Below are 57,671 nucleotides of genomic sequence, written 5' to 3'. Positions count from 1 at the left end.
CGCCGCCCCTGGATGAACCGCTCCAGCTACTTCTGCCCGCGCTGCCAGCGGCCCCCGCGCACGACCGCCTGAGAACTGTCCCGTGATCCCTGGCGGGCGTGCGACGACCAGGGATCACAGCCCTCAGGAAGCCGTCCGGCCGGGGTGCGTCCTGTCGTAGTGGTCGCGGGCCCCGAGCACCTCGGGCATCCGGCCCTCGACGAACTCGATCAGCGCGAGCAGCCGCTCGGCCACCTGCCGGCCCAGAGGCGTCAGCTCGTAGTCGACGCGCGGGGGATTGGTCGGCTGCGCCTCGCGGTGGACCAGGCCGTCCCGTTCCAGGGCGTGGAGTGTCTGGGAGAGCATCTTCTCGCTGACCCCGTCGACCCGGCGGCGGAGTTCGTTGAAGCGGAATCCGCCTTCGTGCAGCGCCCCCAGCGTCAGGCTGCCCCAGCGCCCGGTGACATGCTCCAGCGTGCCGCGTGAGGGGCACTGTCTGGAGAACACGTCGAAGGCGAGCGCGTCCAGACGGGTGTTCTCGTCCATACCGAGCAGCGTACGCCCGCACAGCGCTCACCGACGGAGTGCGCTTTTTTCGGGTGAGCGCTGTGCGGGCCGCCGGTCAGAAGCCGAAGTCCTGGGTCCACCAGGGGCCACCGGAGCCGTAGTGCACACCGACGCCGAGTGTCTTGTAGTCGCAGTTGAGAATGTTCGCCCGGTGGCCGTCGCTGTTCATCCAGGAATCCATCACGGCCTGCGCGTTCGCCTGGCCGCGGGCTATGTTCTCCGCCGCGAGGCCCCGCACGCCGGACTTGGAGGCGCGGTCCCACGGGGTCCGGCCGTCGGGGTCGGTGTGGTCGAAGAAGCCGCGGGCGGCCATGTCCTCGCTGAAGTCCTGGGCGAGCGAGGCGAGCGAGGCGCTCGCGGTCAGCGGGCTGCAGCCGGCCTTCGCGCGCTCCTGGTTGACCAGGGCGAGCACGGCGGACCGGACGGAGGAGTCGGCCGGGGCCGAGGCGCTGCGGGTCGCGGGAGCGGAGGTCTTCGGCGCGGCCGACGACTTCTCGGCGGCGGGGGCGGTGATCTTCCCGGCCCCGGGGGCCTTGGACGACGCGGACCGGGACGGCTTCGTCCGCTCGGCCGGCCCGGAGGTCTTCGAGGAGGACGAGGGGGACCCGGTGGGCGACTCCGCCTTTGCCGGGCCCTCGGCCCGCCCGACGCCGCGGCTGGCCGGGTCGGACGCGGTGGAGCGGTCGGCCGGTGAGGCGGAGGAGCCGCCCTGGGTCAGCGGATCCGGGGCGCCGTCGGTGCGCACGCGGTCGGAGCCGCCGCCCACCGTGTAGGTGTCGCCGCCGGGCAGCAGGCCGGAGGCCACCGCCACGGCTCCCACGGCGAAGGCCGCGGAGACACCGATCAGTCCGGTCCGGACCGGAGCAGCGGACCGCTTCCTGCGGTGCCCGCCCCGGCTTCGTCCCGCGCCGTCCGCCGCGTCGTCCTCGGCGGCGGCAGCTGTGGCGGAGCGTCGATGGCGTCCCATCTGCTGAGCCCTTCCGACGGTCTGGACGCCGCTTCCGGCGTCAACACAACTCACCCGTTCGAGTGAGTTCATTGCGTCGGGACTGTACGCCATGGCTCAACGGCAGGAAGTGCTCCGAGAGTAATTGGACGGTTAGCGTTCGGGCATGAACGAAGACGTACGGCTCACCGCATGGGTACGCGGCCGAGTGCAGCAGGTGGGGTTCCGCTGGTTCACCAGGGCGAACGCCCTCGAGATCGGTGGCCTCACCGGCTTCGCCCTCAATCTCGACGACGGCAGGGTGCAGGTCGTCGCCGAGGGGCTGCGTGAGAATTGCGACCGTCTGCTGGATTGGCTGCGCTCGGACGACACACCCGGCCGCGTCGACGGAGTCACTGAGATATGGGACACCCCGCGCGGCGGTTACGAGGGCTTCGCGATCCGCTGAAAGGGGGGCCGTCCCGGGGGTGCGGAACAGGCCGTGTTCGGACCGTGTTCGAAGTGCGGCAAGCGGTTACCGGGTGGGGTGCTCATCTGCGTACACATGAAATGACCTGCGGAATGTCCGGGTGGTTGCCAAGATTCGGTTACCGTGCCAGGCTGCGGCAGTAAGGATGATCTCCACGCCCCGCAGGGCCTCGCAGGAGAGTCGCGCCGCATGATCGCCCAGCCGCGCGCCCCCGGGCTGCCCGCCTCTACAGGGCGTGATCGTGTTGACCGTCAAACTTTTTGGTGAGACGCTGAAATCCCCGCGCACCTTAGCTGTTTGGCAGAGCTGTTTGGCAGCAGAACAGCAGTGACTACAGAGCACTGCCGAGCACCGCGGGTGCGATTCCCTCACGACCCACACCGCATCGGTCGGTCACTCAGTGTGGAGGACCATCCATCATGGCAAAGGCGCTTCTCGGTTACGTCGGCGGTTCCGACCCGCGACTCCTCGCCGAGATGCGACGGCTCCAGCAGCGCGTCCAGGACCTCGAATCCGAGCTCGTACGGATCCAGGACGAGAACGACGCGCTGAACGCCGCCGCCCAGCACCAAGAGTCGCTGCTCGACAGCATCGACATCGACGTACCTCAGGCGGAGCCGGCGCTGACCTGACCGATGGCCCTCAGGGGCCGGTCGGGCCGCACGCGTCAGCCGTCCGAGATCATCGCCCGGATTGCCGCCGGATCATTGAAGATCACTGCTCTTGATCTGTCACCTTCGTGACATGTCCTTGATCCGTCATGTGCAGCTGCACCAGCAACACCGGTGAACACCGCTCAGACGTAACACCGCACAAGATTTGACAAGGGGCGCTTCGGCGTCCCTTCTTTCTTTTCCCGTTCGGGTCTTCCCGATCTTCCCGGGCTTCCGGATTCCTGGGCTCGGAAACTGCGCGGGACCCGCCCCCCGGCGTACACCCCTTCCCTTACCGTCTGATGTGCCCTGCACCTTCATCAGCGAAACCGAGAGCGAAAGGTAGAGTCCGGCGGCGTGCACCTCAAGGCCCTGACCCTGCGTGGTTTCAAATCGTTCGCCTCCGCCACGACGCTGCGGTTCGAACCCGGCATCACATGTGTCGTCGGCCCCAATGGGTCCGGCAAGTCCAATGTGGTGGACGCGCTCTCCTGGGTCATGGGGGAACAGGGCGCCAAATCCCTGCGCGGCGGCAAGATGGAAGACGTGATCTTCGCCGGTACCACCGGGCGGCCGCCGCTCGGCAGGGCCGAAGTGTCGCTGACCATCGACAATTCCGACGGCGCACTGCCCATCGAGTACGCCGAAGTGACGATCACTCGGATCATGTTCCGTAATGGCGGCAGCGAGTACCAGATCAATGGCGACACCTGTCGGCTCCTGGACATCCAGGAACTCCTCTCGGACTCCGGCATCGGCCGCGAGATGCATGTCATCGTCGGTCAGGGGCAGCTGGATTCCGTGCTCCACGCCGATCCGATGGGCCGTCGCGCGTTCATCGAGGAAGCCGCGGGTGTGCTCAAGCACCGCAAGCGGAAAGAGAAGGCATTGCGGAAACTGGACGCGATGGGGGCCAATCTGGCCCGCGTCCAGGACCTCACCGACGAACTGCGGCGGCAGCTGAAACCGCTCGGCCGGCAGGCCGCCGTGGCGCGCCGGGCCGCCGTCATCCAGGCGGATCTGCGCGACGCCAAACTGCGGCTGCTCGCCGACGACCTGGTGCGGCTGCGCACGGCGCTGCACAGCGAGATCGCCGACGAAGCGGCGCTCAAGCAGCGCCGGGAGGCCGCGGAGGCGGAACTCAAGGCGGCCCTGGCACGCGAGGCGGAGCTGGAGGACGAGGTACGGCGGCTGGCGCCGCGGCTCCAGCGGGCCCAGCAGACCTGGTACGAGCTGTCCCAGCTGGCCGAGCGGGTGCGCGGGACGATCTCGCTGGCCGATGCCCGGGTGAAGAGCGCCTCCGCCCCTGCGGAGGAGGAGCGGCGCGGTACGGGATTCAGGGACCCCGAAAGCATGGAGCGGGAGGCGGCGCGGATCCGCGAGCAGGAGGCGGAGCTGTCCGCCGCGCTGGAGGCCGCGGAACACGCGCTGGAGGACACCGCGGCCCACCGTGCCGAACTGGAACGTGAGTTGGCGGCCGAGGAGCGCAGGCTCAAGGACGCCGCCCGTGCCATCGCGGACCGCCGCGAGGGGCTCGCCCGGTTGAACGGCCAGGTCAATGCCGCCCGCAGCCGTGCCGGTTCGGCGCAGGCCGAGATCGACCGGCTGGCCGCCTCCCGGGACGAGGCGCAGGAGCGGGCGGTCGCCGCCCAGGAGGAGTACGAACAGCTCAAGGCCGAGGTCGAGGGCCTGGACGCCGGCGATCATGAGCTCGGCGAGCAGCACGAGGCCGCCAAGCGGGAACTCGCCGAGGCGGAGGCGGCGCACTCCGCGGCCCGGGAGGCGGCCACCGCCGTGGAACGGAAGCGGGCGGCGGTGGCGGCCCGTCACGAGGCGCTGGCCCTCGGACTGCGCCGCAAGGACGGCACGGGCGCGTTGCTCGGGGCGCGGGACCGGCTGTCGGGCCTGGTCGGTCCGGCCGCGGAACTGCTGACGGTGGCGCCGGGGCACGAGGTGGCGGTGGCGGCGGCACTGGGCGCGGCGGCGGATGCGGTCGCGGTGACGGACCCGGCCACGGCGGCGGAGGCGATCCGGCTGCTGCGCAAGCAGGACGCGGGGCGGGCCGCGCTGCTGCTGGGCGCGGTGCGGCGCGCCGGAGTCCCCGGTCACGGAGGTGCCGATGATGCCGTTGGTGGTGCCGGTGCCGAAGGGCCGCGTGCGGTGGCCGACCTCGTCCACGGGCCCGTCGAACTGATGGGCGCCGTGCGCAGGCTGGTGCGGGACATGGTGGTGGTCGGCACCCTGGAGGACGCCGAGGACCTCGTCGCCGTACACCCGGAGCTGACGGCCGTGACGGCCGAGGGGGACATCCTCTCGGCGCACTTCGCGCACGGCGGCTCCGCCGGGGCGCCGAGCCTCCTCGAAGTGCAGGCTTCGGTCGACGAGGCCGCGGCCCAGCTGGAGGAACTGGCCGTACGGTGTGCCGGGTTGACCGAGGCGCTGCGGATCGCGGCGGAGCGCCGCCGGGCGGGCGCCGTGCTGGTCGAGGAGCTCGGGGAGCGGCGCAGGGCCGCCGAGCGGGAGAAGTCCGGGGTGTCCCAGCAACTGGGGCGGCTGGCCGGGCAGGCCCGTGGCGCGGCGGGCGAGGCCGAGCGGATGACCGCGTCGGCGGCCCGTGCCCAGGAGGCGCTGGAGCGGGCGACCGAGGAGGCCGAGGAACTGGCCGAGCGGCTGCTCGTCGCCGAGGAGATGCCGGTCGAGGACGAGCCCGACACCTCCGTGCGCGACCGGCTCGCCGCCGACGGTGCCAACGCCCGCCAGACCGAGATGGAGGCCCGGCTCCAGGCGCGTACCCACGAGGAGAGGGTCAAGGCGCTGGCCGGCCGCGCAGACTCCCTAGACCGGGGTGCCCGCGCCGAACGGGAGGCCCGCGCCCGCGCCGAGCGGCGCCGGGCCCGGCTGCGGCACGAGGTGGCGGTGGCCTCCGCCGTCGGGTCCGGGGCCCGCCAGCTGCTCGCGCACGTCGAGGTGTCCGTCGTACGGGCCGAGCAGGAGCGGGTGGTGGCCGAGGCGGCCAAGGCGGAGCGGGAACGCGAGCTGGCGGCGGAGCGCGGCCGGGGCCGCGAGCTCAAGAGCGAGCTGGACAAGCTCACCGACTCCGTCCACCGCGGCGAGGTGCTCGGCGCCGAGAAGCGGCTGCGGATAGAGCAGCTGGAGGCGAAGGCGCTGGAGGAGATGGGCGTCGAGGCGGCCGGGCTGGCCGCGGAGTACGGCCCCGACCAGCTCGTACCGCCGTCACCCGCCGCGGAGGGCGAGGAGCTGCCGCAGGACCCGGAGCATCCGCGCAACCGGCCGAAGCCGTTCGTCAGGGCCGAGCAGGAGAAGCGCCTGAAGTCGGCCGAACGGGCGTATCAGCAACTCGGGAAGGTGAACCCGCTCGCCCTGGAGGAGTTCTCGGCGCTGGAGGACCGGCACAAGTTTCTCTCCGAGCAGCTCGAAGACCTGAAGAAGACCCGGGCCGATCTGATACAGGTCATCAAGGAGGTCGACGAGCGGGTCGAGCAGGTGTTCACGGAGGCGTACCGGGACACGGCCCGAGAGTTCGAGGGCGTCTTCTCGCGGCTCTTCCCGGGCGGCGAGGGCCGGCTGATCCTGACCGACCCGGACAACATGCTCGCGACCGGTGTGGACGTCGAGGCGAGGCCGCCCGGCAAGAAGGTCAAGCGGCTCTCGCTGTTGTCCGGCGGCGAACGCTCGCTCACGGCGGTGGCGTTGCTGGTCTCCATCTTCAAGGCACGGCCGAGCCCGTTCTACGTGATGGACGAGGTCGAGGCGGCGCTCGACGACACCAATCTCCAGCGGCTGATCCGGATCATGGAGGAGCTCCAGGAGAGCTCGCAGCTCATCGTGATCACGCACCAGAAGCGGACGATGGAGGTCGCCGACGCGCTGTACGGCGTCTCGATGCAGGGCGACGGCGTCTCGAAGGTCATCAGCCAGCGCCTGCGCTGAGCCCCCGTCCGGCCCGGCCCGCGGGGTGCTCCCCGGGCCGGCTCGCGCCCGTGGACCTCAAGTGGTGGCGGCCGGGAAGTTGTGTGCCACTTGGAAGGGTTCGCCCACACACCTGACGACGCGGCCAGGCATCAGGAGCTCATGTGACCAGCACTTCGCGGGGACCGGCGTCCGGAGCCCGAGCGGCCCACCCGGACCACCTCGGCCATGTCATCTTCATCACCGCCGCCGCCGCGATGGGCGGGTTCCTGTTCGGCTACGACAGCTCCGTCATCAACGGCGCCGTCGAGGCGATCCGCAGCCGCTACGACATCGGCTCGGGAACGCTCGCCCAGGTCATCGCCATCGCCCTGATCGGCTGCGCGATCGGCGCGGCCACCGCGGGGCGCATCGCCGACCGCATCGGCCGCATCCGCTGCATGCAGATCGCCTCCGTGCTCTTCACCATCAGCGCCGTCGGCTCCGCGCTCCCCTTCGCCCTCTGGGACCTGGCGATGTGGCGCATCATCGGCGGCTTCGCCATCGGCATGGCCTCCGTGATCGGCCCGGCGTACATCGCGGAGGTCTCGCCGCCCGCCTACCGGGGCCGGCTCGGCTCCTTCCAGCAGGCGGCGATCGTCGTCGGCATCGCCATCTCCCAGCTGGTCAACTACGGCATTCTGCAGCTGGCCGACGGTGACCAGCGCGGAAAGATCGGCGGCCTCGAAGCCTGGCAGTGGATGCTCGGTGTGATGGTCGTCCCGGCGGTCCTGTACGGGCTCCTGTCCTTCGCGATCCCCGAGTCGCCGCGGTTCCTGATCTCGGTCGGCAAGAAGGCCCGGGCCCGGAAGATCCTGGAGGAGGTCGAGGGCAAGAACGTCGACCTGGACGCCCGGGTGACCGAGATCGAGACCGCGATGCACCGCGAGCACAAGTCCAAGTTCACGGACCTGCTCGGCAGCCGCTTCGGCTTCCTGCCGATCGTCTGGGTCGGCATCGGGCTGTCGGTCTTCCAGCAACTCGTCGGCATCAACGTGGCGTTCTACTACTCGGCGACGCTCTGGCAGTCCGTCGGCATCGACCCGACCGCCTCGTTCTTCTGGTCGTTCACCACCTCCATCATCAACATCATCGGTACCGTCATCGCGATGGTCCTGGTGGACCGGGTGGGCCGCAAGCCGCTCGCGCTGGCGGGCTCCACCGGCATGGCCATTGCTCTCGCCTTCGAGGCCTGGGCCTTCTCCGCCGACCTGGTCGACGGCAAACTGCCCACCACCCAGGGCGTCGTGGCGCTCGTAGCGGCCCATGTGTTCGTGCTCTTCTTCGCCCTGTCGTGGGGTGTGATCGTCTGGGTCTTCCTCGGCGAGATGTTCCCCAACAAGATCCGCGCCGCCGCGCTCGGCGTCGCCGCGTCCGCGCAGTGGATCGCCAACTGGGCGATCACCGCGAGCTTCCCGAGCCTGGCCGACTGGAACCTGTCGGGCACGTACATCATCTACGCCTGCTTCGCCACGCTCTCGATCCCCTTCGTGCTCAAGTTCGTGAAGGAGACCAAGGGCAAGGCGCTGGAAGAGATGGGCTGATCCCCGCCGGTCAGGGGCGGTCGGGCGCGATGGCCCCGCAGAACAGCCGCAGACTGCGCCACCCCTCCTCGACCGGCATCCCGCCGCACAGCGGATGCAGCACCAGACTGTCCAGCTCCGTGGCCGCCGCGGCGCACTCGTCGGGCGTGACGACCCGGTAGACCCCCTCGGCCCGCAGTTCCGGCACCGTCGTCGCCGCCGAACGCACGGCGGAGCGGATGTCCTTGGACTGCCAGGAGGCGTACGTGCGTGCCTCGTGCAGGAAGTGCTCGCCGTACTCGGCCCAGGTCCGGTCCGGGTCCTCGGACACATGCAGCAGCGGTGTCTCGGCGGCGGGCATCATGCAGAAGCCGTCCGTCCCGAACTCGGCGCGCCGTTCCTGGTAGTACGCCTCGATCTCCGGCAGATGCGCGCTCGGGAAGAACGGCAGCCCGAGCCGCGCCGCCCGCCGCGCCGCCGCCCGCGAACTGCCACCCACCAGCAGCAGCGGGTGCGGCCGGGTGTACGGGCGTGGCGTGACGCGCACCGTACGGCCCCGGTACGGGAACGGCTCACCGCTCCACGCCTGGAGCAGCGTCTCCAGCAGCTCGTCCTGGAGCCTGCCGCGCCTGCCCCACTCGACGCCCGCCTGTTCGTACTCCTCGGGCCGGTAGCCGATCCCCGCCACCGTCACCAGCCGTCCGGCGCTCAGCAGGTCCAGGACCGCGATGTCCTCGGCCAGCCGCAGCGGGTCGTGCAGCGGGCCGATGATCGCCGAGACGGTGACCGCGATCCGGCGGGTGGCACCGAAGACCGAGCCCGCGAAGACGAAGGGGGAGGGCAGCCAGGAGTTGGCGACGCCGTGGTGCTCCTCGGTCTGCACGGTGTCGACGGTGTGCTCGTCGGCGTACGCGGCCATCTCCAGCGCGGCGCGGTAGCGGGACGAGAGCGACTCGGGGGTGGCATCGGGATCGACGAGATTGAACCGGACCACTGTGAAGGCCATGAGACTTGTCCCCATCGTCGGGCGGGCTCGGCGAGGCGGGACAGTAGCTGACGTGGCGTCAGAAGTGTAGGGGTGTGCTGTCGCCGGATCCGTCGCCGTCATCCAGGGCCCGTGCGGCGGGACGCGGCAGGACCGCGTACAGCGCGGCGGAGACGGTGATCGTGGCCGCCCAGCCCAGCCCCTGGCGCCCGATCCAGGTGGTGGCGAGCGGCCCGGCGAACCACCGCACGCCGGTGAAGAGCAGGCCCGTCACCAGCCCCGCGGCCCATGCGGCCACGGCCGGCACGGCGAAGCCCGCGGTGTACCAGTAGGCGCCGGCCGGCGTGGTGTCCAGGAGCGCCGCCGGATCGTACGTACGGCCCCGCAGCAGATCCACGGCGAAGACCCCGATCCACGCGGAGAACGTCACGGCGAGCAGCGTCAGGAAGGAGATGAAGGAATCCAGGAAGCCCGTGGCCGTGAGCATCAGCGTCGTGCCCAGGAACAGGCTGATGGCCGCGTTCACTCCGACCGCCCAGGTGCGGGGGATCCTGAATCCCAGGGTCTGCGCGGTGAATCCGGCCGAGTACAGCGACATCGCGTTGATCAGCACCATGCCGACCACCGCGAACAGCAGATACGGCACCGAGAGCCAGTCGGGCAGCAGCGGACCGATGAACGCGATCGGGTCGCGGGTGACGGCCAGCCCCGGTTCGGCGACCGCCATCACGGCCCCCATCAGCACCATCGGTACGTACACGATCCCGGCGCCGCCCACGGTCGCCCCGATCATCGCCCGGCCGGACGCCGTGCGCGGCAGGTAACGGGCGAAGTCGGGGCCCGACGGGGCCCAGCTGAGACCGCCGGCCGCCAGCGTGCCGACCCCGGCGATCATCATCGTCGCCGGTCCGGCGGGCCTGCCCAGCGCTTCCCGCCAGTCGGTCGCGCCGACCAGATGGACCAGTACGAGCACGCTGACACCGCCGAAGAGATACGTCGACCAGGTGCAGCACACCCGCAGCGCACCCAGGCCCAGCCCCGACACCAGACAGCTGCAGCCCACGAAGGCGAGCAGGGTCGCCAGGGTCAGCCGGTCGCTGCTCGTGACGCCGAAGAGACGGCTCAGCACGGCGAGCACCGCGTAGGTGCCGGTGACCGCGTTCACCGTCTCCCAGCCCCAGCGGGCGACCCAGGTCAGTGCGCCGGGCAGCAGATTGCCGCGCTGTCCGAAGACGGCCCGGGAGAGCGCCATGCCGGGGGCGCCGCCCCGTCTGCCCGCGATCGAGACCAGGCCGACCAGCCCGAAGCCGATGGCCGAGGCCGCGAGGGCGACCACCAGCACCTGCCAGAGATTCAGCCCGTTGAAGACGACGAGCCCGGCGCCGACGGTGAGCAGGAGCACGGTCAGGTTCGCGCCGACCCAGGTGGGGAAGAGGGTCCGTACCCGGCCGGTGCGTTCGTTGTCGGGGACGGGTTCCAGGCCGCGGGTCTCCACAGGCAGGATCGTACCTTTACCGCCAAAAGGTGCATTACGGCCAAGGTGATACTCGGGTGATCCTTCGGGGCGGCCCCCGTGGGCGGACGTGACTGATACTGGGTGGGTTATGGAATTCGTCATCCTTGCTGTAGTCATCGCCCTGGTCGCGGTCGGCGTGATCAGCGGGCTCGTGGTCAGCAGCCGCAAGAAGAAGCAGCTGCCCCCGGCACCGTCGAGCACGCCGACCATCACTCCTCCCGCCGAGCCCCATGTCGGCGAGGAAGCCGAGACGCCGCGCGAGGAACCGCGCCGCACCATCGAGGAGGTCGGCCCCTCCGAGGCCGGGGCTCCCGCCGAGGAGGCCCCCGAGGCCGTCGAGCCGGAGGCGCCCGCCGCCCCCGCCCTCGAAGTGCCCGAGCCCACCGCCGGCCGGCTCGTACGGCTGCGCGCCCGGCTCGCCCGATCGCAGAACTCCCTCGGCAAGGGGCTGCTCACGCTCCTGTCCCGTGACAACCTCGACGAGGACACCTGGGAGGAGATCGAGGACACCCTCCTCACCGCCGACGTCGGCGTCACGCCCACCCAGGAACTGGTGGAGCGGCTCCGCGAGCGCGTCCGCGTGCTCGGCACCCGTACCCCCGAGGGGCTGCGCGCGCTGCTGCGCGAGGAGCTCCTCAACCTGCTCGGCACCGACTTCGACCGTGCGGTCAAGACGGAGGGCGGCCTCGATACCCCCGGCGTCGTGATGGTCGTCGGCGTCAACGGAACCGGCAAGACCACCACCACTGGCAAGCTGGCCCGGGTGCTCGTCGCCGACGGCCGCAGCGTCGTGCTCGGCGCGGCCGACACCTTCCGGGCGGCCGCCGCCGACCAGCTCCAGACCTGGGGCGAGCGCGTCGGCGCCCGCACCGTGCGCGGCCCCGAGGGCGGCGACCCCGCCTCGATCGCCTTCGACGCGGTGAAGGAGGGCATCGCCGAGGGCGCCGATGTGGTCCTCATCGACACCGCAGGACGGCTGCACACCAAGACCGGGCTGATGGACGAGCTCGGCAAGGTCAAGCGGGTCGTCGAGAAGCACGGGCCGCTCGACGAGGTCCTGCTCGTCCTCGACGCCACGACCGGTCAGAACGGTCTGGTGCAGGCCCGGGTGTTCGCCGAGGTCGTGGACATCACCGGCATCGTGCTCACCAAGCTGGACGGAACCGCCAAGGGCGGCATCGTCGTCGCCGTCCAGCGCGAGCTGGGCGTGCCGGTGAAGCTGGTCGGACTGGGTGAGGGCCCGGACGACCTGGCCCCGTTCGAGCCGGAGGCGTTCGTGGACGCACTGATCGGCGACTGACACCCCGCGCCGCACCCGAAGAGCCCGACCGCATGACACAAGCCGCGGTCGGGCTCTTCGGCGTTTGTTTACGGGGCCGGCTCAGGCGTCGCGCGCTCAGCCGCACAGCGGTGCGCGATGGCAGCTGTACGCCAGCGTGCCCAGCAGCAGTCGGGCCGGCGGCGGCGCGGCCGCCGTGTCCAGCTCCGGCGGGCGCAGCCACCGGACCGGGCCCAGGCCGCCCTCGTCGGACGGCGGGGCGGTAACGTGGCAGCCGGGCCCCAGTGCCCGCAGGTCCAGCCCCGCGTCGTCCCAGCCCATCCGGTACAGCAGCTGCGGGAGCTCGGCGGCGGCACCCGGGGCCACGAAGAACTGGGCCCGCCCGGCCGGGGTCACCGCGACCGGGCCGAGCGGCAGCCCCATCCGCTCCATCCGGACCAGGGCCCGCCGCCCCGCCGCCTCGGCGACGTCGAGCACATCGAAGGAGCGCCCCACCGGCAGCAGCATCGAGGCGCCGGGCGTCCGGGCCCAGGCGTCGGCCGCCGCGTCGAGCGTGGCGCCCGCGGGGACCTCGGGGGCGAAGTCCAGCGGATGGGCGCCGGGGGAGGGGCAGCCCGCCTGCCCGCAGGAGCAGCGGCCGGCCGCTGCCCGCGCACCCGGCGCGACGGCCCAGCCCCACAGCCCCGTGCACTCGGCCACTGCCGTGTACTCGGCCGCACGGCCGCGGCGCCGTGAGCCGGTGCGCATCTCGCGGATGCCGCCGATAGTGAAGCCCATGCCCCCTCCAACGGGTCCGACTCGCCGGTGGTTACGACGCGGGCTGGAGTCGTGACGCTCCGTCGTCGTCGGCGATCCGGAGTGCGCCGGTGATATCCGCGGTCGTGCGACATTCTTCGCGCGCCCCTTTGCGCATCCCTGCGCCCCCTGCTGATCGCCGTGTGTCAAGTGAATCGCGCCCGACGGGGGTGGCGTTCATTCGAAGGGGTGGCGAATGGTGGCGTTTCTGCAAGGGCCCTCGCCCGGGGGGTGATCGTAGGATTACCGTCGGTACACGAACCATGGAAGTATGTGCGCCCGTGGGTATGCCGGAGGCAACCCGATTTCATGTTCGATGGTGCGCGACCTCCGCATGGGCGGCATCGGCTCAGGGCATTCTGGTAATGGTTCGCGCGACAGGAATTCAGCGGGATGGGGGCGTTCCAGTGAGTGGCAGCGGCGCAGGCGATTCGAATGCCGGCAAGCGCCCCAATGGGCAATTGAGCTCATGGTTCGTGCGAAGCGGCTGGTCGAAGGGCGAGCTCGCGCGCCAGGTCAACCGCCGGGCGCGCCAGATGGGTGCCCACCACATCAGCACCGACACGTCCCGGGTGCGCCGCTGGCTCGACGGCGAGCAGCCGCGCGAGCCGATCCCGCGCATTCTCTCCGAGCTCTTCTCGGAGCGCTTCGGCGCCGTCGTCGCCATCGAGGACCTCGGACTGCGCACCGCGCACCAGTCGCCGTCCGTGTCCGGCGTCGACCTGCCCTGGGCGGGCCCGCAGACCGTCGCCCTGCTCAGCGAGTTCTCCCGCAGCGACCTGATGCTCGCCCGCCGGGGATTCCTCGGCTCCTCGCTCGCCCTGGCCGCCGGACCCGCGCTCATCGAGCCCATGCAGCGCTGGCTGGTCCCCGTCTTCGCCGCCGGCCCCGCCGAACCGGACCCGGCGACGGCCCGCCGCCCCTCAAGGCTCTCCAGCCCCGAGCTCGATCTGCTGGAGTCCACCACCGCGATGTTCCGCCAGTGGGACGCGCAGTGCGGCGGCGGACTGCGCCGCAAGGCCGTCGTCGGACAGCTCCACGAGGTCACCGACCTGCTCCAGGAACCACAGCCGGAGGCCACCGCCAAGCGGCTCTTCCGGTGCGCCGCCGAGCTGGCCGAGCTGGCGGGCTGGATGAGCTACGACGTCGGCCTCCAGCCCACCGCCCAGAAGTACTTCGTCCTCGCGCTGCATGCCTCCAAGGAGGCCGGTGACAAACCCCTGGGCTCGTACATCCTGTCCAGCATGAGCCGCCAGATGATCCACCTCGGACGGCCCGACGACGCCCTGGAACTGATCCACCTCGCGCAGTACGGCAGCCGGGACTGCGCCACCCCGCGCACCCAGGCCATGCTGTACGCGATGGAGGCCCGCGCGTACGCCAACATGGGCCAGCCCAGCAAATGCAAACGAGCCGTCCGGATGGCCGAGGACACCTTCCTCGACGTGGGCATCGACGGCGAGCCCGAGCCCGACTGGATCCGCTTCTTCTCGGAGGCCGAGCTCAACGGCGAGAACTCCCACTCCTACCGCGACCTCGCCTATGTGGCGGGTCGCAGCCCCACGTACGCCTCGCTCGCCGAGCCCCTGATGGAGAAGGCCGTCCAGCTCTTCGGCGACGACGACGAGCACCAGCGGTCGTACGCGCTGAACCTGATCGGTCTCGCCACCGTCCACCTCCTCAAGCGCGAGCCCGAAGAGTCGACGGTGCTGGCCGAGAAGGCGCTGCGCGTCGCCAGGAGGATCCGATCCGAGCGCGTCAACACCCGGCTACGCAAGACCGTCGACACCGCTGCCAGGGACTTCGGGGACATCCCCGAAGTCGCCCGGCTCACCGACCTCCTCACCGAGCAGCTGCCGGAGACCGCCGAAGCGGTCTGAGCAGCACCCCCGGGCCCCGGCCACGGCGACCACCCCGCACAGACCGACTTCGGCTCCCCCGATTGCCAGGTCAGCCGGTGGTCGGCGTGGCCGGTTCGCGTTGCAGTGCCCGTGCGCCAGAGTCGTAACCGCACCGTATGCGGCCCCGGCCGCGGGACAGGGCCGGAGCCGGTCGTGCCACCGGCGGTTCATGGCGGCGTAACACACCCGACCTCTTCGTCACCGCCGTGAAACACCGTGCGGCATCGGCGGAAACCGCGCTGGGCGAATCTCGTGGCCATAACCGGCCCGCACCTTTTCCCCAGTGGTCCCGCACGTGGTGCCGCTCCCAATCGCCCGCACGCGGCCGCACCGACGACGAGGAGACGCCGATGCCCCCAGGCATCACGACGCTTGCCGCAGACACCCCGACCCTGTCTGCCGCCAATACCGGGTTCATGCTGATCTGCTCCGCCCTGGTGATGCTGATGACCCCGGCCCTCGCCTTCTTCTACGGAGGCATGGTCCGCGTCAAGAGCACCCTCAACATGCTGATGATGAGCTTCATCAGCCTCGGGATCGTCACGATCCTGTGGGTGCTCTTCGGGTTCAGCCTCGCCTTCGGCACCGACATCGGCTCCGTCGTCGGCTGGAGCTCGGACTACCTCGGACTCAGCGGGATCGGGGTCACCCAGCTCTGGGACGGCTACACGATCCCGGTCTTTGTATTCGCCGTCTTCCAGCTGATGTTCGCCGTGCTCACCCCGGCGCTGATCAGCGGTGCCCTCGCCGACCGGGTCAAGTTCACCTCGTGGGCCCTGTTCATCACGCTCTGGGTCACCGTCGTATACTTCCCCGTCGCCCACTGGGTCTGGGGCGCGGGCGGCTGGCTCTTCGAGATGGGCGTCATCGACTTCGCGGGCGGTACGGCCGTCCACATCAACGCCGGTGCGGCGGCGCTCGGCGTGATCCTCGTCATCGGCAAGCGCGTCGGCTTCAAGAAGGACCCGATGCGGCCGCACAGCCTGCCGCTCGTCATGCTCGGCGCCGGTCTGCTCTGGTTCGGCTGGTTCGGCTTCAACGCCGGCTCGTGGCTCGGCAACGACGACGGCGTCGGCGCGGTGATGTTCGTCAACACCCAGGTGGCCACCGCCGCCGCGATGCTCGCCTGGCTCGGCTACGAGAAGCTCCGCCACGGCTCCTTCACCACTCTCGGAGCCGCCTCCGGCGCGGTCGCCGGACTCGTCGCCATCACGCCGTCCGGCGGCGCGGTCAGCCCGCTCGGCGCCATCGCGGTCGGCGCGATCGCCGGTGTGCTCTGCGCCATGGCAGTCGGCCTGAAGTACCGGTTCGGCTACGACGACTCGCTGGACGTGGTCGGCGTCCACCTCGTCGGCGGCATCGCGGGCTCCCTCCTCGTCGGCCTCTTCGCCACCGGAGGCGTCCAGTCCGACGCCAAGGGCCTCTTCTACGGCGGCGGCCTCGAACAGCTCGGCAAGCAGGCCGTCGGCGTTCTCGCCGTCCTCGCGTACTCTCTCGTCGCCTCCGCGATCCTGGCCTTCCTGCTGGACCGGACGATCGGGATGCGGGTCCCCGAGGACGACGAGATCTCCGGCATCGACCAGGTCGAACACGCCGAGACCGCGTACGACTTCAGCGGAGCGGGCGGCGGCGCGGCCCCGCGCACCGCGAGCTCCGCCCCGGGCAGCACGGCAGCAGCGAAGACGAAGAAGGTGGACGCATGAAGCTCATCACCGCGGTCGTGAAGCCACACCGGCTGGACGAGATCAAGGAGGCCCTCCAGGCCTTCGGGGTCCATGGCCTCACGGTCACCGAGGCCAGCGGATACGGACGTCAGCGCGGCCACACCGAGGTCTACCGGGGCGCCGAGTACACCGTCGACCTCGTACCCAAGATCCGGATCGAGGTCCTGGTCGAGGACGAGGACTCCGAACAGCTCATCGACATCGTCGTGAAGGCCGCCCGCACCGGCAAGATCGGCGACGGCAAGGTCTGGAGCGTGCCGGTCGAGACCGCGATCCGGGTACGGACGGGCGAACGCGGCCCGGACGCACTCTGACCGACGGTTCCGAAGGCCGGCGGTTCCGGAACACCGCCGGTTCCGATGGCCGACGGATCCGAAGCGCCGCCGGTCCCGAAGCGCCGCCGGTCCCGAAACGCCGACGGTCCCGAAACGAGAGGCAGCCGGGTGACGAGCACCGAGACCACCACCGAATCCGCAGACTCGGAACCCGGCGGCTACGCGGCGGCCCGGCTGCGCCTTCTCCAGGATGAGGCGCGGTCCGGGCCGCCGCGCCGCACGGCTCTCGCGTCGCTCACCGACGACTGGCTCACCGCGCTGTTCACCGCCGCCGCCCGGCAGACCGGTGTCCAGGGCGCCGCCCTGGTCGCCGTCGGCGGCTACGGACGCGGTGAACTCTCCCCGCGCAGCGATCTCGACCTGCTGCTCCTGCACGACGGGAACGCCGGTCCCGCGGCCGTCGCCGCCCTCGCCGACCGTGTCTGGTACCCGGTCTGGGACCTCGGCCTCGCCCTCGACCACTCCGTACGCACCCCCGCCGAGGCGCGCAGGACCGCGGCCGAGGACCTCAAGGTCCAGCTCGGGCTGCTCGACGCCCGGCCCGTCGCCGGGGACCTCGGGCTCGTCGCCGCGATGCGCACCGCGATCCTCGCCGACTGGCGCAACCAGGCCCCCAGACGCCTGCCCGCGCTCCATGAACTCTGCCGCGAACGCGCCGAACGCCAGGGCGAGCTGCAATTCCTCCTCGAACCCGACCTCAAGGAGGCACGCGGCGGACTTCGGGACGCCACCGCGCTGCGCGCCGTCGCCGCGTCCTGGGTCGCCGACGCCCCCCGCGAAGGGCTCGCCGAAGCCCGCCGGGTCCTCCTCGACGCCCGGGACGCCCTCCACCTCACCACCGGCCGGGCCACCGACCGCCTCGCCCTCCAGGAACAGGACCAGGTCGCGGACGCCCTCGGGATCCTCGACGCGGACACTCTGCTCCGCCAGGTCTACGAGGCCGCCCGCACCATCTCGTACGCCACCGACGTCACCTGGCGCGAGGTCGACCGCGTCCTGCGCGCCCGGTCCGCGCGCCCCCGGCTGCGCGCGATCCTCGGCGGCAGGACGGCCGCCCCGGAACGCACCCCGCTCGCCGAGGGCGTCGTCGAGGCCGACGGCGAAGTGGTCCTCGCCCGCACCGCCCGCCCCGAACGCGACCCCGCCCTCGTGCTGCGCGCCGCCGCCGCAGCCGCCCAGTCCGAGCTCCCGCTCTCCCGCCATGTCGTACGCAGGCTCGCCACCTCCGCGCCCCCGCTGCCGGTGCCCTGGCCCGCCGAGGCCCGCGAGGAACTCGTCACCCTCCTCGGCGCCGGCGAGGCCACCGTCCGCGTCTGGGAGGCGCTCGAAGCCGAAGGGCTCATCACCCGGCTGCTCCCGGACTGGGAACGCGTCCGCTGCCGCCCCCAGCGCAACCCCGTCCACACCTGGACCGTCGACCGCCACCTCGTCGAAGCGGCCGTCCGCGCCTGTGCCCTCACCCGCCGCGTCGGCCGCCCCGACCTGCTCCTGGTCGCCGCGCTGCTGCACGACATCGGCAAGGGCTGGCCGGGCGACCACTCCGTCGCCGGTGAGGTGATCGCCCGGGACACGGCCGCCCGGATCGGCTTCGACCAGCACGACGTGGGCGTCATCGCCACCCTCGTACGCCATCACCTGCTGCTCGTCGAGACCGCCACCCGTCGTGACCTCGACGACCCGGCGACCGTCCGCTCGGTCGCCGACGCGGTCAGGAGCGCCACGACCCTGGAGCTCCTGCACGCGCTCACCGAGGCCGACGCGCTCGCCACCGGGCCCGCCGCATGGTCCTCCTGGCGGGCTTCCCTCGTCGCCGACCTGGTGGGGCGCGTCGCCGCCGTGCTCGCCGGCCGGGCCCCGCAGGATCCGGAACCCGCCGCACCCGGCGCCGAACAGGAACGCCTCGCCATCGAGGCCCTGCGCACCGGCGGCCCCGTCCTCGCGCTGCGCGCCCAGGCCGGGGCCCCGGACGAGGACGGCGAACCGGAGCCCGTCGGAGTCGAACTCCACATCGCCCTGCCCGACCGGCCCGGCGTACTGCCCGCGGCGGCGGGCGTCCTCGCCCTGCACCGCCTCACCGTGCGCGCCGCCGACCTGCGTGCCGTGGAACTTCCCACCGGACTGGGCGGCTCGGCGGACGTGCTGCTGCTCAGCTGGCGGGTCGCGGCCGAGTACGGCTCGCTGCCGCAGGCCGCCCGGCTCCGCGCCGATCTCGTGCGAGCCCTGGACGGCTCCCTGGACATCCGGGCCCGGCTCGCCGAACGCGAGGCCGCCTATCCGCGCCGCCGAGGGGTGAAGGCCCCGCCGCCGAGGGTGACCGTCGCGGCGGCCGGCTCCCGGCTGGCGACGGTGATCGAGGTGCGGGCCCAGGACGCCCCGGGGCTGCTGCACCGGATCGGCCGGGCGCTGGAACAGAGCGCGGTACGGGTGCGCAGCGCCCATGTGTCGACCCTGGGGGCGAACGCGGTGGACGCCTTCTACGTCACGGACACCGAGGGGAAGCCGCTGCCAGGGGAGCGGGCGCTCGCGGTGGCGGACGCGGTGGAGGCCGCTCTGCGGGCGTGACGCGGTGGCCACACGCCGTGGCCCGCACCCGGGATTTCCCGGGCAGGGGTCATCGTTTCTGCCGGGCCGGATACCCTGGGGTACCGAATCCTGTTTGCCCCCGACCCTGAGGACCGACGAGCGCCGTGTTCGATACTCTCTCCGACCGCCTTGCCGCGACTTTCAAGAACCTCAGGGGCAAGGGCCGCTTGTCCGAGGCGGACATCGACGCCACGGCTCGCGAGATCCGTATCGCCCTGCTCGAAGCGGATGTCGCGCTGCCCGTCGTCCGCGCCTTCATCGCCAACGTCAAGGAGCGGGCGCGCGGCGCCGAGGTCTCCCAGGCGCTGAACCCGGCCCAGCAGGTCGTCAAGATCGTCAACGAGGAGCTCGTCTCCATCCTCGGCGGCGAGACCCGGCGGCTGCGGTTCGCCAAGACCGCGCCCACCGTGATCATGCTCGCCGGTCTCCAGGGTGCCGGTAAGACCACCCTCGCCGGAAAGCTCGGCCTCTGGCTCAAGGGCCAGGGCCACTCCCCGCTGCTCGTCGCCTGTGACCTCCAGCGCCCCAACGCCGTCAACCAGCTCAGCGTCGTCGCCGACCGCGCCGGTGTCGCGGTGTACGCGCCCGAGCCGGGCAACGGCGTCGGTGACCCGGTCCAGGTCGCCAAGGACTCGATCGAGTTCGCCCGGTCCAAGCAGTACGACGTCGTCGTCGTCGACACCGCCGGCCGCCTCGGTATCGACCAGGAGCTGATGCAGCAGGCCGCGGACATCCGCGACGCCGTCAGCCCGGACGAGATCCTCTTCGTCGTCGACGCGATGATCGGCCAGGACGCGGTCAACACCGCCGAGGCCTTCCGTGACGGCGTCGGCTTCGACGGCGTGGTGCTCTCCAAGCTCGACGGTGACGCCCGCGGTGGTGCGGCGCTGTCGATCGCCCATGTCACGGGCAAGCAGATCATGTTCGCGTCGAACGGTGAGAAGCTCGACGAGTTCGACGCCTTCCACCCCGACCGCATGGCGTCCCGCATCCTCGACATGGGTGACCTGCTCACCCTGATCGAGCAGGCGGAGAAGACCTTCAGCCAGGAAGAGGCCGCCAAAATGGCCTCCAAGCTGGCGTCCAGCAAGGGCAAGGACTTCACGCTCGACGACTTCCTGGCCCAGATGGAGCAGGTCAGGAAGATGGGCTCCATCTCCAAGCTGCTCGGCATGCTGCCCGGCATGGGGCAGATCAAGGACCAGATCAACAACATCGACGAGCGCGACGTGGACCGCACCGCCGCGATCATCAAGTCGATGACCCCGAAGGAGCGCGCCGAGCCGACGATCATCAACGGCTCGCGCCGGGCCCGCATCGCCAAGGGCTCCGGTGTCGAGGTCAGCGCGGTGAAGAACCTGGTGGAGCGGTTCTTCGACGCCCGCAAGATGATGTCGAAGATGGCCCAGGGCGGCGGCATGCCGGGGATGCCCGGGATGCCGGGCATGGGCGGCGGCCCCGGCCGGCAGAAGAAGCAGGTCAAGCAGGCCAAGGGCAAGCGCAAGAGCGGCAACCCGATGAAGCGCAAGGCCGAGGAGCAGGCCGCGGCGGCCCGTCGGGAGCAGGCGGCGCAGGGCGGCGCGTTCGGCCTGCCGGCGCAGGAGGACAAGAACTTCGAGCTGCCGGACGAGTTCAAGAAGTTCATGGGCTGAGACCGGCCTCATGGCTGAAACGGCCCCGTGGCTGAACGGGCCGCGACGGCCCGGTGACGCCGAAGGGGGCGCCCGCTTTCCGGCGGGCGCCCCCTTCGGCGTGCACGGCCCCGGAGCGGCTGCCGCGGCCACGGCTGTCGTACGCAGTCCCCCCAAGGGCCCATCGGGCGGGCCCTGGGAGGGCTTTGTCCGCGTTCCTCCCTTACTGTCGCTTCAACGGCAGTCGGCAGAGGAGCGCGTGTGACCAACCCCGTACCTCCCCGCGACCGGACCGATCAGCCGTGGCGCTCCGAGGGCGCCCCACCGCCCCCGACACCCGGCCGGAAGATGCCGGGAGGCTGGGGCGGACTGCTGCTGACCGCGCTCGCCGTCTATCTGATCGCCAATCTGGTGCTGTCCTTCTTCAACGGGGAGGAGCAGCGGACGATCGCGTACACGGAGTTCAGCAAGCAGGTCACCTCGGGCAATGTCTCCAAGATCTACTCCAAGGGCGACGCCATCCAGGGGCAGCTCAAGAAGGAGGCGAAGGTCCCGGGGAGCGACGACAAGTACACGAAGTTCGTCACCCAGCGGCCGGCCTTCGCGGACGACAACCTCTGGGCCGAACTGGTCAAGGACGACGTCACGGTCACTGCCGAGCCGGTCGTCCAGCAGCGCAGCTTCCTCGCCAACCTGCTGATCTCGCTCGCGCCCATGCTGCTGCTCGTCCTGCTCTGGGTGTTCATCGCGCGGCGGATGTCCAGGGGCATGGGCGGCGGGATGGGCGGCTTCGGGCGCAAGGCCCCGCCCAAGCCCGTCGAGCTGGAGGACGGCAAGCGCACCACCTTCAAGGACGTTGCCGGGATCGACGAGGTCGAGGGCGAGCTCAATGACGTCGTGGACTTCCTGAAGAACCCGCAGGCGTACCGGAAGATGGGCGCCCGGATGCCCGGCGGGGTGCTGCTCGCGGGACCGCCCGGCACCGGCAAGACCCTGCTGGCGCGGGCCGTCGCCGGTGAGGCCGGGGTGCCGTTCTTCTCGGCGTCGGCCTCCGAGTTCATCGAGATGATCGTCGGCGTCGGCGCGAGCCGGGTGAGGGAACTCTTCGCGGAGGCGCGCAAGGTCGCCCCCGCCATCGTCTTCATCGATGAGATCGACACCATCGGCCGGGCCCGCGGCGGCGGCTCCGGCATGGGCGGCCACGACGAGCGCGAGCAGACGCTCAACCAGATCCTCACGGAGATGGACGGCTTCTCGGGCTCGGAGGGTGTCGTCGTGCTCGCCGCCACCAACCGCGCCGACGTGCTCGACCCCGCGCTCACCCGGCCCGGCCGCTTCGACCGGATCGTCCAGGTCAGCCCGCCGGACCGGAACGGCCGGGAGGCGATCCTGGAGATCCACACCCGGCAGATCCCGCTGGCCGAGGATGTGAACCTGGCCCAGGTGGCCGGTACGACCCCCGGAATGACCGGCGCGGATCTGGCCAACCTGGCCAACGAGGCCGCGCTCCTGGCGGTCAAGCGCAGGCAGTCCGAGGTCACCCAGCCCGACTTCTCGGACGCCCTGGAGAAGGTCCAGCTCGGCGCGGAACGCTCGCTGGTCATGTCCGACGAGGAACGCCGCAGGACCGCGTACCACGAGAGCGGCCACGCCCTGCTCGGCATGGTCCAGCCGGGCGCCGACCCGGTCCGCAAGGTCACCATCGTGCCGCGCGGCCGCGCCCTCGGCGTCACGCTCTCGACGCCGGACGCCGACAAGTACGCGTACACCGAGGAGTATCTGCGCGGCCGCATCGTCGGGGCGCTCGGCGGCATGGCGGCCGAACAGGTGGTCTTCGGCGTGATCACCACCGGCGCGGAGAGCGATCTGGAACAGGTCACCAGCCTGGCCCGCGGCATGGTCGGCCGCTGGGGCATGAGCCACAAGGTGGGCAGGCTGACAGCGATCCCGAGCGACGCCCAGCAGGCGTACGGACTGTCGGCGGCCCCCGCCACGCTCGACACGGTGGACGGCGAGATGCGGCGGATCGTCGACGAGTGCTACGAGGTGGCCTGCCGGCTGCTGCGCGAGAACCGGGACCGGCTGGACTCGCTCTCCGCCGCGCTTCTGGCGAACGAGACGCTGGACGAGGCCGAGGCCTACCGGGCGGCCGGCATCACCCGACTGGCCAAGTGACGACCACCCCGTGCGCGGGGCGGGTGCTCAGTTGGTGCACATGAGAGCGGTGCACATGAGACAGCCGCTCAGGTGGTGCACACGAGATAGCGGAAGACGTTCGGCATCCAGACCGTGCCGTCCCGGCGGCGGTGCGGACGGAGGGCCTGGGCGACCTCCTCCTCCACCTGGGCCCGGTCCGTGGCCCGCACCGCGGAGTCGAAGAGCCGGGTGGAGAGCAGCCCCCGCACCGCGCTGTCCGTGTCCGCGTAGCCGAACGGGCACGCCACCCGGCCCGAGCCGTCGGGATTCAGGCCGGCCCGGAACGCCAGCTCCTCCAGATCGTCCCGGCCCGACGGCCGCCAGCCGCCCTCGCGGGGGGCCGGGTCCCGGTCGGACAGCCGCCCGGCCACCCGCAGCACGGGCGCGGTCGCACAGCGCTCAGGCGGACCCCAGCCGGTGAGCACCACGGTGCTGCCCCGCGCGGCCAGCGGCACCGCGGACCGCAGCGCGGCCACCAGTCCCTCACCGTCGTCGGACGAGCAGCCGATCGGCGTGAACACGGTGATCAGGTTGTACGGCATGCCGTCGGACGGCCGGGCCCCGGACGGATCGCCCTCCAGGAGCCTGGGCTGTCCGGCGGGGGGACCGGCGTCGCTCCCCGGATCGGGCAGCAGCCGGGTCCGGGCGAGCGCCAGACGTTCGAGGTCGGTGTCCACGCCGGTGACGCGCGCGCCCCGGGCGGCCGCGATCAGCAGCGCGAGACCGGAGCCGCAGCCGAGGGAGAGCAGCCGGGTACGGGATCCCACTTCGAGCCGCTCGTACACCGCTTCGTACAGCGGTGCGAGCATCCGCTCCTGGATCTCGGCCCAGTCCCGGGCACGGTTGCCGGAGTCCGCTTGGGTGAACGTTTCCGCGTGGCTGTGATGCCGGACGAGCGTGGGTGTCATGGAAAGCGCCCCAATCCGCCGAGAGGTCGGCCGTGTCCGATCGGTAGTGCCCGAGTGGATGCCCCCGTGTGTACGCCCCCCGCTTCCCCCGTATGTCAGAGAACTGCGCATCCGCGTCCGCGTCCAGGGGGCCGATGGCAATGGTTGCGCGGAGCGGTCACGCGTCCGTGGCGAAGGCCTGTGGCACCGGGGCCCGTCGCCCCGCGCGGTGGGCGGTGTCGCCGTACGATGCGCGCCATGGCAAAGGCACCCGTTCTCACGCCCCAGGCCGAGGACTTTCCCCGCTGGTACCAGGATCTGATCAACAAGGCCGAACTCGCGGACAACGGCCCGGTGCGCGGCACCATGGTCATCCGGCCGTACGGATACAGCCTGTGGGAGCGGATGCAGCAGGAGATGGATGCCCGTATCAAACAGGCGGGCGCCCGGAACGCCTACTTCCCGCTCTTCATCCCCCAGTCTTACCTGACACGCGAGGCCGAGCACGTCGAGGGCTTCGCGCCCGAGCTCGCGGTGGTCACCCGGGGCGGCGGGAAGGAGCTCGAAGAGCCCGTGGTGGTGCGGCCGACCTCCGAGACGATCATCAACGAGTACTTCTCGAAGTGGGTGCAGAGCTACCGCGATCTGCCGCTCCTGATCAACCAGTGGGCGAACGTGGTGCGCTGGGAGATGCGCCCGCGGGTGTTCCTCCGCACGACGGAATTCCTCTGGCAGGAGGGCCACACCGCCCATGCCACCGACGAGGAGGCCCGGGACTTCGCCGCGTACATCCACCGCGAGGTCTACGCGGACTTCATGGTCAACGTGCTGGGCATCGATGTCGTCCTCGGCCGCAAGACCCCGGCCGAGCGGTTCGCCGGGGCCGTCAACACGCTCACCCTCGAAGCGATGATGCGGGACGGCAAGGCCCTCCAGATGGGTACGAGCCACGAGCTCGGCACCAATTTCGCCAAGGCGTTCCACACCCGCTACCTGTCCAGGGAGGGCCGGCAGGAGCTCGTCCGGCAGACCTCGTGGGGCTCCTCGACCCGGATGGTCGGCGGTCTGATCATGGCGCACGGCGACGACCACGGGCTCCGGGTTCCGCCGCGGCTCGCGCCCGTCCAGGCGGTCGTCCTCGCGGTCAAGGAGGACGAGGCCGTGCTGGGCGCGGTCCGGTCCGTCGCGGAGCGGCTGCGCGCGGCGGGGATCAGGACCGAGGTCGACGACCGCACCGACACCCCCTTCGGCCGCCGCGCGGTCGACTGGGAGCTGAAGGGGGTGCCGGTGCGGATCGAGATCGGACCGCGCGACCTGGCGGACGGCACGGCTACGCTGGCCCGGCGCATCCCCGGTGGGAAGGAGCCGGTCGCCGTCGCGGCCCTGCCCGCGCTGCTCCCGGCGGTTCTGGAGGAGGACCAGGCGGCGCTGCTGCGGGAGTCCCGGAGCAGGCGCGAGTCGGCCACCAGCGACGTCACATCCGTGGCGGAGGCCGTGGAGGCGGCGGCCGCGGGCGGCTGGGCGCGCATCGCCTGGTCGGCGCTCGGCCCGGCGGGGGAGGCCCGGCTCGCGGAGCACGGGGTGTCCGTACGGTGTCTGGTCGCCGGGGACGGGTCGGTGCCCGACGCGGACGACGAGCCCGGTACTGTCGCCCTGGTAGCACGCGCTTACTGACGCCCCACCCGCCCCACCCGCCGCCCCGGACGCCCGGGCGTACGCGTCGCTACGTACCACCTTGGTGCGAGCTGTGAGGCTTCTCCGCAGATCTGCGCACCCGCCCTCGTCGGGACGCATGCAAGGGCAACTGACTGGTACGTGCAAATTATTTGGGATGGCCCGGAATAGGAACACCGGGGCCCTCGCGCTCGTTGTCACGACGTGAGCACGACACCACCTGTACTTGCCGCAGAGCTGGCACAGGCGTGGGCCGACATTCAGCGGTACCACCCCGAGCTGCCGGATCTAGCCGCGCCCGAGTCCCTGATCGGAGAGTCCTCGTCCGCCTGCGGCGCCGAGCTCTCCTTCGAGCGACTGCTCCATGAGGCAGTCCACGGCATCGCCGCCGCGCGAGGCGTCCGCGACACTTCGCGCGCCGGCCGCTACCACAACCGCAGATTCCTCGCGATCGCCGAGGAGATGGGCCTCGACCATGCCGAGGAGCCCCACCCCAGCAGCGGCTTCTCGCTGGTCACCCTCAACCCCGAGGCCAAGCGCCGCTACCGTCCTACGATCGAGCGGCTGCAGCGCGCCCTCAAGGCGCACACGGTCGCCACCGCCGCCGACACCAAGCGTTCCTTCCGCGGGCCGGCCGCCCGGCACGGCTCCTCCGGCGGGGGCGTCCGCGTCAAGGCCGTCTGCGACTGCGGACGCAATGTGCGGGTCGTCCCGTCGGTCCTGGCGCAGGCGCCGATCGTCTGCGGGGGATGCGGAAAGCCCTTCCGCATCCCGGAAGCCGCGGTCGCGGTGGGGTGACCCGGCGCGGTGTGGCACAATGGCTAGCTGTACTCGACAGTCGCATAGGACCCCTCTCTCCTCCGGCTGACGCGTCCATCGGGCACCCGAGTACCGCAACCCCACGTGGCATCTTCGTTGTGCCCACCCACGTCATAGACCAGGAGACACCACTTCCGTGGCAGTCAAGATCAAGCTGAAGCGTCTGGGCAAGATCCGTTCGCCTCACTACCGCATCGTCGTCGCCGACTCCCGTACCCGCCGTGACGGCCGGGCCATCGAGGAGATCGGTCTGTACCACCCGGTGCAGAACCCCTCGCGCATCGAGGTCAACTCGGAGCGCGCGCAGTACTGGCTGTCCGTCGGCGCCCAGCCGACCGAGCCGGTTCTCGCGATCCTGAAGCTCACCGGCGACTGGCAGGCCCACAAGGGTCTCCCGGCCCCCGCGCCGCTGCTGCAGCCGGAGCCCAAGGCTGACAAGCGCGCCCTGTTCGAGGCCCTGACCAAGGACGGCGGCGACGAGTCCAAGGGCGAGGCCATCACGCAGAAGGCGAAGAAGGCCGACAAGAAGGCGGACGAGGCTGCTGACGCGGCTGCGCCCGCCGAGTCGACCGAGGCCTGAGCATGCTCGAGGAGGCTCTCGAGCACCTCGTGAAGGGCATCGTCGACAACCCTGACGATGTGCAGGTCGCCTCGCGCAACCTGCGCCGTGGTCGCGTGCTGGAGGTCCGGGTCCACCCCGACGACCTCGGCAAGGTGATCGGCCGCAACGGCCGCACCGCTCGCGCGCTGCGTACTGTCGTGGGCGCCATCGGCGGCCGTGGCATCCGCGTCGACCTCGTCGATGTGGATCAGGTTCGCTGACAGAGTTGAACACCGGCACGGGCCGGGGAGGGCCATGAGCCCGCCCCGGCCCGTCGTCGTATGACAGGAGAGACACAAGGTGCAGTTGGTAGTCGCGCGGATCGGCCGTGCCCATGGCATCAAGGGCGAGGTCACCGTCGAGGTCCGTACGGACGAGCCGGAGCTGCGGCTCGGGCCCGGGGCCGTGCTCGCCACCGAACCGGCCGGCGCCGGACCGCTGACGATCGAGACCGGCCGGGTGCACAGCGGACGGCTGCTGCTGCGCTTCGAGGGCGTGCGCGACCGTACGGCTGCCGAGGCCCTGCGCAACACGCTCCTGATCGCCGAGGTCGACCCGGCGGAACTCCCGGAGGATCCCGAGGAGTTCTACGACCATCAGCTGATGGACCTCGACGTGGTCCTCGCCGACGGCACCGAGATCGGCCGGATCACCGAGATCACGCACCTGCCGTCCCAGGACCTCTTCATCGTCGAGCGGCCGGACGGCAGCGAGGTGATGATCCCCTTCGTCGAGGAGATCGTCACCGAGATCGACCTGGCGGAGCAGCGCGCGGTGATCACCCCGCCGCCCGGCCTGATCGACGCCGACCAGGCCGTGATCGCCTCCGCCCGGGACGAAGAGGGCGGCGACGAGGGCGGCGACGAGGCTCCCGCCGGCGGGAGGGACGCCTGATGCGTCTCGACGTCGTCACGATCTTCCCGGAGTACCTGGAACCGCTGAACGTCTCCCTCGTCGGCAAGGCCCGCGCCCGCGGCCGCCTCGACGTCCATGTGCACGACCTGCGCGACTGGACGTACGACCGGCACAACACGGTCGACGACACCCCTTACGGCGGCGGCCCCGGCATGGTCATGAAGACCGAACCGTGGGGCGAGGCCCTGGACGACGCCCTGGCGGGCGGGTACGAGGCCGGAGCGCACTCCCCGGTGCTCGTGGTGCCCACGCCCAGCGGCCGCCCGTTCACCCAGGAGCTCGCCGTCGAGCTCTCCGAGCGGCCCTGGCTGATCTTCACGCCGGCCCGCTACGAGGGCATCGACCGACGGGTGATGGACGAGTACGCCACCCGGATGCCGGTCGTCGAGGTGTCCATCGGCGACTACGTACTGGCCGGCGGGGAAGCCGCCGTACTGGTGATCACCGAGGCGGTCGCCCGGCTGCTGCCCGGAGTGCTGGGCAACGCCGAATCGCACCGGGACGACTCCTTCGCCCCCGGTGCGATGGCCAATCTGCTGGAGGGACCCGTCTACACCAAGCCGCCCGAGTGGCGCGGCCGGGGCATCCCGGAAGTGCTGCTCAGCGGTCACCACGGGCGGATCGCCCGCTGGCGCCGGGACGAGGCGTTCCGTCGTACCGCCCTCAACCGGCCCGATCTGATCGAGCGCTGCGAGGCCGCGGGGTTCGACAAGAAGGACCGCGAGATGCTCTCCATCCTCGGCTGGGCACCGGAGCCCGGCGGCCGATTTTGGCGCAGGCCCGAGGCCGTGGAAGAATAGGCCGCTGCTGTACGTCCGGCGTACGCCCCTGCCACAGGGGGAACGACGTCCGCCCGACGCGATCAGCACCCCACTTCTCACTATCTCCCGTCGATGACCTGTGGCATCGGCGAAGAAAGCAGACAACATGGCTTCCCTGCTCGATGGCGTCAACGCCGCATCGCTGCGTACCGACATCCCGTCGTTCCGCCCCGGTGACACCGTCAACGTCCACGTCCGAGTGATCGAGGGCAACCGCTCCCGTATCCAGCAGTTCAAGGGCGTAGTCATCCGTCGCCAGGGTGCGGGCGTCAGCGAGACCTTCACGGTCCGCAAGGTCTCCTTCAGCGTCGGCGTCGAGCGCACCTTCCCGGTGCACAGCCCGATCTTCGAGAAGATCGAGCTCGTCACCCGTGGTGACGTCCGTCGCGCCAAGCTGTACTACCTCCGTGAGCTCCGCGGCAAGGCCGCGAAGATCAAGGAGAAGCGCGACAACTGAGCTGACTCCCAGGTCCACAGGTCGGCCGGATAGGCTCTGGCCCCGATGGACACGGAAGCAAAGCCCTCGGAGCGCGACCGCTCCTCCGCACCCGAAAAGGCGCCGGAGGAGGGGTCGCGCTCCTTGCGTATCCCGGAACCGCCGACCACCGTGATCTCCTGGCGACGGACCGCCGCGCTCGGTGCCGTCTGCGCGGTCTTCGTGCTGCTCCTGAGCAACTACGTGGTCCAGCCCTTCCTGATCCCCAGCGGCTCGATGGAGCCCACCCTGCGGGTGGGGGACCGGGTGCTGGTGAACAAGCTGGCCTATCGTTCCGGCTCCGTGCCGCGACGCGGCGACGTGGTGGTCTTTGACGGCACCGGATCCTTTGTGCAGGAGCCCCCGCAGGAGAATCCCGTCGCCGGTCTGATGCACTCGGTGGCCGCGTCCCTGGGCCTGACCGAGCCGGCCCAGACCGACTACGTGAAGCGGGTGGTGGGCGTCGGAGGCGACCGGGTCGTCTGCTGCGACAAGCGGGGGCGGATCGAGGTGAACGGCCGGCCGGTCGTCGAGGACTATCTGCATCACGGGGACGCGCCCTCCCAGGTCCGCTTCGACATCGTCGTGCCCGACGGCACGCTGTGGATGATGGGCGATCACCGCAGCAACTCGCGCGACTCGCGTGACCACCTGGGAGAGCCGGGCGGTGGCATGGTCCCGGTCGACATGGTGATCGGCAGGGTGGACTGGATCGGCTGGCCGCCGAGCCGGCTGGGCTCGCTGCCGGACAGCGCCGCCCTCGCCGCCGTACGGTCGTCGGGCGGGGGCCATGGGTAACCGCGGCCGCGGGCGGCGCCGGGCCGAACCCGGGGTGGCGCCGACGGCCGAGAACTCGCCTACCACCAGGGTGGAGCGGCGGAAACTGGCCCGCAGGGTCAAGCGGCGGCGGCGCGGGGCCGCGGTGGGGGAGATCCCGCTGCTCATCGTCGTGGCGCTGGTGATCGCGCTCGTGCTCAAGACGTTCCTGGTGCAGGCCTTCGTGATTCCCTCGGGGTCGATGGAGCAGACCATCCGGATCGGTGACCGGGTACTCGTGGACAAGCTGACGCCCTGGTTCGGATCCCGGCCGGAACGCGGCGATGTGGTCGTCTTCAAGGACCCGGGGGGCTGGCTGAAGCAGGAGAACGCCGACAAGAAGACCCCGCCGGTCGTCGTCAAGCAGGTGAAGGAGACGCTGACCTTCATCGGGCTGCTGCCCTCCGACGACGAACAGGACCTGATCAAGCGGGTGATCGCGGTCGGCGGGGACACCGTGAAGTGCTGCGGCAAGGACGGCCGGGTCACCGTCAACGGCGTACCGCTCGGCGAGCCCTACCTGTATCCCGGGAACCCTCCCTCCCTCATCAAATTCGAGGTAAAGGTTCCGCAGGGCCGGATCTTCGTGATGGGCGACCACCGGTCCGATTCGGCCGACTCGCGCTATCACCTGGACGAGCCGGGACACGGCACGGTGTCCGAGGGTGAGATCGTGGGACGGGCCGTGGTGATCGCCTGGCCCATCGGTCACTGGCGGAAGCTGGAAAAGCCGGCGACATTCGGCTCGGTCCCGGACGCGGGCGTCGGAGCGGCAGGCGCGTCGGGCTTGTCGAATAGTGTGTCGTCCGAGGATCTCAACGGAATGATCCCTCTCCCGACCCCTGCGGAACTCCCGCTCGTTATGGGAGTGGTGGGCCTGCACCGGCTCGGGCGCAGGCGTGGCACGGAGTGAGGAGTGGATGTGGGGGATTTGGCCGTCGGCGCACGATCCGGACGTGAGGAACCCGAGGACCGGCCGGACCGTTCGGGCCATGCCGAGTCCGCCGGGACGACGGGCCACGCCGGGAGTGACAGCGACACTCCGGACGGCGGCGGCACGGCCATGAAGAAGCCGCGCTCCTTCTGGAAGGAGCTGCCCCTGCTGATCGTCATCGCCCTGGTTCTCGCGCTGCTGATCAAGACGTTCCTGGTGCAGGCGTTCTCGATCCCCTCGGACTCGATGCAGAACACGCTCCAGCGGGGCGACCGGGTGCTGGTGGACAAGCTGACCCCCTGGTTCGGCTCGGAGCCCAAGCGCGGCGAGGTCGTGGTCTTCCACGACCCGGGCGGCTGGCTGGACGACACCGCGGAAGTCCATCCGAATGTGGTCCAGAAGTTCCTCAGCTTCATCGGACTGATGCCCTCCGCCGAGGAGAAGGACCTGATCAAGCGGGTCATCGCCATCGGCGGCGACACGGTGGAGTGCAGGGAGAACGGCCCTGTCGTGGTCAACGGCAAGGTCCTGGACGAGAAGTCGTTCATCTTCCCGGGCAACACCGCCTGCAACGACGAGCCGTTCGGCCCGATCCAGGTGCCCGAGGGCCGGATCTGGGTGATGGGCGACCACCGCCAGGACTCCCGGGACTCCCGCTACCACCAGGAACTGCCGGGCAACGGCACGGTCTCCAACGACGAGGTCGTCGGCCGGGCCATCGTGGTGGCGTGGCCGATCAACCGCTGGGCGACGCTGCCGGTCCCGAAGACCTTCGACCAGCCGGGCCTGGGTGCCGCGATGGCCATGGCGCCCAGTGCGATCGGTATCGCCGGGGCTGTGCCGATCGTGCTCTGGCGCAGGCGGGTCCGCCTGTCCTCCGAGCGGCGGAAGTGACTGACGGTACGCCATGACCCATGGTTCGCGTCGGTTCGGCGGCGCGGAGCGACGGCGTCGTGATCAGCGGAGCGATGGCGCTGTGATCAAGTGAACGGCAAGATCGAGTAAACACGGGTCGCTCGCCGGGTCTTCTCCATAGGATCCTGACGGCCGATCGGTGCATCTGCACGGGCGGCCCGGAGTGCCCGGCGGCCTGCGGGCGGCAAGGTTCGGAGAAGCGGTGGCCCTCAGGAACTCCCGTTCGTTGTTCGGGGCAGTGGGCCTTTGTACGGACAGGGTCCCGGAGCAGGCGGGGCGCATAGTGAGGACTGGATGTGAGTGACGTGGCTGCCGGTGCACGACCTGGACACGGAGACCCTGCGAAGGGGGCCGACCAGTCCGCTGATCCTGCCGTCGATCCGGTGGCCGATGCGGGACCCGATCCGGTGGCCGGCGCGTTGGCTGATCCGGGGGAGGCGCCGGATCCGGATGCACCCGCGGATGAGCAGGACCCGGACGGGGGTGGCAAGAAGGCGGCGAGGCAGCAGCGTCCCTTCTGGAAGGAGCTGCCCCTGCTGATCGTCGTCGCCCTGGTTCTCGCGCTGCTGATCAAGACGTTCCTGGTGCAGGCGTTCTCCATCCCCTCGGACTCGATGCAGAACACGCTCCAGCGGGGCGACCGGGTGCTGGTGGACAAGCTGACGCCATGGTTCGGCGGGGAGCCCGAGCGCGGTGAGGTGGTCGTCTTCCACGATCCGGACAACTGGCTCGCCGGGGAGCCGACCCCGGAGTCGAACGTGGTGCAGGACTTCCTGAGTTTCATCGGCCTGATGCCGTCGTCCAAGGAGAAGGACCTGATCAAGCGGACGATCGCGGTCGGTGGCGACACCGTGGAGTGCGCGAAGGGCGGTCCGGTCGAGGTCAACGGGAAGGCGCTCGACGAGCCGTACGTCTTCCCCGGCAACACGGCGTGCGACGACAAGCCCTTCGGCCCGGTCACGGTGCCCGAGGGCAAGATCTGGGTGATGGGCGACCACCGGCAGAACTCGCTGGATTCGCGCTATCACATGGACGAGGCCACCAAGGGCTTCGTGCCCGTCAAGGACGTCGTGGGGCGGGCCGTGGTGGTGGTGTGGCCGATCAACCACTGGGCGACGCTGTCGGTCCCGGACACCTTCGACCAGCCGGGGATCAACACGGCGGCGGGCCTGGCCCCGGGAGCACTCGGCATCGCGGGCGCGCTGCCTCTCGTACTGTGGCGCCGCAGGAGGCTGACCAGCGGGCGTACCGCCGGGTAGGGTGCCGACTCGGATCAGCGATTGTCGATCTCCGGAGTGGGGGACGCTGGGATGAGCGGACAAGGACGTACGGGTGACGGTCACGGCCGGCTCGGCAGCATGCTGTCGGGGCTGGCCGTGGCCGTCGGCTGTGTGCTCTTCCTCGGCGGGTTCGTCTGGGGAGCGGTGGTGTACAAGCCGTACACGGTGCCGACCCGGTCGATGACGCCGACGGTGAACTCCGGCGACCGGGTTCTCGCGCAGCGGATCGAGGGCAGCGAGGTCCGCCGCGGCGACGTGGTGGTCTTCACCGATCCGGCGTGGGGCGACATGCCGATGGTGAAGCGGGTCGTCGGGATCGGCGGCGACAAGATCGCCTGCTGCGAGAAGGGCGGCAGGCTCACGGTCAACGGCAAGCCCATTGACGAACCGTATCTGCGCGCCAAGGGCCTCGCCTCTGCGGAGAACTTCACGGCGGAGGTGCCCAAGGGGCAGCTTTTCCTGCTGGGTGATGAGCGCACCGCGTCCCTGGACTCCCGGGTCCATCTGGACGACGCGGGACAGGGCTCCGTCCCGCGCGACGCCGTGCAGGCCCGGGTGGACGCCATCGCCTGGCCGATGAACGGCATGGTCGAGCGTCCGGAGGCCTTCGCCGCGCTCCCCGGCGGGGTGTCGTCGCCCGGACCGCTGCGGTTGCAGCTCGCGGCCGTGCTCGTGGGCGTGGTGCTCATCCTGGGCGGTGCGGCTTACGGCCCGATCGCGGCACAGTTCGCGCGTTCGGCACGAAACAAGGCCGGAGAGGTACCCGCCGGTGCGCACTGAGAAGCGGAAGGTCGCCCGCGTGGTCCTCCTGGACCCCGAGGACCGGATCCTGCTGATGCACGGCTTCGAACCGGAGGATCCGGCGAGCACCTGGTGGTTCACCCCCGGCGGCGGCGTGGAGGGCGACGAGACCCGGGAGGAGGCCGTGCTGCGCGAGCTGGCGGAGGAGACCGGGATCACCGACGTCGAGCTGGGTCCGCTGCTCTGGCAGCGGATGTGCTCGTTCCCGTTCGACGGACGCCGCTGGGACCAGGACGAGTGGTATTTCCTGGCGCGTACGAGGCAGACCGCCACCGACACCAGTGGGCAGACCGGGCTGGAGCGGCGCAGCGTCGCGGGTCTGAGGTGGTGGACCTCCGCCGAACTGTCGGCGGCGCGTGAGACGGTGTACCCGACCAGGCTCGCCGAGTTGCTGCGCACGCTGCTCGATGAGGGTCCTCCGTGTTCGCCACTGGTTCTCGACCCCGAAATCGCCTAAGCGCCCAGGGGGCCCGGGGCCTGGCGCACAATGGGGGGACGCACGGCTGAAGGGGAACATGCCAATGAGCGCCGAGGACCTCGAAAAGTACGAGACCGAGATGGAGCTGAAGCTCTACCGGGAGTACCGAGATGTCGTCGGTCTGTTCAAATATGTGATCGAGACCGAACGGCGCTTCTACCTCACCAACGATTACGAGATGCAGGTGCACTCGGTTCAGGGCGAGGTGTTTTTCGAAGTATCGATGGCGGATGCCTGGGTCTGGGACATGTACCGGCCCGCGCGGTTCGTCAAGCAGGTACGGGTGCTGACGTTCAAGGACGTCAACATCGAGGAGCTCAACAAGAGCGATCTCGAACTTCCGGGCGGCTGAGCCCACCCCCGGGGGAGTCGATTCCCCGGTGATTCCCACTTCCGGGTGGCCGGGATATCCACAATGCCGGGGTTTTCCACCAAGATCCACCGATCGGGGCCGGACGCGTCAGAGTCGGTCCCGGAGGTGGTGCCGAAATGAACGCACGGGGGGCACTCGGGCGGTACGGCGAGGATCTGGCGGTGCGGCTGCTGGCCGAAGCCGGCATGTCCGTACTGGAACGGAACTGGCGCTGTCGCGCCGGTGAGATCGACATCGTCGCGATGGACGGCGACGCACTCGTGGTCTGCGAGGTGAAGACCCGCAGGGCGGGCGCGTTCGAGCATCCGATGGCGGCCGTCACACCGGTCAAGGCGGAGCGGCTGCGGCGGCTGGCCGGCATCTGGATCGACCGGCACGGCGGTCCGCCGCCCGGCGGGGTCCGGATCGACCTGGTCGGCGTGGTGCTGCCCAGGCGCGGAGCTCCTGTCGCCGAGCATGCGCGGGGGGTGGCCTGATGGGGTTCGCGCGGGCGTGCTCGGTGGCGCTCGTCGGCGTCGAGGGCGTGGTGGTGGAGGTCCAGGCGGACCTGGAGGCGGGGGTGGCCGCGTTCACCCTGGTGGGGCTGCCGGACAAGAGCCTGGTGGAGAGCCGGGACCGGGTCAGGGCCGCGGTGGTGAACTCGGGGGCCGAGTGGCCGCAGAAGAAACTCACGGTGGGGCTGTCACCTGCCTCGGTGCCGAAGGGCGGATCCGGGTTCGATCTTGCCGTCGCCTGTGCGGTGCTGGGCGCGGCGGAGCGGATCGATCCCGCGTCCATCGCCGATGTGGTGATGATCGGTGAGCTGGGGCTCGACGGCCGGGTGCGGCCGGTGCGCGGTGTACTGCCGGCCGTGCTCGCCGCGGCGGAGGCGGGGTATCGGCAGGTCGTCGTGCCCGAACAGACCGCGGGGGAGGCTGCGCTGGTCCCCGGGGTCTCCGTCCTCGGGGTACGGAGCCTGCGGCAGCTGATCGCGGTGCTCTGCGAGGAGCCGGTGCCCGACGAGCGGCAGGCGCACGACGAGGGGCGCCCCGACACCATGCTGGCCGGGCTGATGGTGCCCGGTGCGGGCATCGGCACCGGACTCGCCCGGGGGGCCGGGCAGGGCGACGGGAATCCGCCGGATCTCGCGGACGTGGCGGGGCAGGAGCGCCCCCGCCTGGCTCTGGAGGTCGCCGCGGCGGGCGGTCACCATCTGCTGCTCTCGGGACCGCCGGGCGCTGGCAAGACCATGCTGGCCGAGCGGCTGCCGGCCATCCTGCCGGAGCTGACCAGGAAGGAGTCCCTGGAAGTGACCGCGGTGCACTCGGTGGCGGGCATCTTGCCGCCGGGGGAACCGCTGGTCGCCCGGCCGCCCTACTGCGCGCCCCACCACTCGGCGACGATGCAGTCGCTGATCGGCGGGGGCAACGGACTGCCGAGGCCCGGTGCGGTCTCGCTGGCGCACCGGGGAATTCTCTTTTTTGAGTTTTCCGGCTGAGCCAGGCCGCAAAGGGGTGGTGACCTGCCGTCAAACGTACCGGACATGTCCGCGACGTTGAGGCAGGCAGCGCGTAGATCACCCGCACGGGGTAGGGCACAACACCACTTCGCGGGAACTAGTTCACGCGTTCGATTGTCGGCATACATGAAGCTCACGAGCTGGCACTCACTGTGGCCAACCCATGGATGTGGCGAGCGTTGCACCGTTAGAGTGCCCAAGTGATCAGAGAGCAGTGGAGCGGGGGCGAATGGGAGGTCTACTGCCGACGCCTCCTGTCGATGCGCTACGACTCGAACATTCAGTTCATTCCCGCCCGCGATGGCGGAGACGGCGGCCTGGAGGCCTTCCGGTTCGACGGGGTTGGCTATCAGTGCTATGTGCCGGAAGACGCTTACAGTCTGGAATCGCAGACAACTTCTCAGAAGCGCAAAATCACAAAAGATATCAAGCGTCTTTGTGACGACGTTGAGGGTACATGTCGCCTCCTTGGTGACGTGCGCTTGCATACTTGGGTCCTGATGACACCTGAGTTTGACAGCCGCTCACTGGTTGAGCATGCGCAGAAAAAGAAGAAAGACGTATCAGCCATCCTGCCGCGCCCGAAGTGGCTGGCTGATGATTTCAAGGTGTTGGTCATCACTGATGAAGAGTTCGCCGCTGAGCGAGCCCGGCTCGTCGGGCAGGTAGAAACTGAGCTTCATCTTGATGTCCCAGATCCGGACGAAACGCTATGGAATGCCGGCGAGGGCAACGAGATAGCTGACCGAGTCACCACCAAGCTCTCAGTGGTGCCTTCCCTCGCATCTGATCCAGAGTGGCTTAGCGACTACCGTGACGGGATGCTCAGGGTCTATTTCCGAGGTCAATCGCAGATGGAGCGTCTCAAGGTGGAGTACCCACCGCTTTATGCGGCGGTAGAGCGGAGGCTCAAGTCTGTCCTTAACACCTTGACGATGACTGTTTCCGCGATGGAGAAGCCCGGCACTGAAGTGATTGAGACCCTGGTGCGTAGGCTGGCGGACGGCCTCAAGAGTGATGCGCCAGGTCTATCCAATGTGCTTTGTGAGGAGATTGCTTGGCATGCGGTCTCCAGTTGGCTCATTCGCTGCCCGCTGCGCTTTAGGAGGGCGGCCTAATGTGGTCGACTCTCCCTGACAGTGTTCCTCTCGAGTCAATTAACCAGGAAAAGCTGCCGACGGATCTCGTTGCGCTCAAAGAATTTCCGCATCGAAATCCCCTAGCGCCTATTGAGTTGCGACGTGTCCCCTTGCCGGTCCCCACGACGAGCACAGCTGGATGGAGAGTAACTGCTCTTGTCCTAATTCTCGGCAGTTGCAGGGGAAGCTCAGCCACCGTAGAGCAGCTCAACTGTCTTCTCTGGGCCATAAGCGATCGCGCGAGCGCTGAGATATTTCTATCGACGTGGCGGAGTAGTGATCCGCAGAAGGCTCCGCTCCGAAAGTTCTTCCCGCCGCTTGATGACGCCCTCAAGATTGCGTACTCGGAAGGACTTGTCGAACAAAAGGGGAAAGTGCGATACGGTCTCACTTCGCTCGGAAAGCAGTATCTGAGCCTGCTTCACTCGGATATGGAACTTCTGGAGGAAGAGAAAAGCTTCCTTGCTCCTCTTAGGCCAATCTCTACCTCGGGTATGTGGGATAGGCTGGGAGTTGTCAAGACGGCTAGTCGCGGGGAATCGGGGGCTTGAGCGTGCGGATTCGACTTGTAAGTGTGGAAATTTCATCTAGGACCGACCGTGGTCTACTTCGCTATGAGACGAACCTTTCGCCTGGCCTGAACGTGATCGCCGCCCCTAACAGCTTCGGTAAGTCCACGCTGTTGCAGGGAGTTATTTACGCCCTAGGGCTTGAAGGGATGTTTTCCTCGAGCAGGAAGCCTCCCTTCGGCCCAGCGCTCTTGACAGTCGCAGACCTTCCGGACGGAACCCGTTCGCCGGTACGTGAATCTTGGGTTTCCCTGACCATCGCGAATGAGCAAGGCGCTCATATGCGATGCAAGCGGTTCGTGCGTGGTGATGGCGTCGACGCATCGTTGGTCATGACGTGGAGATCTGGCAGTCGAGCTGGACTCGATGAGGCAAGCCGTGTCGACATGTTTGTGCGGCAGCCTGGGGCTGCCTTCCGGGAACTCGGGTTTCATAGGGAGCTGGCCGAGTTTTTGGGCTGGGATATTCCCGTCGTCCCGGGCTTCAACGCAGCTGAAGTTTCGCTCTATCTTGAAGCCCTCTTTCCGCTCTTCTATGTCGAGCAGAAATCTGGGTGGTCGGGAGTTGCGCCTCGGATGCCCACGTATCTGGGTATCCGTGATGTGTTGAGACGTTCTGTTGAGTACGTGCTTGGGCTGTCAGCCTTGGAGCGACTTACGGCTTTGGCTGCGGTGAAGAGCGAGGAAGATGACGTCAGGAAGCGGTGGCAATCGGCCAGCGATCGCCTCAGTGAAGCGGCAAAGAGCCTGAACTGCCGTGTCTTTCTACATCAAGAAAATCCAGTCACGCCTGCTCGTCGGCAACACTGTGTGATCGAGGTGATGGAGGAAGAGGCTTGGATTCCGCTGGAGCGTCAGATTGGCGTCTGGCGCCAGCATCTGCGCCAGCTGGAACAGGATGGCGTTGAGCCGGCGGGTGAACACACTCACCAGGCCCGTGAAGACCTGGCCGCTGCGGAGACTTCGGTGCGGGAAGTCGGTGGGCGTATCCGGCTTATTGATGAACAGCTTAATCTCTCGCGTACGGACTCTGATGCGCTTGCCACTCGCTCCGCCAGTCTCGATATTGAGCGAAATCGCCTCGCGGACCTCCGGAAACTCCGCAGCCTCGGTAGCACACTTGGGATTGCATCTGTATCGAATGATGTTTGCCCCACTTGCGGACAGCTGCTTGATGGGCGGGAAACCGCAACCGGAATCGCAGCCGATCTTGACCAAACTATCGCAGAGATCGAAGCAGAAAGAGAGACAGTTCGTGCGGCGACGCAGAGCGCCGAACGTCGCCGAGCAACCCTAGAACGAAACCGCAGCTCTCTCCAGGCCGCCTTGCACGGGGCCATGCGACAAGCTAGAGCACTTCGAGATGAGCTTGCCGGTCCTTCGGCGGTTCCCAGTCGTGCACAAGTCCAGCAGCAAATTCTCCTCGCTTCCTCGATTGAGAGAGCGCAACGCTTGCTCGACTTGGCCGACGAGGCTGATGAGTACTTCGACGAACTGTCGCTACGTTGGCAAGACGTCCGTGACAGATTGGCTGACCTGCGAGATGGAACGCTTAGTCGCACGGATCAGCAGATTGTGTCCAGGATGAATTCGAGCTTCCAAGCTCAGGTTCAAGACTACGGACTGCGTAGCGTCCCACCTTCCGACTTGTCGATTGACGAATCAGCCCTCATCCCAGTTAACGATGGGGTGGAGCTCACGTTCGATCTATCGATGGGGATCAGCGCCTCAGACATGATCCGAACGAAGTGGGCGTATTACGTGTCCCTTTTCGAAGCGGCCATTTCCTCGCCTCGGAATCGGCATGCCAGGCTGCTGATGCTAGACGAGCCTCGACAGCAAGAGACCGACCGTAGAAGTCTCGCTGCCTTTGTTAAGCGGCTGGAGAGGGCAGCGGGTAGCGGATGCCAGGTGATCTACGCTACTAGTGAGGATCGGCGAGATCTGGAGGAAGTTCTTCACAACGTCGAGGTCGCGATGCTACCCGCCAATGGCTCTCATTTGCTTGCCCCGGTGACGGGCTGAGGCCGCTGTCGCGGAAGCCGGGGCCTATCCTTTAATTCCGCAGAGCGGACGTTAAAGGATAGGCCCAACGCTTCGCGCAGGGGCAGGGATTGACGAGGTCGAGTGCATGGCGCCCTGCCTCGACCGATGCCCCCACCTACGGCCCGCTTTAGGGTGACGCTGTTCGCTCGGTCAGCTGCACTTCGAGATCAGCGATGCGCTTGTCGGCGAAGCGGACGTTCTCTCGGGCGGCGGACAACTTCCCTGTCAGGGACTTACCTTCCGCCGTCAGCTCACGGATCCTTCTCTTCAGGTTCCCGTTGTCGGTGATGATCCGGGCGACGTCCTCCTGGGACCATTCGCTCCGCAGATCCCTGACCTGCCCGATGAGCTCAGCGATCTGCTCGCGTTGGGCGAGAATTTCTGCGTGAGCGCTCTTGAGGGCGGCCTCGGTGTTCAGGGCCCGCTCGCGCCAGGACGCTTCGAGCTCATCCTGGACGGCCTGGCGGTCGTGGACACGCCTGCCGGCGGCCCGGTTCGTCGCCTCCTCGACCAGAGCGCGGGCATCGGCGTGCTCGTAGAGGAACGTGCGCGAGACGTCCGCGGTCCGCGCGACCGCGGCCATCGTGATGGGCGCCCGGGTCTTGACCATTTGGTCCAGGACATCCTTGATCCGGGACAGGCCGGCTGCCGTCTTCTGCCGCCGAGCCTCCAGGGCTCGGGTGGTCCGGGCGGGGGGAACGGTCGGGGCGGTCATTCGGTCATCTCCGGGAAGTCGCTGGTGTCGTCGTGCGCGTCGGCGAGGTCGCTGGCCCTGAAGGCAAGGCTCCAGAGTCGATGGAAGTAGTCCTGAGGGCGTCGCAGGTCCAGCGCAAGCGCCTCTTCGAGCAGGCCGAGGGCGGCCAGCGCCTTCTCCAAGCCGTCGATCGCGCGGGCGGTCGGCTCGAAAACCTGATGCAGGTAGTCGGCGGTCGCGTCGTCGGGAGCGCGTTCAGCGAGAGTCCGCCATTGCTCGGCCTTCCGGTGCCAGTAGAGGAGGTCGGCGCCAGACATGACGAACTTGTCGCAGTTGTGGCAGTCCATGTTCCAGGGGCAGGCGTCCCCGCGGACCACGGGCTGGAAGGTGCAGAACCCGCCTTCGGCCGGTGTGCTGCGGCGGGCCAGGTCCATGGCCATCGCCTCGGCTTCGGCCTTGGTCAGGCCCTCGGCCGGGGAGACGAGGAGCTGGCCGGGGTTGGCCGAACCCGGGCCTCCGACCCAGACTCGCTCCAAGACCTGGTCGAGTTCAGAGGAGGCGACCTTCGCGTAGTGCTCGGCCATCCGCTGGGAGACCTGGCCGAGGTACTTCTTGATGTGGTGCAGGCCGGCACCGTGCTTGAGGAGATTGGTGGCCAGAGTGTGACGTGCCTGGTGGGGGACCCAGGCGCCGATCTCGAGGTCTTCGAGCCAGCCGCTGAAGCCGGTGTGGAAGAACGTGTACGAAATCGGGACCGTGCCCTTCGGGTTGCGGCTGCGAGAAGGGAACAGGGCCAGGAGGGCCCGTTCCTTCGGGGTGGGCGTCCGGCCGTGACGGTCCTCGAACCGCTCAAGGGTGATTTGCTGGCGTTTCTGCAGCCGCAGGTAGAGCGTCTCGGGGATGCGGATTGCCTCATCGAGGTTGCCGACCTTGGTCTGGTCGTGCCAGAGGAACGGGACCCGGCGGTGAATAGTGATGCAGTCCACCCGCAACTTCAGCACCTCATTCGCGCGGCGGCCAGTGAACACCAGGGCCTCCCAGGCGTCGCGGAGCCCATGGTTGTTCGGGTCGTAGCGGTCGGCCAGCATCTCCAAATTCGTCTGGTCGGCCAGGGCCCGGGCGACCGGGTCAGGGAACGGACGCCGCGCTTTGACGGTAGGGGTGCCGGCGGTCGGCAGCGCGACGATGAACTTCCTCGACAGTCCGATCTCCTCGGCCCGCCCGGTGTCCAGGGCGAACCGCAAGATCACCCGAGCGTGGTTGAAGATGAACCGGCCAGTGTGCTCGGTGACCGTGCTCGGCTTCCCCTTGTGACTGCGGACGCCCAGGGCGGGCAGGTTCTCGCGAATCCGCCGGTTGTGGTCGGCGACGAACCGCTCCATGTGCTCCGCGTCCAGCAGCCGCGGGTCGTGTCCGCCCTCGGGGGCCGTGATCTCCAAGAAGGCACCCAGCTCGACGCAGGCCCGACGGTCGTTGTCGAGCGGGCCGGTGCTGCGTGGGCCCTTCGGGGATCGCAACCGGTCGGCCAGGTGTTCCCAGAGCAGGTCGCGCAGCCATCGCTGCGGGACCTCAGCGAGATCCCAATTGCTGTGCCGTTGGGGGAACTTGACGCCGAAGTGCTCGGTCTCAATGTAGCCAGCCTCCTTGGTCTCCTCCATGGTGAAGTAGACGATCCGCAGCTCGGTCAGGGCCTCGTGCAGGATGAAGCGCTTGCGGGAGTCGAGCTGACTGCGTTCCTCGGCGAGCTCGGTCAGCGAGCCGACGCGGCGTTCACGGACGAGGTTCACCAGCTGCTGGATCCACCAAGTGGGCCAGTAGGAGTGGGCGCCCCGTTGGGTGTGGGTGAACAGCGCCCACTGGAACTCAGCTCTCACCAGCGGCGGCAGCCCCTGGAGATTGATCGTGCCGGCCCGCGAGACGGGGTGTGTGGTCTTGCACCAGCGCAGGAACGCAGCCTTGTCCCCGTAGAGGATTGGGACGGGGCGGCCGACCATCTCGTAGCGGTTGAACCACTTCGGTGGCCGCATGGCGTGGCCGGGGCTGCCCTCTGCCTCGTAACGGATTTCGTGAACCCGGCAGAGCCCGAGCGGGCTGCTGGACAGGGACTGGCAGGAGGCGACGATGCAGTCGCCGTAGCCGTGGAACGGCTCGGTCTGCGTCGCGAGCCAGTTCTCGAACGCGAGAGCGGGCTCCGTGGCAGAGGCTTTCTTCCAGCGGCCGTTGTGGGCCAGACACAGTTCGAGCCCGTGATGGCGGGCCGGACGGACCAGGCAGATCCGGCAGACCGGGGGCTCTCCCATGCGGTCGTAGAACTTCGCGGGCTTCGCGTCGCGCAGGAACTCGCGGCGCGTCAGCTGCGGGTTCGCCTGGCGGCCGCGTTCCCACTCCATCTTGTGGGGATGGCAGAGATCGCGGGCATTGGTGCGGGAGTGGTGGCAGTCCTCCACCCGGCAGAGCCACCCGAAGACCGGGTGGTCAGCAGGGACGTGGATCAGTGCCTCGCGGAAGATCGGCTCGACGTGCGGGCCGCCGAGCAGGGCGGTCAGCACCTCCAGACGATCTCGCGTCTCCCGGCGTCGGGCTGGATCGACGATGGTGTGCAGCGGCAGCAGCGTGTCACTCACTGCATCTCACCCCATGCCGTCAGCAGGGCTGAGTTGAAGGTGGGGTCGTTGACATCGACGTGCGCGTAGATCTCATCGACCGTCTGGGTCGAGGCCCAGCCACCGGCGTCCCGGACGATGACGAGGTTGCCGTCCGCGGCATCCAGCACGGCGTTCGCCCAGGTGTGGCGGAACATGTGCGGACGGATCAGCCCCAGGCCTGCGCGGAAGCCAGCCCTCTTGAGCATCTTGCGGGCGCCCTCGGGCGCCCAGGGCAGTCCCTTCGTCGGCCCGTGCTGCTGGACCAGCAGCAGGCCGTGAGCGGCGCCGCGCGGGTACTCGCTCATCATGTACTCGAAGTAGGCATGGATCATCGCCGGGCTGACCCGCTTGATCAGCCCGCCCCGGATCACTCCATCTTCGAACTCCCAAGGCCACTTCGTCTTCGCGCGGGCGTCGGTGACCAGGCCGTCGCGATGACAGACGTGCGCATGCGGAGTGCGACAGTCGCCGCAGGAGGCGTTCTCGCGCAGGTGCAGGTCGGCGAGGTGGAGACCGCAGAACTCCCCGATGCGCAGACCGCCGTCGCTCAGCCACTCCACGGTCATGCGGTCGCGGGCCGAGTTCACCTCCTCCAGCAGGACCTCGCGGGCCCCGTCCGGCAGCATCTTCTTGTGCCGGCGCCGAAGCTCCTTCGGCGCGAGCGGGTTCGCGTCCATGCTTCGCTTGATGTGCCCCAGCAGGGCGCGGTCCCGGTCCCGCTGCGTGGGCAGTCGCTCCAGGTCCAAGGCCTCGGCGAGTGCCGTGTTAATGCCCACCTCGGCCTGCTTGAGGTAGAAGCCCTTCAGGCAAGCCGCGGCACCCCGCAGAGCGTCGTTGCGATACGGGCGCTTGCCGACCCGCCACGGCGATCCGTACGGCATCGAGACCTTCGCCCCGACAGCCTTCATGTACCGCTGGAGATCCCGGAAACCGACAGTCTCGGACGTCAGCCCCTCGTACTCCAGCCACCGCAGGTGGTCGACGAGTAGATACGCATACGTCCGGTCCGAGCCCCTGCCCGCGTACGGGCTGAGGTACCGCTCCGCCGCCGGATGCAGCCCGCTCATCGAGTCGAAGATGGTGTACGAACGGCTGCCGTCCTTGTGCCGAACCTTCTGAACCCGGAGCTGGCCCATCGCCAGTCTCTGTGCCACGTGACCTCCATGCCGACTGTGCTGACATCGCGAACATCACGACGCCGGTCGGCAAACGAGGTCGGGATGTCCCAGGTCACCGCCATCCACGAACATCGCGAACAGCACTTTCAACGGCGGGAAAACTGGACGAAGCGCCCGAGTTTTCCGTGCGGGCACTGGACGCGCTGCGCCAGCCGTTGGAATCGGGACACGTGGTGGTGGCGCGCAGCGCCGGGGTGGTGCGGCTGCCCGCCAGGTTTCTGATGGTGCTGGCCGCCAACCCCTGCCCGTGCGGCAGGCACAGCCTCAGCGGCGCCGGCTGCGAATGCCCGCCCTCCACGGTCCGGCGCTACCAGGCGAGACTCTCCGGGCCACTGCTCGACCGGGTGGATCTGCGGGTGCTCGTCGACCCGGTCAGGCGCGTCGATCTGATGGGGCAGGGCGGCAGGGGAGAGCCGACGGTCTCCGTGGCGGCCCGGGTCCGGCAGGCCAGGGCGCGGGCCGCGGAGCGGCTGGCGGGCACCGGGTGGTCCACCAACAGCGAGGTGCCCGGCCATGAGCTGCGGACCAGGCTGGTCGCGGCACCGGGCGCGCTCATGGCGGCCGAACGGGACTTGGAACGGGGCACGCTCACCGCGCGGGGCCTGGACCGGGTGCTCAGGGTGGCGTGGACGGTCGCCGATCTGCGCGGCGCCGACCGCCCGGACGCATCCGACGTCGCGGTGGCGCTGGAACTGCGGACCGGGATTTCACGAGGCGCCCTGACGAACTCCGGGACGCAGTCATGAAGCAGCGGACGGGGGGTGGGCCGGGGAACGGACAGGACCCGGCCGGGGACGTACAGGGGCGGGGCCCGGAACAGGGCCCGGAACACGGCCGGGAGGAGGAACCCCGGCGCGGCCCGGGCCTGATGGTGAGCGGTCAGGAGCGGCAGGCGCGGGCCGCCCTGACCCGCGTCTTCGAGCCGGGGGACGAGCGGGGCGGCCGCTGGCTGCGCGAGTGCGGCGCCGTCGAACTGATACGGCGGATCACCACCGGGGACGGCACCGCGGAACGGCTGAGCGGAATGACCCCGAAACGGCTCGCCGGGTACCGGCTGCGGGCCGAGAACGCCGACCCCGGGCGGGATCTCTCGACGATTGCCGCACTCGGCGGGCGGTTCGTCTGCCCCGGGGACCGGGAATGGCCCAGCCAGCTCGACGACCTGGCGGACGCCGGGCCGATCGGCCTGTGGGTGCGGGGGCCCCGCGATCTGCGGCTCTGGGCGCTGCGCTCGGTCGCCGTGGTCGGTGCCCGTGCCTGCACCCCCTACGGATCGCACATGGCGGCCGGCCTCGGTGCGGGACTCGCGGAGCTGGGGTGGGTGGTCGTGTCGGGAGCCGCGTTCGGGGTCGACGGAGCGGCGCACCGCGGCGCGCTCGCCGTCGGCGGGGCGACGATGGCGGTCCTGGCCTGTGGGGTGGACGTCCCCTACCCCCGGGGACACGCCGAGCTGATCGGCCGGATCGCGCAACAGGGGCTCGTCATCGGCGAATTACCACCGTCCGATCATCCCACCCGCAGCAGATTCATCCTCCGGAACCGGGTCATCGCCGCGTTGACGCGCGGAACGGTCGTAGTCGAGGCCGAGTACCGCAGCGGTTCGCTGGTCACCGCGCGCTGCGCACAGCGGCTCGGCCGCTTCACGATGGGCGTGCCCGGACCCGCCACGAGTGGGCTGTCGGCAGGGGTCCACGAACTCCTGCGCGGAGAAGGAGTCCTGGTGACCGATGCCGCTGAAGTCGCCGAACTGGTGGGGGACATGGGCGAACTCGCCCCGGCCAGACGCGGCCCCGTGCACCCTCGGGACCTGCTGGACGCGGTCTCCGCCCGAGTCCTCGACGCCCTGCCGTACCGGGGTGCCGTCAGCGGGCGAGATGTGGCCCGCACCGCGGGAACCAGCACCGATGAAGCGCTCGGCAGGCTGTACGAACTGCACTCACTGGGGTTCGTCGAACGGGATGGCGATGGATGGCAGTTGACGCCGCGACCGACTTGCAATGGCGACGCGCGGCGAGGCGGTACTTGACCTGGAGCATTCGGGTGAAAAGGTGATGCCGATGACCTCGGCGGATCCTTCAGTGACGCCTCCGGGGCCGACGCGCACGGCGACGGTTCCGGACCTCAACCATGTCGGATCGGCCGGATTCGCACAGCGTCGATCCTCTATCCTGCGCGGACCGCGACATCATGGTCACGCTACGCTCACAAGGGTTTCGACTCAGACATACGTCCCAGCACTTCACAGCAGAACGGCTCAAGGCACCACATGCCCCAGCACACCTCCGGGTCCGACCGCGCGGCAGCGCCACCGGCCGCGCGTGGCACTGGGCGTCCCCCCGCCCCCTCCTCGCTCGACGAGTTGTGGCGTTCGTACAAGTCCACCGGCGACGAGCGGCTGCGGGAGCAGCTGATCCTCCACTACTCGCCGCTGGTGAAGTACGTCGCGGGCCGGGTGAGCGTGGGTCTGCCTTCCAACGTCGAGCAGGCGGACTTCGTCTCATCGGGGGTCTTCGGACTGATCGACGCGATCGAGAAGTTCGACATCGAGCGCGCGATCAAGTTCGAGACCTACGCGATCACCCGTATCCGGGGCGCGATGATCGACGAACTCCGGGCGCTGGACTGGATCCCGCGCTCGGTGCGCCAGAAGGCGCGTGCGGTCGAGCGCGCCTACGCCACGCTGGAGGCGCAGCTGCGGCGCACCCCGTCCGAGGCGGAGGTCGCTGCGGAGATGGGTATCGCGCTGGAGGAACTCCACGCGGTTTTCAGCCAGTTGTCGCTGGCGAACGTGGTCGCGCTGGAGGAGCTGCTGCACGTCGGCGGCGAGGGCGGCGACCGGCTCAGCCTGATGGACACGCTCGAGGACACCGCCGCCGACGATCCGGTGGAGGTCGCCGAGGACCGCGAGCTCAGACGGTTGCTCGCCCGGGCGATCAACACGCTTCCGGAGCGCGAGAAGACGGTCGTCACCCTCTACTACTACGAGGGCCTCACTCTTGCCGAGATCGGCAATGTCCTCGGAGTCACGGAGAGCCGGGTCAGCCAGATCCACACCAAGTCGGTGCTGCAACTGCGCGCGAAGCTGGCCGACGCAGGGCGCTGAGCCCCGCGCGGCCGGCGCCGGCCATGGCTGCTTCGGCCAACGATCAGGGCCGCACCCGCCCTCTCGAACACCGGTCGCCGTAGAGTGGACACGTGCCCAGGATTCGAGCGGCCTCGGTGGCCGAGCACCGGACCATGCAGCGCGGCGCCCTCCTGGACGCCGCACGCTCCCTGCTGTCCGAGGGTGGTACGGAAGCGCTGACCTTCCCCGCCCTCGCTGAACGCACGGGCCTCGCCCGGTCCTCCGTGTATGAGTACTTCCGCTCCCGCGCGGCCGTCGTGGAAGAGCTCTGCGCCGTCGACTTCCCCGTATGGGCGGCCGAGGTCGAGAATGCGATGGAGCAGGCCACGACGCCCGAGGGCAAGATCGAGGCCTATGTGCGCCGACAGCTCGACCTCGTCGGGGACCGCCGCCACCGGGCGGTCGTCGCCATTTCGGCCAGCGAGCTGGACGCCGGGGCACGCGAGAAGATCAGGGCCGCGCACGGCGGGCTGATCGCCATGATCGTCGAAGCACTCGGCGACCTCGGCCACGCGCAGCCGAGGCTGGCGGCGATGCTGCTCCAGGGCTCGGTGGACGCCGCGGTGCGACGTATCGAACTGGCCGTCGCCGAGGAGCCAGCCGTGATCGCGGACACCGCAGTCGCCATGATCCTCCGAGGCGTGCAGGGTGTACGGAGCTGACGCGGCCGCCGAGTAGCGGCGACCGCGAGCAGAACGCCGGGGGCGGCGAGCCCGTCCCCGGTCCCTTCGGCGGCGGGCGCCGGTTCGGGCACGCCGAACACCGGAAGCAGCCGGGACGGGCCCCGTCGCAGCAGTGACGGGGGCAGTAGCGACAACGGATCCAGATACGTCCGACCGCGCCGCAGGCCCCAGTGCAGACAGCCTGCCGCGCAGTGGAAGGGCCCCGCCTCCACGACCGCCACCACCTGCCCCGCCGTCACTTTCTCGCCCTTCGTGACGAGCGCGCGCACCGGTTCGTACGTGGTCCGCAGCGGCGGATCACCGCTGCCGGCCACCTCGATCGCCAGCACCCCTCGCCCCGCCACCCGCCCCGCGAACGAGACCTGCCCCGAGGCGGCGGCGAGCACCGCCGCACCTGGCTCCGTGGCGAGGTCGACGCCCCGGTGGCCCCGCCCGTAGGCGCCGGCCGGGGGCTCCCAGCCCCGTACGACCGCGGGCCGCCCGGCAAGCGGCCAACTCCGGCCGCTGTCCCGCCGCGTCTCCGTCTCCGTATCCGCTCCCGCTTCAAGCCCCGGCCCCGGCGCGGGAACGGGCGTGGGCCAAGGCATGGGCATGGGCATCCGTCCGTCGGCCGTGGCGACCGGGGTGCCGCACACCACCGCCAGCAGGGTCACCACCGCCACGACGAGCGCCGCCCGTGCCCGAAGGGCAGGGCTTCCGCGGGCGGCGCCAGGGTCGGTCGGAGCGCCCGGGGCGGCAAGGGAAGCCGGGCAGGTCAGGCTGGGCGGATCAGTTGTGCGTCGCATGGCAGAACCGTCCCGCAGCCCCGCGATCCGTGGGGATCACGAACCGGATCTGTGGACAACCAGCCGCTTGTGGACAGCGCCGTCACCCGGCACTCGGGCCGTCCCGTACACTTCCTATGGCGATCCGGGTCACCGGGTCGACTTCGCACGCCCCGCCACCTCCCTCTCTGCGGACGGTGGCCGCGCTCCTCGGTCCTCAGTGGCACGGCGCGTCGGGGCGTCAGGCGCGACAGCAATCCTGCGGTCGCGACAACCGAGCACCTCAAGGAGTACGGCCATGGCCGTCGTCACGATGCGGGAGCTGCTGGAAAGCGGCGTCCACTTCGGTCACCAGACCCGTCGCTGGAACCCGAAGATGAAGCGCTTCATCTTCACCGAGCGCAACGGCATCTACATCATCGACCTGCTCCAGTCGCTGTCGTACATCGACCGCGCCTACGAGTTCGTCAAGGAGACCGTCGCCCACGGCGGCTCCATCATGTTCGTGGGTACCAAGAAGCAGGCCCAGGAGGCCATCGCCGAGCAGGCGACGCGCGTCGGCATGCCGTACGTCAACCAGCGTTGGCTCGGTGGCATGCTCACCAACTTCTCCACCGTCTACAAGCGCCTTCAGCGTCTGAAGGAGCTCGAGCTCATCGACTTCGAGGACGTGGCCGCCTCCGGCCTCACCAAGAAGGAGCTCCTGGTCCTCTCCCGCGAGAAGGCCAAGCTGGAGAAGACCCTCGGTGGTATCCGCGAGATGCAGAAGGTGCCGAGCGCCGTCTGGATCGTCGACACCAAGAAGGAGCACATCGCCGTCGGTGAGGCGCGCAAGCTCCACATCCCGGTCGTCGCGATCCTCGACACCAACTGCGACCCCGACGAGGTCGACTACAAGATTCCGGGCAACGACGACGCGATCCGCTCCGTCACCCTGCTCACCCGCGTGATCGCCGACGCCGTCGCCGAGGGCCTCATCGCCCGTTCCGGTGCCGCCACCGGTGACTCGAAGCCGGGCGAGAAGGCCGCCGGCGAGCCGCTCGCCGAGTGGGAGCGCGACCTGCTCGAGGGCGACAAGAAGGCCGACGCCGAGGTCCAGGCCTCCGCCGAGACCGAGAAGGTCGCGGACGCCGAGGCCGCCGAGGCCCCCGCCGCCGAGGCTGCTGCCGAGGCCCCCGCTGCCGAGGCCCCCGCTGCCGAGGCCCCGGCCGCGGACGCCGAGCAGGCCTGACACCCGTCACGGCTGATGACGGCGGGGGCCGGTGCCACAAGCGCCGCCCCCGCCGTTCACCCGTAGATCTTTCAGACTTCGAGAGAGAAACCCAGACTCATGGCGAACTACACCGCCGCTGACGTCAAGAAGCTCCGCGAGCTCACCGGCGCCGGCATGATGGACTGCAAGAAGGCGCTCGACGAGGCCGACGGCAACGTCGACAAGGCCGTCGAGGCGCTCCGTATCAAGGGCCAGAAGGGCGTCGCCAAGCGCGAGGGCCGCTCTGCCGAGAACGGTGCCGTCGTCTCCCTCGTCTCCGAGGACCAGACGTCCGGTGTTCTGCTGGAGCTGAAGTGCGAGACGGACTTCGTCGCCAAGGGCGAGAAGTTCCAGGACGTGGCGAACACCCTCGCCGCGCACGTCGCCGCCACCTCCCCGGCCGACATCCAGGCGCTGCTCGCCTCCGAGATCGAGGCCGGCAAGACCGTCCAGGCGTACGTCGACGAGGCCAACGCCAACCTCGGCGAGAAGATCGTCCTGGACCGCTTCGCGCAGTTCACCGGCGCGTACGTTTCCGTGTACATGCACCGCACCATGCCCGACCTGCCGCCGCAGATCGGTGTCCTGGTCGAGCTGGACAAGGCCGACGCCGAGCTGGCCAAGGGCATCGCGCAGCACATCGCCGCGTTCGCCCCGAAGTACCTGTCCCGCGAGGACGTCCCGGCCGAGGTCGTCGAGGCCGAGCGCCGCGTCGCCGAGGAGACCACGCGCGCCGAGGGCAAGCCCGAGGCCGCGCTCCCGAAGATCGTCGAGGGTCGCGTCAACGGCTTCTTCAAGGAGGCCACCCTCCTCGGCCAGCCGTACGCGCTGGACAACAAGAAGTCCGTTCAGAAGGTCCTGGACGAGGCCGGTGTCACCCTGAAGCGCTTCACGCGCATCAAGGTCGGCATCTGAGTCCGTCCGCGAACAACGGTGGACCCCTATAAGGTCTAGTGCAGTCGTCGGCCGCACTCACGCCGTACGACCGCAGATCTGACGAGGAGGCCATTGCCGCTGAGGGACACCAGACCCACCGGCAATGGCCTTCTTCGTATGTGTACGAGGAGAATCTCCATGAACAAGGGCGCGGACGCCGCAAAAGGTGACCACAAGCGCGACGACGGCAAGGTGGCCGGACGCTTCATGCTGAAGCTGTCCGGAGAGGCGTTCGCCGGCGGCGGGGGCCTCGGTGTCGACCCCGACGTCGTACACGCCATCGCCCGGGAAATCGCGGCGGTCGTCCGTGACGGCGCGGAAATCGCGGTCGTCATCGGCGGCGGCAACTTCTTCCGCGGTGCCGAGCTCCAGCAGCGCGGCATGGACCGGGCCCGGTCCGACTACATGGGCATGCTCGGCACGGTCATGAACTGCCTGGCACTCCAGGACTTCCTGGAGAAGGAAGGCATCGACTCCCGCGTCCAGACCGCCATCACCATGGGGCAGGTCGCGGAGCCGTACATCCCGCTGCGCGCCGTGCGCCACCTGGAGAAGGGCCGCGTCGTCATCTTCGGCGCCGGCATGGGTATGCCGTACTTCTCCACCGACACCACTGCCGCCCAGCGCGCCCTGGAGATCGACGCAGAGGGTCTTCTGATGGGCAAGAACGGGGTGGACGGGGTCTACGACTCCGACCCGAAGAGCAACCCCGACGCGGTGAAGTTCGACGCGCTCGAGTACAGCGAGGTTCTCGCCCGCGACCTCAAGGTCGCCGACGCCACCGCCATCACGCTCTGCCGCGACAACGACCTGCCGATCCTCGTCTTCGAGCTGACCGCCACCGGCAATATCGCCCGCGCGGTCAAGGGTGAGAAGATCGGCACGCTCGTGAGTGACCGGAGCACCCGGGCCTGAGGACCGGGGGACCTTCCCGGAGTAGGACGGGGAGGTCCGGGCCCCCGGGGCAGCCCCCGGGACCGGCCCCGAAGGATGGACAACGGCCTGCCGGTCGGACACCGTGCAGGTGAGGACGCGACGCAGGACCCGCCGGGCCCGAGCACGACGGGCCCACTCAAGACACGCAGGAGCACGTGGTGATCGAAGAAACCCTCCTCGAGGCCGAGGAGAAGATGGAGAAGGCCGTCGTCGTCGCGAAAGAGGACTTCGCCGCGATCCGTACCGGCCGTGCGCACCCGGCGATGTTCAACAAGATCGTCGCCGACTACTACGGCGCGCTGACCCCGATCAACCAGCTCGCCTCGTTCTCGGTGCCCGAGGCGCGCATGGCCGTCGTGACGCCGTTCGACAAGAGCGCGCTGCGCAACATCGAGCAGGCCATCCGTGACTCGGACCTCGGCGTCAACCCGAGCAACGACGGCAACATCATCCGGGTGACCTTCCCGGAGCTCACCGAGGAGCGCCGCCGCGACTACATCAAGGTCGCCAAGGGCAAGGCCGAGGACTCCAAGATCTCCATCCGCGCGGTGCGCCGCAAGGCCAAGGAGACCCTGGACAAGCTGGTCAAGGACAAGGAGTCGGGCGAGGACGAGGTGCGCCGCGCCGAGAAGGAGCTCGACGACACCACCGCGAAGTACGTCGCTCAGGTCGACGAGCTGCTCAAGCACAAGGAAGCCGAGCTGCTCGAAGTCTGATGAACGACTCTTCCTGGGGCGCCCCGCAGGGAGCCGGCCACTGGGGTGCGCCCGAGATGCAGGCCGCCCCGGCGGGTCCTGCATACGATGTGCATGGCGCCCAGCAGACTCGGCCCATGCCCATCGTGCCGGACGTTCCCGACGCAGGTAGAGACGCTGACGACCGTGATGACCGGGACCAGGGGGCCGGACGCCTGAGCGGCGGCCCCCTGTTCCGTGACGAGAAGCTGCAGGAGTCCATGTCCACCGCGTCGCCACCCCCGCAGAAGAAGCGTGCGGGCCGTGATCTGCGAGCCGCCATAGGGGTCGGTGTGGGGCTCGGCGCCGTCATCGTCGCCTCGCTGTTCATCGTGAAGGCCGTCTTCGTCGGTGTGATCGTGGTCGCCGTCGTCGTGGGTCTCTGGGAGCTCACCTCGCGGCTCCAGGAGCGCAAGGGCATCAAGGCGCCGCTCGTCCCGCTGGCGGTGGGCGGCGCGGCGATGGTGGTGGCCGGGTACGCGCAGGGCGCCGAAGGCGCCTGGGTGGCGATGGCGCTGACCGCGCTTGCGGTGCTCGTCTGGCGGATGACCGAACCGCCCGAGGACTACCTCAAGGACGTCACTGCCGGTGTGTTCGCGGCGTTCTACGTACCGTTCCTCGCCACGTTCGTCGCCATGCTCCTGACCGCCGACGACGGGCCGCAGCGGGTACTCACCTTCCTGCTGCTGACCGTGGTCAGCGACACGGGCGCGTACGCCGTCGGCTGGCGCTTCGGGAAGCACAAGCTGGCGCCGCGCATCAGCCCCGGAAAGACCCGGGAGGGTCTGTTCGGCGCCGTGGCCTTCGCGATGGTCGCCGGTGCGCTGTGCATGCAGTTCCTGATCGACGGCGGTTCCTGGTGGCAGGGGCTCCTGCTCGGGCTCGCGGTCGCGGCCAGCGCCACCCTTGGTGACCTGGGCGAGTCCATGATCAAGCGGGATCTCGGGATCAAGGACATGGGCACGCTGCTGCCGGGGCACGGCGGCATCATGGACCGGCTGGACTCGCTGCTGCCGACCGCCCCGGTGGTCTGGCTTCTGCTGGTGCTGTTCGTCGGCTCCAACTGAGAGCAGGCTCCTGAGCTGCGGTTTTATGAGTGAGGGCCCGCTGTCCACAGGACGGCGGGCCCTCGCTGTTCTGTCTGCGACACTGGATGAACCATGCCTAAGCCCGGAGAACTCACTTTCGTCGCGCCCCGCGGAGCCAAGAAGCCGCCGCGGCATCTCGCAGACCTCACGCCCGCCGAGCGCAAGGAAGCCGTCGCCGCGATCGGCGAGAAGCCGTTCCGCGCCCAGCAGCTCTCGCAGCACTACTTCGCGCGGTACGCGCACGACCCGGCGGAGTGGACCAACATCCCGGCCGCGTCGCGGGACAAGCTCGCCGAGGCGATGTTCCCCGACCTGATGTCGGTGCTCCGTCACATCAGCTGCGACGACGACACCACCCGCAAGACGCTGTGGAAGCTGCACGACGGGACGCTCGTCGAGTCCGTCCTGATGCGCTACCCGGAGCGGGTGACGATGTGCATCTCCTCGCAGGCCGGATGCGGGATGAACTGCCCGTTCTGCGCCACGGGACAGGCCGGTCTCGACCGCAATCTGTCGACCGCCGAGATCGTTCACCAGATCGTGGACGGGATGCGGGCGCTGCGTGACGGTGAGGTCCCCGGCGGCCCGGCGCGGCTCTCCAACATCGTCTTCATGGGCATGGGCGAGCCGCTCGCCAACTACAACCGGGTGGTCGGCGCGATCCGCCGGCTCACCGACCCGGAGCCGGACGGGCTGGGGCTCTCGCAGCGCGGGATCACCGTCTCCACCGTGGGCCTGGTGCCCGCGATGCTCCGCTTCGCCGACGAGGGCTTCAAGTGCCGTCTCGCTGTCTCGCTGCACGCACCGGACGACGAGCTGCGCGACACGCTCGTTCCCGTGAACACGCGCTGGAAGGTCGGCGAGGTGCTGGACGCCGCGTGGGAGTACGCGGAGAAGTCCGGCCGCCGCATCTCCATCGAGTACGCACTGATCCGCGACATCAATGACCAGGCGTGGCGCGGTGACCGGCTCGGCCGGCTCCTCAAGGGCAAGCGGGTGCACGTCAACCTGATCCCGCTGAACCCCACGCCCGGTTCGAAGTGGACCGCCTCGCGGCCCGAGGACGAGAAGGCGTTCGTCGAGGCGATCGCCGCCCACGGGGTGCCGGTCACCGTGCGGGACACCCGCGGCCAGGAGATCGACGGGGCCTGCGGTCAGTTGGCGGCAGCCGAGCGCTGAGGCCGATACGGCCCGTGTAATCTGGGCCCGAAATCAACTTCATATTCCGACAGGGGAGCGCCACAGCGCTGAGAGTGCGGCACCGAGGACAGGTCGGCCGCAGACCCTCTGAACCTCGCCCGGGTCATTCCGGGTAGGAAGTTCGGTCATCAACTCATGCTGTTGCGCCCTGCCCGCTTCCCGCGGGCGGGGCCGCGTCTCTTCCTGGCCAAAACCCAGGAGGAATCCATAATGACCACCACGCGCAGGACCAGGCAGCTCGCGGCTTCGGCCGTCGCCGCCGCGCTCGGCGTCACCGCACTCGCCGGGTGCGGGAGTTCCGACGACTCGGCCTCCGCTTCCGGCGGTACGAAGGGCTCGGGCTCCAAGACCGTGACCCTCGTCAGCCACGACTCCTTCAACGCGTCCAAGGACGTGCTGAAGGAGTTCACCGAGGAGACCGGATACACCGTCAAGGTGCTGAAGAGCGGCGACGCGGGTGTCGCGCTCAACCAGGAGATCCTGACCAAGGGCTCCCCGCGCGGCGACGTCTTCTTCGGCGTCGACAACACGCTGCTCTCCCGCGCCCTCGACAGCGGGCTCTTCACGCCGTACGAGGCGAAGGGCATCGACCGGGTCGCGGCAGACACCCGGCTCGACGCCGACAAGCACCGGGTCACCCCGATCGACACCGGCGACATCTGCGTCAACTACGACAAGAAGTACTTCGCCGACAAGAAGCTCGCGCCGCCGCAGTCCTTCGACGACCTGGCGAAGCCCGCGTACAAGGACTTGCTCGTCACCGAGAACGCCGGCACCTCCTCGCCCGGCCTCGGTTTCCTCCTCGGTACCGTCGCCACGTACGGCGAGAAGGGCTACCAGGACTACTGGAAGAAGCTGGAGCGCAACGGCGTCAAGGTCGTCGACGGCTGGGAGCAGGCGTACAACGAGGAGTTCTCCGGCTCCGCGGGCGGAAAGAAGGCCAAGGCGGACCGGCCGCTCGTCGTCTCGTACGCCTCCAGCCCGCCCGTCGAGGTGCTGTACGCGAAGCCGCAGCCGGCGACGGCCCCGACCGGTGTCGCCACCGGGACCTGCTTCCGTCAGATCGAGTTCGCCGGCCTGCTGGACGGTGCGAAGAACGAGGCGGGCGGCAAGGCCCTGCTGGACTTCCTGATCAGCAAGAAGTTCCAGGAGGACATGCCGCTCAACATGTTCGTCAACCCGGTCGCCAAGGACGCGGCGCTGCCGGAGCTCTTCACGAAGTTCGGTGCGACGGTGGACAGGCCGACGACCGTGGCCCCGGACCGGATCGCCAAGAACCGTGAGCAGTGGGTCCAGTCGTGGTCCTCGCTCGTAGTGAAGTAACGAAGAGTCCCGTACGCGGAACGGACGCGGGCGGGAAGACTCCCCGCCCGCGGTCCGCGCACACGGATGCCGCTCGCGCGAAGGCCCGGCGTGGGAACGCGGTGCGGCTCGGCCTGATGGCCGTACCCGTCGCGTTCTTCGCGCTGTTCTTCGCCTACCCGGTCGTGGCGATCGTCGGCCGGGGACTGAAGGTCGACGGCGTCTGGCAGTTCGGCCGGATCGGCGAGGTGCTGACCCGGCCGGACATCCGCGACGTGCTCTGGTTCACCACCTGGCAGGCGCTCGCCTCGACCGCGCTGACCCTGCTGATCGCGCTGCCCGGCGCCTATGTCTTCGCCCGCTTCGACTTTCCCGGCAAACAACTGCTGCGGGCGGTCGTCACGGTGCCGTTCGTCCTGCCGACCGTGGTCGTCGGGACGGCCTTCCTGGCGCTGCTGGGACGCGGCGGATTCCTCGACGAACTCTGGGGAATACGGCTCGACACCACCGTCTGGGCGATCCTGCTCGCGCATGTCTTCTTCAACTACGCGGTGGTCGTGCGGACCGTCGGCGGGCTGTGGTCCCAGCTCGACCCCCGGCAGGAGGAGGCCGCCAGGGTGCTCGGCGCGGGACGGTTCGCCGCCTGGCGGCGGGTCACCCTGCCCGCTCTGGCACCCGCCGTGGCCGCCGCCGCGCTGATGGTCTTCCTCTTCACCTTCACCTCCTTCGGGGTGGTGCAGATCCTCGGCGGCCCCGGTTACGCCACCCTCGAAGTCGAGATCTACCGGCAGACCGCGCAGCTGCTCGCGCTGCCGACGGCCGCCGTGCTGACGCTGGTGCAGTTCGCAGCGGTCGGAGCGATCCTCGCCGTGCACGCGTGGACCGTTCGCCGCAGGGAGACCGCGCTGAAGCTGGTCGATCCCGCGCGGACCGCCCGCAGGCCGCGCGGCGCCGGGCAGTGGGCGCTGCTCTGCGGGGTACTGCTGACCGTGCTGCTGCTGATCCTGCTGCCGCTCGGGGTGCTGGTCGAGCGCTCCGTGGACA

The 57,671-nt window shown here is 69.5% G+C and carries 48 protein-coding genes, 4 pseudogenes and 1 riboswitch (2 of these 53 only partly in view); of the genes and pseudogenes, 42 read left to right on the top strand and 10 right to left on the bottom strand.

Going from position 1 to position 57,671, the window contains the following annotated elements:
* Positions 1–72, top strand: partial view of a bifunctional DNA-formamidopyrimidine glycosylase/DNA-(apurinic or apyrimidinic site) lyase gene (mutM, locus tag OHA19_RS11750; protein WP_405716839.1) — the final stretch only. It extends 789 nt beyond the left edge of the window; the window shows 72 of its 861 coding nt (coding positions 790–861); its start codon lies beyond the left edge, outside the window; the stop codon is at positions 70–72.
* 51 nt (positions 73–123) lie between these two features.
* Here the strand turns inward: mutM and OHA19_RS11745 are convergent, their stop codons facing one another.
* Both OHA19_RS11745 and OHA19_RS11740 read right to left on the bottom strand, forming a co-directional pair.
* Positions 124–525, bottom strand: coding sequence for a winged helix-turn-helix transcriptional regulator (locus OHA19_RS11745; protein WP_405716840.1), 402 nt, complete (start codon positions 523–525; stop codon positions 124–126).
* Positions 526–601: 76 nt separating this feature from the next.
* Entirely contained in the window at positions 602–1,513 is a 912-nt protein-coding gene (locus tag OHA19_RS11740; protein ID WP_405750177.1) for a CAP domain-containing protein, read from the bottom strand.
* A 145-nt stretch (positions 1,514–1,658) separates the two neighbouring features.
* Between OHA19_RS11740 and OHA19_RS11735 the strand changes: the two genes are divergently transcribed.
* The 4 genes from OHA19_RS11735 to OHA19_RS11720 all read left to right on the top strand — a co-directional run bounded on the left by OHA19_RS11735 (position 1,659) and on the right by OHA19_RS11720 (position 8,127).
* Positions 1,659–1,940 (top strand): acylphosphatase, encoded by a 282-nt coding sequence (locus tag OHA19_RS11735; RefSeq protein WP_405716842.1) that lies wholly within the window; start codon positions 1,659–1,661, stop codon positions 1,938–1,940.
* Positions 1,941–2,380: 440 nt separating this feature from the next.
* Positions 2,381–2,593: a hypothetical protein gene (locus OHA19_RS11730; RefSeq protein ID WP_018551753.1), complete on the top strand. Its 213-nt coding sequence runs from the start codon at positions 2,381–2,383 to the stop codon at positions 2,591–2,593.
* Between the two features lie 378 nt (positions 2,594–2,971).
* The gene (gene smc / locus OHA19_RS11725; protein WP_405716843.1) at positions 2,972–6,565 is read left to right on the top strand and encodes a chromosome segregation protein SMC; all 3,594 of its coding nucleotides are present in this window, start codon (positions 2,972–2,974) and stop codon (positions 6,563–6,565) included.
* A 143-nt stretch (positions 6,566–6,708) separates the two neighbouring features.
* On the top strand, positions 6,709–8,127 hold the full coding sequence (locus OHA19_RS11720; protein ID WP_405716844.1) for a sugar porter family MFS transporter: 1,419 nt from the start codon (positions 6,709–6,711) through the stop codon (positions 8,125–8,127).
* 10 nt (positions 8,128–8,137) lie between these two features.
* Here the strand turns inward: OHA19_RS11720 and OHA19_RS11715 are convergent, their stop codons facing one another.
* Complete coding sequence (locus OHA19_RS11715; RefSeq protein WP_405716845.1) at positions 8,138–9,112, bottom strand: LLM class flavin-dependent oxidoreductase; 975 nt, start codon at positions 9,110–9,112, stop codon at positions 8,138–8,140.
* A 58-nt stretch (positions 9,113–9,170) separates the two neighbouring features.
* Positions 9,171–10,586, bottom strand: a complete 1,416-nt coding sequence (locus tag OHA19_RS11710; protein ID WP_405716846.1) for a purine-cytosine permease family protein — start codon at positions 10,584–10,586, stop codon at positions 9,171–9,173.
* Positions 10,587–10,695: 109 nt separating this feature from the next.
* Here OHA19_RS11710 and ftsY point away from each other — a divergent pair, with 109 nt between their 5' ends.
* Entirely contained in the window at positions 10,696–11,907 is a 1,212-nt protein-coding gene (gene ftsY / locus OHA19_RS11705; protein WP_405716847.1) for a signal recognition particle-docking protein FtsY, read from the top strand.
* 96 nt (positions 11,908–12,003) lie between these two features.
* Here ftsY and OHA19_RS11700 read toward each other — a convergent pair whose 3' ends face one another.
* Positions 12,004–12,663 (bottom strand): bifunctional DNA primase/polymerase, encoded by a 660-nt coding sequence (locus OHA19_RS11700; RefSeq protein WP_405716848.1) that lies wholly within the window; start codon positions 12,661–12,663, stop codon positions 12,004–12,006.
* A gap of 425 nt (positions 12,664–13,088) precedes the next feature.
* Between OHA19_RS11700 and OHA19_RS11695 the strand changes: the two genes are divergently transcribed.
* The 6 genes from OHA19_RS11695 (at position 13,089) to ftsH (ending at position 23,030) form a co-directional block, all read left to right on the top strand.
* Positions 13,089–14,561 (top strand): hypothetical protein, encoded by a 1,473-nt coding sequence (locus OHA19_RS11695; RefSeq protein ID WP_405716849.1) that lies wholly within the window; start codon positions 13,089–13,091, stop codon positions 14,559–14,561.
* Positions 14,562–14,932: 371 nt separating this feature from the next.
* Positions 14,933–16,285, top strand: a complete 1,353-nt coding sequence (locus tag OHA19_RS11690; protein ID WP_405716850.1) for an ammonium transporter — start codon at positions 14,933–14,935, stop codon at positions 16,283–16,285.
* Positions 16,282–16,620, top strand: a complete 339-nt coding sequence (locus OHA19_RS11685) for a P-II family nitrogen regulator (protein WP_405716851.1) — start codon at positions 16,282–16,284, stop codon at positions 16,618–16,620. The genes OHA19_RS11690 and OHA19_RS11685 overlap by 4 nt, the downstream gene beginning before the upstream one ends.
* Before the next feature lie 129 nt (positions 16,621–16,749).
* Positions 16,750–19,203, top strand: a complete 2,454-nt coding sequence (locus OHA19_RS11680) for a [protein-PII] uridylyltransferase (RefSeq protein ID WP_405750174.1) — start codon at positions 16,750–16,752, stop codon at positions 19,201–19,203.
* Between the two features lie 125 nt (positions 19,204–19,328).
* Positions 19,329–20,876 (top strand): signal recognition particle protein, encoded by a 1,548-nt coding sequence (gene ffh / locus OHA19_RS11675; RefSeq protein WP_405716853.1) that lies wholly within the window; start codon positions 19,329–19,331, stop codon positions 20,874–20,876.
* A gap of 240 nt (positions 20,877–21,116) precedes the next feature.
* Positions 21,117–23,030 (top strand): ATP-dependent zinc metalloprotease FtsH, encoded by a 1,914-nt coding sequence (gene ftsH / locus OHA19_RS11670; RefSeq protein WP_405716854.1) that lies wholly within the window; start codon positions 21,117–21,119, stop codon positions 23,028–23,030.
* A gap of 68 nt (positions 23,031–23,098) precedes the next feature.
* Here the strand turns inward: ftsH and OHA19_RS11665 are convergent, their stop codons facing one another.
* Entirely contained in the window at positions 23,099–23,959 is an 861-nt protein-coding gene (locus tag OHA19_RS11665) for a class I SAM-dependent methyltransferase (RefSeq protein WP_405716855.1), read from the bottom strand.
* A 237-nt stretch (positions 23,960–24,196) separates the two neighbouring features.
* On the opposite strand from OHA19_RS11665, the gene proS reads away from it, so the two are divergent.
* The 18 genes and pseudogenes from proS to OHA19_RS11575 all read left to right on the top strand — a co-directional run bounded on the left by proS (position 24,197) and on the right by OHA19_RS11575 (position 40,070).
* Positions 24,197–25,612: a proline--tRNA ligase gene (proS, locus tag OHA19_RS11660; protein ID WP_405750171.1), complete on the top strand. Its 1,416-nt coding sequence runs from the start codon at positions 24,197–24,199 to the stop codon at positions 25,610–25,612.
* A gap of 204 nt (positions 25,613–25,816) precedes the next feature.
* Complete coding sequence (locus tag OHA19_RS11655; protein ID WP_185298247.1) at positions 25,817–26,410, top strand: hypothetical protein; 594 nt, start codon at positions 25,817–25,819, stop codon at positions 26,408–26,410.
* Positions 26,411–26,567: 157 nt separating this feature from the next.
* Positions 26,568–27,011, top strand: coding sequence for a 30S ribosomal protein S16 (rpsP, locus tag OHA19_RS11650; protein WP_093545055.1), 444 nt, complete (start codon positions 26,568–26,570; stop codon positions 27,009–27,011).
* A gap of 2 nt (positions 27,012–27,013) precedes the next feature.
* Positions 27,014–27,253 (top strand): RNA-binding protein, encoded by a 240-nt coding sequence (locus OHA19_RS11645; protein ID WP_005311361.1) that lies wholly within the window; start codon positions 27,014–27,016, stop codon positions 27,251–27,253.
* Between the two features lie 79 nt (positions 27,254–27,332).
* Complete coding sequence (rimM, locus tag OHA19_RS11640) at positions 27,333–27,926, top strand: ribosome maturation factor RimM (RefSeq protein WP_405716857.1); 594 nt, start codon at positions 27,333–27,335, stop codon at positions 27,924–27,926.
* Complete coding sequence (gene trmD, locus OHA19_RS11635) at positions 27,926–28,747, top strand: tRNA (guanosine(37)-N1)-methyltransferase TrmD (protein ID WP_351254827.1); 822 nt, start codon at positions 27,926–27,928, stop codon at positions 28,745–28,747. Before rimM ends, trmD begins: the two co-directional genes overlap by 1 nt.
* Positions 28,748–28,874: 127 nt before the next feature.
* Positions 28,875–29,225 carry a 50S ribosomal protein L19 gene (gene rplS, locus OHA19_RS11630; protein WP_072487231.1) on the top strand — a complete coding sequence of 117 codons (351 nt, stop codon included), beginning with the start codon at positions 28,875–28,877 and terminating at the stop codon, positions 29,223–29,225.
* 45 nt (positions 29,226–29,270) lie between these two features.
* Positions 29,271–30,041, top strand: coding sequence for a signal peptidase I (lepB, locus tag OHA19_RS11625; RefSeq protein WP_405750169.1), 771 nt, complete (start codon positions 29,271–29,273; stop codon positions 30,039–30,041).
* Positions 30,034–31,019: pseudogene (gene lepB / locus OHA19_RS11620) on the top strand (signal peptidase I). The gene lepB (OHA19_RS11625) and the pseudogene lepB (OHA19_RS11620) overlap by 8 nt, the downstream one beginning before the upstream one ends.
* On the top strand, positions 30,991–31,887 hold the full coding sequence (gene lepB, locus OHA19_RS11615; RefSeq protein ID WP_405721906.1) for a signal peptidase I: 897 nt from the start codon (positions 30,991–30,993) through the stop codon (positions 31,885–31,887). Before lepB (OHA19_RS11620) ends, lepB (OHA19_RS11615) begins: the two are co-directional and overlap by 29 nt.
* Before the next feature lie 326 nt (positions 31,888–32,213).
* Positions 32,214–33,167 (top strand): signal peptidase I, encoded by a 954-nt coding sequence (gene lepB, locus OHA19_RS11610; RefSeq protein ID WP_405753240.1) that lies wholly within the window; start codon positions 32,214–32,216, stop codon positions 33,165–33,167.
* A gap of 51 nt (positions 33,168–33,218) precedes the next feature.
* A complete protein-coding gene (lepB, locus tag OHA19_RS11605) occupies positions 33,219–33,968 on the top strand; it encodes a signal peptidase I (RefSeq protein ID WP_405716859.1) in 750 nt (249 codons plus the stop codon).
* Entirely contained in the window at positions 33,958–34,446 is a 489-nt protein-coding gene (locus tag OHA19_RS11600; RefSeq protein WP_405716860.1) for an NUDIX hydrolase, read from the top strand. Before lepB (OHA19_RS11605) ends, OHA19_RS11600 begins: the two co-directional genes overlap by 11 nt.
* 64 nt (positions 34,447–34,510) lie before the next feature.
* Positions 34,511–34,819: a DUF2469 domain-containing protein gene (locus tag OHA19_RS11595; protein ID WP_003965949.1), complete on the top strand. Its 309-nt coding sequence runs from the start codon at positions 34,511–34,513 to the stop codon at positions 34,817–34,819.
* 137 nt (positions 34,820–34,956) lie between these two features.
* On the top strand, positions 34,957–35,316 hold the full coding sequence (locus tag OHA19_RS11590) for a YraN family protein (protein ID WP_356481852.1): 360 nt from the start codon (positions 34,957–34,959) through the stop codon (positions 35,314–35,316).
* Positions 35,316–36,314 (top strand): annotated as a pseudogene (locus OHA19_RS11585) (YifB family Mg chelatase-like AAA ATPase); the annotation flags it as partial. The gene OHA19_RS11590 and the pseudogene OHA19_RS11585, both read left to right, overlap by 1 nt.
* Positions 36,315–36,538: 224 nt before the next feature.
* Entirely contained in the window at positions 36,539–37,456 is a 918-nt protein-coding gene (locus tag OHA19_RS11580; RefSeq protein WP_405750166.1) for a hypothetical protein, read from the top strand.
* Between the two features lie 595 nt (positions 37,457–38,051).
* Entirely contained in the window at positions 38,052–40,070 is a 2,019-nt protein-coding gene (locus OHA19_RS11575) for a hypothetical protein (protein WP_405750163.1), read from the top strand.
* Positions 40,071–40,218: 148 nt separating this feature from the next.
* Here the strand turns inward: OHA19_RS11575 and OHA19_RS11570 are convergent, their stop codons facing one another.
* The 3 genes from OHA19_RS11570 to OHA19_RS11560 are packed head-to-tail and all read right to left on the bottom strand — an operon-like array spanning position 40,219 to position 44,584.
* On the bottom strand, positions 40,219–40,806 hold the full coding sequence (locus tag OHA19_RS11570) for a DUF6262 family protein (RefSeq protein ID WP_405750160.1): 588 nt from the start codon (positions 40,804–40,806) through the stop codon (positions 40,219–40,221).
* A complete protein-coding gene (locus tag OHA19_RS11565; protein WP_405750158.1) occupies positions 40,803–43,409 on the bottom strand; it encodes a tyrosine-type recombinase/integrase in 2,607 nt (868 codons plus the stop codon). The genes OHA19_RS11570 and OHA19_RS11565 overlap by 4 nt, the downstream gene beginning before the upstream one ends.
* Positions 43,406–44,584, bottom strand: a complete 1,179-nt coding sequence (locus OHA19_RS11560) for a tyrosine-type recombinase/integrase (RefSeq protein WP_405750155.1) — start codon at positions 44,582–44,584, stop codon at positions 43,406–43,408. Before OHA19_RS11560 ends, OHA19_RS11565 begins: the two co-directional genes overlap by 4 nt.
* Between OHA19_RS11560 and OHA19_RS11555 the strand changes: the two are divergent.
* The 4 genes and pseudogenes from OHA19_RS11555 to OHA19_RS11540 form a co-directional block, all read left to right on the top strand.
* Positions 44,551–45,354: pseudogene (locus OHA19_RS11555) on the top strand (ATP-binding protein); the annotation flags it as partial. The gene OHA19_RS11560 and the pseudogene OHA19_RS11555 overlap by 34 nt on opposite strands.
* A 122-nt stretch (positions 45,355–45,476) precedes the next feature.
* On the top strand, positions 45,477–46,634 hold the full coding sequence (dprA, locus tag OHA19_RS11550; RefSeq protein ID WP_405753238.1) for a DNA-processing protein DprA: 1,158 nt from the start codon (positions 45,477–45,479) through the stop codon (positions 46,632–46,634).
* 240 nt (positions 46,635–46,874) lie between these two features.
* Positions 46,875–47,711, top strand: a complete 837-nt coding sequence (whiG, locus tag OHA19_RS11545) for an RNA polymerase sigma factor WhiG (RefSeq protein WP_405716862.1) — start codon at positions 46,875–46,877, stop codon at positions 47,709–47,711.
* Between the two features lie 116 nt (positions 47,712–47,827).
* Positions 47,828–48,394, top strand: a complete 567-nt coding sequence (locus OHA19_RS11540) for a TetR/AcrR family transcriptional regulator (RefSeq protein ID WP_405721915.1) — start codon at positions 47,828–47,830, stop codon at positions 48,392–48,394.
* Between the two features lie 215 nt (positions 48,395–48,609).
* Here OHA19_RS11540 and OHA19_RS11535 read toward each other — a convergent pair.
* Positions 48,610–49,002, bottom strand: a pseudogene (locus OHA19_RS11535) (peptidoglycan DD-metalloendopeptidase family protein); the annotation flags it as partial.
* Between the two features lie 475 nt (positions 49,003–49,477).
* On the opposite strand from OHA19_RS11535, the gene rpsB reads away from it, so the two are divergent.
* The 8 genes from rpsB to OHA19_RS11495 all read left to right on the top strand — a co-directional run.
* Positions 49,478–50,410: a 30S ribosomal protein S2 gene (rpsB, locus tag OHA19_RS11530; RefSeq protein WP_405716863.1), complete on the top strand. Its 933-nt coding sequence runs from the start codon at positions 49,478–49,480 to the stop codon at positions 50,408–50,410.
* Positions 50,411–50,509: 99 nt separating this feature from the next.
* On the top strand, positions 50,510–51,346 hold the full coding sequence (gene tsf, locus OHA19_RS11525; protein ID WP_405716864.1) for a translation elongation factor Ts: 837 nt from the start codon (positions 50,510–50,512) through the stop codon (positions 51,344–51,346).
* 159 nt (positions 51,347–51,505) lie between these two features.
* A complete protein-coding gene (gene pyrH / locus OHA19_RS11520; RefSeq protein ID WP_356484058.1) occupies positions 51,506–52,282 on the top strand; it encodes a UMP kinase in 777 nt (258 codons plus the stop codon).
* A gap of 179 nt (positions 52,283–52,461) precedes the next feature.
* Entirely contained in the window at positions 52,462–53,019 is a 558-nt protein-coding gene (gene frr, locus OHA19_RS11515) for a ribosome recycling factor (RefSeq protein WP_405716865.1), read from the top strand.
* Positions 53,019–54,104 (top strand): phosphatidate cytidylyltransferase, encoded by a 1,086-nt coding sequence (locus OHA19_RS11510; RefSeq protein WP_405716866.1) that lies wholly within the window; start codon positions 53,019–53,021, stop codon positions 54,102–54,104. The genes frr and OHA19_RS11510 overlap by 1 nt, the downstream gene beginning before the upstream one ends.
* Positions 54,105–54,197: 93 nt before the next feature.
* Positions 54,198–55,304: a 23S rRNA (adenine(2503)-C(2))-methyltransferase RlmN gene (rlmN, locus tag OHA19_RS11505; protein WP_405716867.1), complete on the top strand. Its 1,107-nt coding sequence runs from the start codon at positions 54,198–54,200 to the stop codon at positions 55,302–55,304.
* A 41-nt stretch (positions 55,305–55,345) separates the two neighbouring features.
* Positions 55,346–55,462: riboswitch (TPP riboswitch) on the top strand.
* Positions 55,463–55,535: 73 nt separating this feature from the next.
* Complete coding sequence (locus tag OHA19_RS11500) at positions 55,536–56,648, top strand: thiamine ABC transporter substrate binding subunit (RefSeq protein ID WP_405750152.1); 1,113 nt, start codon at positions 55,536–55,538, stop codon at positions 56,646–56,648.
* Positions 56,649–56,764: 116 nt separating this feature from the next.
* Positions 56,765–57,671 carry the 5' portion of an ABC transporter permease gene (locus OHA19_RS11495; RefSeq protein ID WP_405716869.1) on the top strand. 707 nt of this gene lie beyond the right edge of the window, so the window shows 907 of its 1,614 coding nt (coding positions 1–907); the start codon lies at positions 56,765–56,767; the stop codon falls past the right edge of the window.

It is taken from the genome of Streptomyces sp. NBC_00012 (assembly GCF_045040875.1).
GTDB lineage: Bacteria > Actinomycetota > Actinomycetes > Streptomycetales > Streptomycetaceae > Streptomyces.
The sequence above is the reverse complement of the archived record's forward strand: the minus strand, read 5'-3'. Positions and strand labels throughout refer to the sequence as shown.

What these genes read in the sequence shown, in the direction of transcription:
- OHA19_RS11745 (WP_405716840.1), bottom strand. Translation starts at nt 525, where the DNA reads ATGGACGAGAACACCCGTCTGGACGCGCTCGCCTTCGACGTGTTCTCC.
- OHA19_RS11740 (WP_405750177.1), bottom strand. Translation starts at nt 1,513, where the DNA reads ATGGGACGCCATCGACGCTCCGCCACAGCTGCCGCCGCCGAGGACGAC.
- OHA19_RS11735 (WP_405716842.1), top strand. Translation starts at nt 1,659, where the DNA reads ATGAACGAAGACGTACGGCTCACCGCATGGGTACGCGGCCGAGTGCAG.
- OHA19_RS11730 (WP_018551753.1), top strand. Translation starts at nt 2,381, where the DNA reads ATGGCAAAGGCGCTTCTCGGTTACGTCGGCGGTTCCGACCCGCGACTC.
- OHA19_RS11715 (WP_405716845.1), bottom strand. Translation starts at nt 9,112, where the DNA reads ATGGCCTTCACAGTGGTCCGGTTCAATCTCGTCGATCCCGATGCCACC.
- ftsY (WP_405716847.1), top strand. Translation starts at nt 10,696, where the DNA reads ATGGAATTCGTCATCCTTGCTGTAGTCATCGCCCTGGTCGCGGTCGGC.
- OHA19_RS11700 (WP_405716848.1), bottom strand. Translation starts at nt 12,663, where the DNA reads ATGGGCTTCACTATCGGCGGCATCCGCGAGATGCGCACCGGCTCACGG.
- OHA19_RS11690 (WP_405716850.1), top strand. Translation starts at nt 14,933, where the DNA reads ATGCCCCCAGGCATCACGACGCTTGCCGCAGACACCCCGACCCTGTCT.
- OHA19_RS11685 (WP_405716851.1), top strand. Translation starts at nt 16,282, where the DNA reads ATGAAGCTCATCACCGCGGTCGTGAAGCCACACCGGCTGGACGAGATC.
- OHA19_RS11665 (WP_405716855.1), bottom strand. Translation starts at nt 23,959, where the DNA reads ATGACACCCACGCTCGTCCGGCATCACAGCCACGCGGAAACGTTCACC.
- proS (WP_405750171.1), top strand. Translation starts at nt 24,197, where the DNA reads ATGGCAAAGGCACCCGTTCTCACGCCCCAGGCCGAGGACTTTCCCCGC.
- OHA19_RS11645 (WP_005311361.1), top strand. Translation starts at nt 27,014, where the DNA reads ATGCTCGAGGAGGCTCTCGAGCACCTCGTGAAGGGCATCGTCGACAAC.
- trmD (WP_351254827.1), top strand. Translation starts at nt 27,926, where the DNA reads ATGCGTCTCGACGTCGTCACGATCTTCCCGGAGTACCTGGAACCGCTG.
- rplS (WP_072487231.1), top strand. Translation starts at nt 28,875, where the DNA reads ATGGCTTCCCTGCTCGATGGCGTCAACGCCGCATCGCTGCGTACCGAC.
- lepB (WP_405750169.1), top strand. Translation starts at nt 29,271, where the DNA reads ATGGACACGGAAGCAAAGCCCTCGGAGCGCGACCGCTCCTCCGCACCC.
- lepB (WP_405716859.1), top strand. Translation starts at nt 33,219, where the DNA reads ATGAGCGGACAAGGACGTACGGGTGACGGTCACGGCCGGCTCGGCAGC.
- OHA19_RS11595 (WP_003965949.1), top strand. Translation starts at nt 34,511, where the DNA reads ATGAGCGCCGAGGACCTCGAAAAGTACGAGACCGAGATGGAGCTGAAG.
- OHA19_RS11590 (WP_356481852.1), top strand. Translation starts at nt 34,957, where the DNA reads ATGAACGCACGGGGGGCACTCGGGCGGTACGGCGAGGATCTGGCGGTG.
- OHA19_RS11570 (WP_405750160.1), bottom strand. Translation starts at nt 40,806, where the DNA reads ATGACCGCCCCGACCGTTCCCCCCGCCCGGACCACCCGAGCCCTGGAG.
- dprA (WP_405753238.1), top strand. Translation starts at nt 45,477, where the DNA reads ATGGTGAGCGGTCAGGAGCGGCAGGCGCGGGCCGCCCTGACCCGCGTC.
- whiG (WP_405716862.1), top strand. Translation starts at nt 46,875, where the DNA reads ATGCCCCAGCACACCTCCGGGTCCGACCGCGCGGCAGCGCCACCGGCC.
- rpsB (WP_405716863.1), top strand. Translation starts at nt 49,478, where the DNA reads ATGGCCGTCGTCACGATGCGGGAGCTGCTGGAAAGCGGCGTCCACTTC.
- tsf (WP_405716864.1), top strand. Translation starts at nt 50,510, where the DNA reads ATGGCGAACTACACCGCCGCTGACGTCAAGAAGCTCCGCGAGCTCACC.
- pyrH (WP_356484058.1), top strand. Translation starts at nt 51,506, where the DNA reads ATGAACAAGGGCGCGGACGCCGCAAAAGGTGACCACAAGCGCGACGAC.
- OHA19_RS11510 (WP_405716866.1), top strand. Translation starts at nt 53,019, where the DNA reads ATGAACGACTCTTCCTGGGGCGCCCCGCAGGGAGCCGGCCACTGGGGT.
- rlmN (WP_405716867.1), top strand. Translation starts at nt 54,198, where the DNA reads ATGCCTAAGCCCGGAGAACTCACTTTCGTCGCGCCCCGCGGAGCCAAG.
- OHA19_RS11500 (WP_405750152.1), top strand. Translation starts at nt 55,536, where the DNA reads ATGACCACCACGCGCAGGACCAGGCAGCTCGCGGCTTCGGCCGTCGCC.